51 protein-coding genes, 1 tRNA gene and 4 pseudogenes (2 of these 56 running past the window's edge) are annotated in these 56,268 nt (G+C 70.1%); 32 read left to right on the top strand and 24 right to left on the bottom strand.

The window, feature by feature from the left end:
- Positions 1-403: the start of a serine hydroxymethyltransferase gene (glyA, locus tag ACTWP9_RS25825; protein WP_443248661.1), read on the bottom strand. The gene continues 911 nt to the left of window position 1, outside the view; 403 of the gene's 1,314 nt are visible here — the first part of the coding sequence; the start codon lies at positions 401-403; the stop codon falls past the left edge of the window.
- Between the two features lie 94 nt (positions 404-497).
- Between glyA and ACTWP9_RS25820 the strand changes: the two genes are divergently transcribed.
- The 7 genes and pseudogenes from ACTWP9_RS25820 (at position 498) to ACTWP9_RS25790 (ending at position 5,833) form a co-directional block, all read left to right on the top strand.
- Positions 498-1,163: a GntR family transcriptional regulator gene (locus ACTWP9_RS25820; protein WP_443248660.1), complete on the top strand. Its 666-nt coding sequence runs from the start codon at positions 498-500 to the stop codon at positions 1,161-1,163.
- A gap of 64 nt (positions 1,164-1,227) precedes the next feature.
- The gene (locus ACTWP9_RS25815; RefSeq protein ID WP_443248659.1) at positions 1,228-1,599 is read left to right on the top strand and encodes a hypothetical protein; all 372 of its coding nucleotides are present in this window, start codon (positions 1,228-1,230) and stop codon (positions 1,597-1,599) included.
- Positions 1,600-1,833: 234 nt separating this feature from the next.
- Entirely contained in the window at positions 1,834-2,355 is a 522-nt protein-coding gene (locus tag ACTWP9_RS25810; RefSeq protein WP_443248658.1) for a DUF2231 domain-containing protein, read from the top strand.
- Between the two features lie 250 nt (positions 2,356-2,605).
- Positions 2,606-2,785: pseudogene (locus tag ACTWP9_RS25805) on the top strand (hypothetical protein); the annotation flags it as partial.
- Positions 2,786-3,043: 258 nt separating this feature from the next.
- Entirely contained in the window at positions 3,044-4,525 is a 1,482-nt protein-coding gene (locus ACTWP9_RS25800) for an NCS1 family nucleobase:cation symporter-1 (protein WP_443248657.1), read from the top strand.
- A 23-nt stretch (positions 4,526-4,548) separates the two neighbouring features.
- Positions 4,549-5,274 carry an aspartate/glutamate racemase family protein gene (locus ACTWP9_RS25795; protein WP_443248656.1) on the top strand — a complete coding sequence of 242 codons (726 nt, stop codon included), beginning with the start codon at positions 4,549-4,551 and terminating at the stop codon, positions 5,272-5,274.
- A gap of 64 nt (positions 5,275-5,338) precedes the next feature.
- The gene (locus ACTWP9_RS25790) at positions 5,339-5,833 is read left to right on the top strand and encodes a hypothetical protein (protein ID WP_443248655.1); all 495 of its coding nucleotides are present in this window, start codon (positions 5,339-5,341) and stop codon (positions 5,831-5,833) included.
- A 67-nt stretch (positions 5,834-5,900) separates the two neighbouring features.
- On the opposite strand, the pseudogene ACTWP9_RS25785 reads toward ACTWP9_RS25790, so the two are convergent.
- Positions 5,901-6,059, bottom strand: a pseudogene (locus tag ACTWP9_RS25785) (ATP-binding protein); the annotation flags it as partial.
- 297 nt (positions 6,060-6,356) lie between these two features.
- On the opposite strand from ACTWP9_RS25785, the gene ACTWP9_RS25780 reads away from it, so the two are divergent.
- Positions 6,357-7,385, top strand: coding sequence for a LacI family DNA-binding transcriptional regulator (locus ACTWP9_RS25780; RefSeq protein WP_443248654.1), 1,029 nt, complete (start codon positions 6,357-6,359; stop codon positions 7,383-7,385).
- Between the two features lie 236 nt (positions 7,386-7,621).
- Here ACTWP9_RS25780 and ACTWP9_RS25775 read toward each other — a convergent pair whose 3' ends face one another.
- The 6 genes from ACTWP9_RS25775 to ACTWP9_RS25750 all read right to left on the bottom strand — a co-directional run bounded on the left by ACTWP9_RS25775 (position 7,622) and on the right by ACTWP9_RS25750 (position 14,362).
- Positions 7,622-8,620, bottom strand: coding sequence for a sugar phosphate isomerase/epimerase family protein (locus tag ACTWP9_RS25775; protein ID WP_443248653.1), 999 nt, complete (start codon positions 8,618-8,620; stop codon positions 7,622-7,624).
- A 302-nt stretch (positions 8,621-8,922) separates the two neighbouring features.
- Positions 8,923-10,962, bottom strand: a complete 2,040-nt coding sequence (locus ACTWP9_RS25770) for a protein kinase domain-containing protein (protein WP_443248652.1) — start codon at positions 10,960-10,962, stop codon at positions 8,923-8,925.
- Between the two features lie 182 nt (positions 10,963-11,144).
- Positions 11,145-11,738: a hypothetical protein gene (locus ACTWP9_RS25765; RefSeq protein ID WP_443248651.1), complete on the bottom strand. Its 594-nt coding sequence runs from the start codon at positions 11,736-11,738 to the stop codon at positions 11,145-11,147.
- A gap of 522 nt (positions 11,739-12,260) precedes the next feature.
- Entirely contained in the window at positions 12,261-12,638 is a 378-nt protein-coding gene (locus ACTWP9_RS25760) for a protein kinase domain-containing protein (protein ID WP_443248650.1), read from the bottom strand.
- Positions 12,635-13,423 carry an FHA domain-containing protein gene (locus ACTWP9_RS25755; protein WP_443248649.1) on the bottom strand — a complete coding sequence of 263 codons (789 nt, stop codon included), beginning with the start codon at positions 13,421-13,423 and terminating at the stop codon, positions 12,635-12,637. The genes ACTWP9_RS25760 and ACTWP9_RS25755 overlap by 4 nt, the downstream gene beginning before the upstream one ends.
- Positions 13,424-13,639: 216 nt before the next feature.
- The gene (locus ACTWP9_RS25750) at positions 13,640-14,362 is read right to left on the bottom strand and encodes a hypothetical protein (RefSeq protein WP_443248648.1); all 723 of its coding nucleotides are present in this window, start codon (positions 14,360-14,362) and stop codon (positions 13,640-13,642) included.
- A gap of 314 nt (positions 14,363-14,676) precedes the next feature.
- Between ACTWP9_RS25750 and ACTWP9_RS25745 the strand changes: the two genes are divergently transcribed.
- Together ACTWP9_RS25745 and ACTWP9_RS25740 are read left to right on the top strand one after the other, a co-directional pair.
- The gene (locus tag ACTWP9_RS25745; RefSeq protein WP_443248647.1) at positions 14,677-15,549 is read left to right on the top strand and encodes a glycoside hydrolase family 16 protein; all 873 of its coding nucleotides are present in this window, start codon (positions 14,677-14,679) and stop codon (positions 15,547-15,549) included.
- 281 nt (positions 15,550-15,830) lie between these two features.
- A complete protein-coding gene (locus ACTWP9_RS25740; protein ID WP_443248646.1) occupies positions 15,831-16,229 on the top strand; it encodes a peptidase inhibitor family I36 protein in 399 nt (132 codons plus the stop codon).
- Between the two features lie 128 nt (positions 16,230-16,357).
- Here the strand turns inward: ACTWP9_RS25740 and ACTWP9_RS25735 are convergent, their stop codons facing one another.
- Positions 16,358-16,906 carry a hypothetical protein gene (locus tag ACTWP9_RS25735; protein ID WP_443248645.1) on the bottom strand — a complete coding sequence of 183 codons (549 nt, stop codon included), beginning with the start codon at positions 16,904-16,906 and terminating at the stop codon, positions 16,358-16,360.
- Positions 16,907-17,540: 634 nt separating this feature from the next.
- Between ACTWP9_RS25735 and ACTWP9_RS25730 the strand changes: the two genes are divergently transcribed.
- From ACTWP9_RS25730 to ACTWP9_RS25720, 3 genes are read left to right on the top strand one after another with little or no spacing between them, the layout of a single operon-like run.
- On the top strand, positions 17,541-17,999 hold the full coding sequence (locus ACTWP9_RS25730; protein ID WP_443248644.1) for a hypothetical protein: 459 nt from the start codon (positions 17,541-17,543) through the stop codon (positions 17,997-17,999).
- A gap of 42 nt (positions 18,000-18,041) precedes the next feature.
- On the top strand, positions 18,042-20,126 hold the full coding sequence (locus tag ACTWP9_RS25725) for a hypothetical protein (protein WP_443248643.1): 2,085 nt from the start codon (positions 18,042-18,044) through the stop codon (positions 20,124-20,126).
- A gap of 7 nt (positions 20,127-20,133) precedes the next feature.
- Positions 20,134-20,682, top strand: a complete 549-nt coding sequence (locus tag ACTWP9_RS25720; protein ID WP_443248642.1) for a hypothetical protein — start codon at positions 20,134-20,136, stop codon at positions 20,680-20,682.
- A 319-nt stretch (positions 20,683-21,001) separates the two neighbouring features.
- Here the strand turns inward: ACTWP9_RS25720 and ACTWP9_RS25715 are convergent, their stop codons facing one another.
- Positions 21,002-21,829, bottom strand: a complete 828-nt coding sequence (locus ACTWP9_RS25715; RefSeq protein ID WP_443248641.1) for a DUF4232 domain-containing protein — start codon at positions 21,827-21,829, stop codon at positions 21,002-21,004.
- Positions 21,830-21,955: 126 nt separating this feature from the next.
- Positions 21,956-22,672 carry a TetR/AcrR family transcriptional regulator gene (locus ACTWP9_RS25710; RefSeq protein ID WP_443248640.1) on the bottom strand — a complete coding sequence of 239 codons (717 nt, stop codon included), beginning with the start codon at positions 22,670-22,672 and terminating at the stop codon, positions 21,956-21,958.
- A gap of 286 nt (positions 22,673-22,958) precedes the next feature.
- On the opposite strand from ACTWP9_RS25710, the gene ACTWP9_RS25705 reads away from it, so the two are divergent.
- A complete protein-coding gene (locus tag ACTWP9_RS25705) occupies positions 22,959-24,437 on the top strand; it encodes an MFS transporter (protein WP_443248639.1) in 1,479 nt (492 codons plus the stop codon).
- Between the two features lie 400 nt (positions 24,438-24,837).
- Here the strand turns inward: ACTWP9_RS25705 and ACTWP9_RS25700 are convergent.
- Positions 24,838-25,014, bottom strand: a pseudogene (locus ACTWP9_RS25700) (NADPH-dependent FMN reductase); the annotation flags it as partial.
- A 228-nt stretch (positions 25,015-25,242) separates the two neighbouring features.
- Between ACTWP9_RS25700 and ACTWP9_RS25695 the strand changes: the two are divergent.
- Both ACTWP9_RS25695 and ACTWP9_RS25690 read left to right on the top strand, forming a co-directional pair.
- Positions 25,243-26,718, top strand: a complete 1,476-nt coding sequence (locus tag ACTWP9_RS25695) for a cytochrome P450 (RefSeq protein WP_443248714.1) — start codon at positions 25,243-25,245, stop codon at positions 26,716-26,718.
- Positions 26,715-27,824 carry a cytochrome P450 gene (locus ACTWP9_RS25690; RefSeq protein ID WP_443248638.1) on the top strand — a complete coding sequence of 370 codons (1,110 nt, stop codon included), beginning with the start codon at positions 26,715-26,717 and terminating at the stop codon, positions 27,822-27,824. The genes ACTWP9_RS25695 and ACTWP9_RS25690 overlap by 4 nt, the downstream gene beginning before the upstream one ends.
- Positions 27,825-27,857: 33 nt before the next feature.
- Here the strand turns inward: ACTWP9_RS25690 and ACTWP9_RS25685 are convergent, their stop codons facing one another.
- Positions 27,858-28,517, bottom strand: a complete 660-nt coding sequence (locus tag ACTWP9_RS25685; protein WP_443248637.1) for a class I SAM-dependent methyltransferase — start codon at positions 28,515-28,517, stop codon at positions 27,858-27,860.
- Between the two features lie 235 nt (positions 28,518-28,752).
- Here ACTWP9_RS25685 and ACTWP9_RS25680 point away from each other — a divergent pair, with 235 nt between their 5' ends.
- Both ACTWP9_RS25680 and ACTWP9_RS25675 read left to right on the top strand, forming a co-directional pair.
- Complete coding sequence (locus ACTWP9_RS25680; protein ID WP_443248636.1) at positions 28,753-29,232, top strand: hypothetical protein; 480 nt, start codon at positions 28,753-28,755, stop codon at positions 29,230-29,232.
- A gap of 133 nt (positions 29,233-29,365) precedes the next feature.
- Positions 29,366-29,427: transfer RNA gene (locus ACTWP9_RS25675), tRNA-Leu, on the top strand.
- Between the two features lie 170 nt (positions 29,428-29,597).
- Here ACTWP9_RS25675 and ACTWP9_RS25670 read toward each other — a convergent pair.
- Positions 29,598-30,164: a transglycosylase SLT domain-containing protein gene (locus ACTWP9_RS25670; RefSeq protein WP_443248635.1), complete on the bottom strand. Its 567-nt coding sequence runs from the start codon at positions 30,162-30,164 to the stop codon at positions 29,598-29,600.
- Positions 30,165-30,574: 410 nt separating this feature from the next.
- Between ACTWP9_RS25670 and ACTWP9_RS25665 the strand changes: the two genes are divergently transcribed.
- Positions 30,575-30,910, top strand: a complete 336-nt coding sequence (locus ACTWP9_RS25665) for an ArsR/SmtB family transcription factor (RefSeq protein ID WP_443248634.1) — start codon at positions 30,575-30,577, stop codon at positions 30,908-30,910.
- A gap of 2 nt (positions 30,911-30,912) precedes the next feature.
- Positions 30,913-31,647, top strand: a complete 735-nt coding sequence (locus ACTWP9_RS25660) for a cation transporter (RefSeq protein ID WP_443248633.1) — start codon at positions 30,913-30,915, stop codon at positions 31,645-31,647.
- A 77-nt stretch (positions 31,648-31,724) separates the two neighbouring features.
- On the opposite strand, the gene ACTWP9_RS25655 is transcribed toward ACTWP9_RS25660, so the two are convergent.
- Entirely contained in the window at positions 31,725-32,042 is a 318-nt protein-coding gene (locus ACTWP9_RS25655) for a VOC family protein (RefSeq protein WP_443248632.1), read from the bottom strand.
- A 285-nt stretch (positions 32,043-32,327) separates the two neighbouring features.
- Between ACTWP9_RS25655 and ACTWP9_RS25650 the strand changes: the two genes are divergently transcribed.
- Entirely contained in the window at positions 32,328-33,563 is a 1,236-nt protein-coding gene (locus ACTWP9_RS25650; protein ID WP_443248631.1) for an epoxide hydrolase family protein, read from the top strand.
- A 19-nt stretch (positions 33,564-33,582) separates the two neighbouring features.
- Here the strand turns inward: ACTWP9_RS25650 and ACTWP9_RS25645 are convergent, their stop codons facing one another.
- A complete protein-coding gene (locus tag ACTWP9_RS25645; protein ID WP_443248630.1) occupies positions 33,583-34,737 on the bottom strand; it encodes an MGDG synthase family glycosyltransferase in 1,155 nt (384 codons plus the stop codon).
- A gap of 514 nt (positions 34,738-35,251) precedes the next feature.
- Here ACTWP9_RS25645 and ACTWP9_RS25640 point away from each other — a divergent pair.
- Genes ACTWP9_RS25640 through ACTWP9_RS25630 form a run of 3 tightly spaced genes read left to right on the top strand, consistent with a single transcriptional unit; the run spans position 35,252 to position 37,733 of the window.
- The gene (locus ACTWP9_RS25640; RefSeq protein ID WP_443248713.1) at positions 35,252-36,076 is read left to right on the top strand and encodes an SDR family NAD(P)-dependent oxidoreductase; all 825 of its coding nucleotides are present in this window, start codon (positions 35,252-35,254) and stop codon (positions 36,074-36,076) included.
- Between the two features lie 8 nt (positions 36,077-36,084).
- Positions 36,085-36,963, top strand: coding sequence for a DMT family transporter (locus tag ACTWP9_RS25635; RefSeq protein WP_443248629.1), 879 nt, complete (start codon positions 36,085-36,087; stop codon positions 36,961-36,963).
- Positions 36,957-37,733: a polysaccharide deacetylase family protein gene (locus tag ACTWP9_RS25630; protein WP_443248712.1), complete on the top strand. Its 777-nt coding sequence runs from the start codon at positions 36,957-36,959 to the stop codon at positions 37,731-37,733. The genes ACTWP9_RS25635 and ACTWP9_RS25630 overlap by 7 nt, the downstream gene beginning before the upstream one ends.
- A 70-nt stretch (positions 37,734-37,803) precedes the next feature.
- Here the strand turns inward: ACTWP9_RS25630 and ACTWP9_RS25625 are convergent, their stop codons facing one another.
- Positions 37,804-38,754, bottom strand: coding sequence for a LysR family transcriptional regulator (locus tag ACTWP9_RS25625; RefSeq protein WP_443248628.1), 951 nt, complete (start codon positions 38,752-38,754; stop codon positions 37,804-37,806).
- 100 nt (positions 38,755-38,854) lie between these two features.
- Here ACTWP9_RS25625 and ACTWP9_RS25620 point away from each other — a divergent pair, with 100 nt between their 5' ends.
- Complete coding sequence (locus tag ACTWP9_RS25620) at positions 38,855-40,744, top strand: MOSC domain-containing protein (protein ID WP_443248627.1); 1,890 nt, start codon at positions 38,855-38,857, stop codon at positions 40,742-40,744.
- 93 nt (positions 40,745-40,837) lie between these two features.
- Here the strand turns inward: ACTWP9_RS25620 and ACTWP9_RS25615 are convergent, their stop codons facing one another.
- Positions 40,838-42,058: an erythromycin esterase family protein gene (locus ACTWP9_RS25615; RefSeq protein ID WP_443248626.1), complete on the bottom strand. Its 1,221-nt coding sequence runs from the start codon at positions 42,056-42,058 to the stop codon at positions 40,838-40,840.
- 58 nt (positions 42,059-42,116) lie between these two features.
- Between ACTWP9_RS25615 and ACTWP9_RS25610 the strand changes: the two genes are divergently transcribed.
- A complete protein-coding gene (locus ACTWP9_RS25610) occupies positions 42,117-42,884 on the top strand; it encodes a TioE family transcriptional regulator (RefSeq protein ID WP_443248625.1) in 768 nt (255 codons plus the stop codon).
- A gap of 91 nt (positions 42,885-42,975) precedes the next feature.
- Here ACTWP9_RS25610 and ACTWP9_RS25605 read toward each other — a convergent pair whose 3' ends face one another.
- The gene (locus tag ACTWP9_RS25605) at positions 42,976-44,454 is read right to left on the bottom strand and encodes an FGGY-family carbohydrate kinase (RefSeq protein ID WP_443248624.1); all 1,479 of its coding nucleotides are present in this window, start codon (positions 44,452-44,454) and stop codon (positions 42,976-42,978) included.
- A 249-nt stretch (positions 44,455-44,703) separates the two neighbouring features.
- Between ACTWP9_RS25605 and ACTWP9_RS25600 the strand changes: the two are divergent.
- The 4 genes and pseudogenes from ACTWP9_RS25600 to ACTWP9_RS25585 all read left to right on the top strand — a co-directional run.
- Positions 44,704-45,957: pseudogene (locus ACTWP9_RS25600) on the top strand (sugar ABC transporter ATP-binding protein); the annotation flags it as partial.
- Positions 45,958-46,318: 361 nt separating this feature from the next.
- Complete coding sequence (locus ACTWP9_RS25595; RefSeq protein WP_443248623.1) at positions 46,319-47,362, top strand: ABC transporter permease; 1,044 nt, start codon at positions 46,319-46,321, stop codon at positions 47,360-47,362.
- On the top strand, positions 47,359-48,324 hold the full coding sequence (locus ACTWP9_RS25590; protein ID WP_443248711.1) for an ABC transporter substrate-binding protein: 966 nt from the start codon (positions 47,359-47,361) through the stop codon (positions 48,322-48,324). The genes ACTWP9_RS25595 and ACTWP9_RS25590 overlap by 4 nt, the downstream gene beginning before the upstream one ends.
- A gap of 113 nt (positions 48,325-48,437) precedes the next feature.
- Complete coding sequence (locus ACTWP9_RS25585; protein ID WP_443248622.1) at positions 48,438-51,899, top strand: NACHT domain-containing protein; 3,462 nt, start codon at positions 48,438-48,440, stop codon at positions 51,897-51,899.
- 687 nt (positions 51,900-52,586) lie between these two features.
- Here the strand turns inward: ACTWP9_RS25585 and ACTWP9_RS25580 are convergent.
- Positions 52,587-53,303, bottom strand: coding sequence for a type 1 glutamine amidotransferase (locus ACTWP9_RS25580; protein WP_443248621.1), 717 nt, complete (start codon positions 53,301-53,303; stop codon positions 52,587-52,589).
- Between the two features lie 212 nt (positions 53,304-53,515).
- Here ACTWP9_RS25580 and ACTWP9_RS25575 point away from each other — a divergent pair, with 212 nt between their 5' ends.
- A complete protein-coding gene (locus ACTWP9_RS25575; RefSeq protein ID WP_443248620.1) occupies positions 53,516-53,731 on the top strand; it encodes a DUF4236 domain-containing protein in 216 nt (71 codons plus the stop codon).
- A 144-nt stretch (positions 53,732-53,875) separates the two neighbouring features.
- Here ACTWP9_RS25575 and ACTWP9_RS25570 read toward each other — a convergent pair whose 3' ends face one another.
- From ACTWP9_RS25570 to ACTWP9_RS25560, 3 genes are all read right to left on the bottom strand, one after another.
- The gene (locus tag ACTWP9_RS25570) at positions 53,876-54,283 is read right to left on the bottom strand and encodes a hypothetical protein (protein WP_443248619.1); all 408 of its coding nucleotides are present in this window, start codon (positions 54,281-54,283) and stop codon (positions 53,876-53,878) included.
- 61 nt (positions 54,284-54,344) lie between these two features.
- Positions 54,345-54,608, bottom strand: a complete 264-nt coding sequence (locus ACTWP9_RS25565) for a hypothetical protein (protein WP_443248618.1) — start codon at positions 54,606-54,608, stop codon at positions 54,345-54,347.
- A gap of 83 nt (positions 54,609-54,691) precedes the next feature.
- Positions 54,692-55,201, bottom strand: coding sequence for a MarR family winged helix-turn-helix transcriptional regulator (locus tag ACTWP9_RS25560; protein ID WP_443248617.1), 510 nt, complete (start codon positions 55,199-55,201; stop codon positions 54,692-54,694).
- Positions 55,202-55,390: 189 nt separating this feature from the next.
- Here ACTWP9_RS25560 and ACTWP9_RS25555 point away from each other — a divergent pair, with 189 nt between their 5' ends.
- The gene (locus tag ACTWP9_RS25555; protein WP_443248616.1) at positions 55,391-56,002 is read left to right on the top strand and encodes an NAD(P)H-dependent oxidoreductase; all 612 of its coding nucleotides are present in this window, start codon (positions 55,391-55,393) and stop codon (positions 56,000-56,002) included.
- 12 nt (positions 56,003-56,014) lie between these two features.
- Here the strand turns inward: ACTWP9_RS25555 and ACTWP9_RS25550 are convergent, their stop codons facing one another.
- On the bottom strand, positions 56,015-56,268 hold the final stretch of the coding sequence (locus ACTWP9_RS25550) for a hypothetical protein (protein WP_443248615.1). Its footprint extends 472 nt past the window's final position; 254 of the gene's 726 nt are visible here — the last part of the coding sequence; its start codon lies off the right edge, out of view; the stop codon is at positions 56,015-56,017.

Here is a 56,268-nt window from a genome sequence, read left to right as displayed (position 1 = left end):
CACCGTGCGCAAGGTCGAGGCCGAGGATCGTGTCGCCGGGCTTGAGCAGCGCGAACATCGCCGCGGCGTTGGCCTGGGCGCCGGAGTGCGGCTGCACGTTCGCTGCCTCGGCGCCGAACAGTTCCTTCACCCGGGCCATGGCCAACTGCTCGACGACGTCGACGTGTTCGCAGCCGCCGTAGTAGCGGCGGCCCGGGTAACCCTCGGCGTATTTGTTGGTCAGCACCGAGCCCTGGGCCTCCATGACGGCGGCCGGGGCGAAGTTCTCCGAGGCGATCATCTCGAGGGTCGACTGCTGACGGCGCAGCTCGGCGCCCACCGCGGTGGCGACATCCGGGTCGAGCTTGCTGAGCGGGAGGGAGAGGGAGGCGGTGACGGTGGTTGTCGAGGGGCTCGTTGCCATCTGTGCACCATCCTGAGAGCCAACTAAAGGACAACTGATATATCAGCCTGTGCGGTAAGGTATGGGAGCTCGCCGGACAGGTCAAGGGGGCTTCATGCAGGACGTGGCGACCGAGCTCGGCGGCGAGGAACTGTCCTTCGCCGAACGTGCCTATCGCGCCATCCGCGACCGGCTCGTCATGCTCGAGATCCGCCCGGGCGCACCGATCAACGAGGACCAGCTGGCCCAGTCCCTCGGTGTCGGACGGACGCCGGTGCGCGAGGCGCTCAAGCGGCTCCAGTACGAGCGCCTGATCACGACCTATCCCCGGCGCGGCACCTTCGCCACCGACGTCAACATCACCGACCTCGCCCATATCTCCGAGGTGCGTCAGGAGCTGGAGCCGCTGGCCGCAGGGCAGGCCGCGCGGCGCGCCACGGCCACGGACCGTACGACCCTGACGGCCCTACGGCAGCAGCTGGAGAGCGTGGATTCCCGTCGGCGCGAAGCCGCCGAGCTGATGCACCTGGACCTGCAGGTCCACCGCGCCATCTATGCCGCCACGCACAACCCGTATCTGGAGGACACCCTCGTCCGCCACGACAACCTGGCCACCCGCATCTGGTGCCTGTTCATCGACCAGCTGTCCGACGTGGCCGGTCACGTCGAAGAGCACGGCCCGTTGATCGAGGCGATCGTCGCCGGTGACGCCGACAAGGCGGCCCAGCTCGCCCGCGGTCACGTCGAGGGCTTCGAACGGGCCATTCGCGAGGCGATCTGAGACGCCGCCCGGGAGCGGCCGTCCACCAGGAGCCGGATGGTCGGTCTTCGGTAGGGTCGGACGCGTGGTGGAACCTGTGCTGCGAGCGAAGACCTGGAGCGGGGACACCTTCGAGAACCCCTCGGAGGATGACCTCTTCGACCTGCTCAGCGAAATGAACCTGAGGCACCGGTTCGTGATCGTGGAGCGCCTCGACAAGGAGCCTGCCGGCCAGCACTACATGCAGGTCTACCTCAACGACGACATGAGCTGCCAGGTCGAGTACCGCGAGGGCGGCCCGGACCAGCACTTCCAGGCTCTGGTGCCGGGCCCGTTCGAAATGTTCGGGCACGAGACCGTGGCCGTCGTGCTGCAGGACTGGGCCCGTGACCGGCCGGGATGGCGCGAGGCGCTGTGCTGGACTCCGTGGTCCCCGACGGCCGAGCCTCAACGATGAGGACCAACAGCCAGTCAAGCAGGCGCACGCGAGCGGCAACTACAACATCTGTAGCGCACAACTGTCGAACACTTGGATTCAGCTGGGAGTGAGCGGTGCACCTGGGCATCGTTGAACGCTCTGATCAGTGCTGCAACTGATCAGCCCCGTCCAGGTTGCGGAGCCCGGCTGCTGTGGGGACGCTGAGATGAGCTATCGACATGTCCGATCCGGGGGGCCTTCTTGGGAGGCTTCATGTACAGCAAGGCCACGGTCGCCGGTCACCCCGTTCATCCCATGCTGGTCGGCTTCCCGGTCGCCTGCTACACCGGAACCCTCGTGGGTTTTGCCGTGTATGCGGCCAGCGGGGACCAGTTCTGGCTCAATCTGGCGATCGCGTTGAACGTCGTGGGCGTCGGCAGCGCACTGCTCGCCGCGCTCCCCGGATTCGTCGACTGGGCCTTCGGAATTCCGCGCAGTTCGGCGGCCAAAACCGTCGGCTTGGCTCACGCCTCCCTCAATGTCATCGCTCTCGCGCTGTTCGCCATCAGCCTGGGGACCTACATCACTCACTGGAACGGCCCGGCCACCGGGGTCACTCTCGGTCTGGCCCTCACGTCGGCCGGTGTCGCCTGCACCCTCGCCGCTGGTTTCCTCGGCTGGATGCTGGTTCAGGATTATCACGTCGGCGTCCGTCTCACCCCTACGCAGGAACGCGACGAACTCGCGGTGCAGAACGTACATCAGCTCGGCGACGACCGGCGGCACGCGGCTTGACCCGCTGGGCGCCGGCAGGGCTTGTTGGCGAGCCTCTCTGAACACGTACAGGGAGGCGAGGGCTGCAGTCCCGGACCGGCCTGTGCCGCTGCCCACCCCGCAAGGAACCGTTTGACCGCCGCGCCACCGCCGACGCATCCTCCGGATGGCAGCGCGACGCGGCCCGTACGCGGGCGGAAGTCCTGGACGTCACGACGCAGGAGTTCGCTCGGCTCGGGTACACCGGCGGGCGCGTCGAGGTGATCACCGCTTCCGGGTTGCGAACCGGCACACTTTCGGCGCCCTCTTCGGCCGCGATCCGACCGCCGCCGACGGGCGGCAGCGCTACCGCACGATGCTCGGCGACGTGGTCCTCGCCTACCTGACCGGGGCCCGGCCCACGAACGCCAGGGCCTGTCCGGCGGATCAGAGCTCGGTCCGCCACCACTGATCCGCGCACTGAGGGCCCGGAAGCGTCGTCGCGCCGACGGCTGGACGTCCGGCCGCATGGCCGCATGGCCGCATGGCCGCCAGTATGAGGGGTTTCAGCCGGTCAGAGCTGGTTTGTCGGCTTGCCCAAATCTTTCCCATCCAGCTCTTGACGGTGTCGATTGGAGAAAACTACGTTCTGGCCAACGGAAATCCACTTCCATTTTATGGAAACCTCCAGAACGGTCCACGCCTCTCCCCCTCCCCCTCCGGAGCCGCTATGCCAGCCGTGGAAGAGCGGTCGTCCGTGGAAACCAGCAGCACCGCCAGCGCTGGTCTGTACACGTACGATCTCGCCCCGACGAAGAAGGAAGGGCGTCGCTGGGGCGCCTATAACGTCTTCACCCTGTGGGCCAACGACGTACACAGCCTCGGGAACTACGCGTTCGCCATCGGCCTCTTCGCGCTCGGGCTGAACGTGTGGGGCATCCTGGCGGCCTTCGCGCTCGCTTCCGTCCTGCTGTTCCTGCTCCTGACCCTCTCGGGGTTCATGGGGCACAAGACAGGCGTCCCCTTCCCGGTCATGAGCCGTATCGCGTTCGGCATCAAAGGGGCGAAAATACCGGCCGGCGTCCGAGGTGCCGTCGCCATCGCCTGGTTCGGCATCCAGACCTACCTCGCCTCTTCCGTCCTGAGCGCGCTCCTTGTGGCGATGTTCCCGGGGCTGAGGCGGATGGACGCGAACTCCCTGCTCGGCCAGTCGACGCTCGGCTGGCTCACCTTCCTGGTCCTATGGGCGCTGCAGATCGTCATCGTGAGCTACGGGATGCAGATGATCCGGCGGTACATGGCCTTCGCGGCGCCCACGACGCTGCTGACCATGTGTGCCCTGGCGGTCTGGATATTCCTCCGTGCCGACGGCTCGATCTCCCTGTCCGTCGACCAACCGCTGGCCGGCGGCGCGATGTGGCTGCAGATCCTGCAGGGCGCCGCGCTGTGGGTGGTGATCTACGGGACCTTCGTACTGAACTTCTGCGACTTCACCCGGTCCGCCAGAAGCCGCAGCTCCATCGTCCGGGGAAACGTGATCGGCATCCCGGTGAACATGCTCTTCTTCGCCGCCATCGTGGTGGTCCTCAGTGGGGCTCAGTTCAAGCTCGACGGGCACGTCATCACCAGCCCCACGGACATCGTCAGGACCATCCCGAACATGTTCCTGCTGGCGATGGCCTCGCTTGCCCTCATTGTCCTGACGGTGGCGGTGAATCTGCTGGCCAACTTCGTCGCGCCCATCTACGCGCTGGTCGACCTGTTCCCGCACCGGCTGAACTTCCGCCGGGCCGGCGTGGTGACCGGGATCCTCGGCTTGGTGATCACGCCCTGGAACCTCTACAACAGCCCGGTCGTGGTCAACTACTTCCTCGGCGGGCTCGGCGCCCTTCTGGGCCCGCTCTTCGGCGTGATCATGGCGGACTACTGGCTGCTGCGGAGGTCCCGGGTGAACGTGCCCGACCTCTACACCGCCGACACGCAGGGCGAATACCACTACCGCCGCGGCTACAACCCGCGGGCCGTCGCGGCCTTCGTGCCCAGCGCCGCAGTCGCGGTGGCGCTGGCCCTGGTGCCCTTCTTCCACTCCGTGGCCGGATTCTCCTGGTTCATCGGCGCCGCCCTCGCCGCCGCGCTGTATGCGGTCATCGCAGACCGCGCCGTACCGGTCCGGGACGTGGACGGCGAGGCCATCGCCGTTGCCGCCGAGTGAACCGGCCAGCAGAAGGCCGAACCATGCGCATCCTCGTCGTGAACGTCAACACCACGCAGTCCATCACCGACTCGATCGGTCAACAGGCCGTCGGCGCGGCGTCGCCCGGCACCGAGATCGTCCCGCTGACCCCCTCCTTCGGCGCGGAGTCCGTCGAGGGCAACTACGAGAGCTATCTCGCCGCCATAGCGGTGATGGAGACCGTCCGCGCCTACCCGGAGCCGTTCGAGGCGGTGATACAGGCCGGATACGGCGAACACGGCCGGGAAGGGCTGCAGGAACTGCTCGACGTTCCGGTCGTCGACATCACCGAAGCCGCGGCGAGCACCGCCCAGTTCCTCGGCCGCTCGTACTCCGTCGTCACCAGCCTCGACCGTACGGTCCCCCTGATCGAGGACCGCCTCCACACGGCCGGACTGAGCGCCCGGTGCGCCTCCGTACGCGCCAGCGGGCTGGCGGTGCTCGACCTGGAACAGGACGCGAAGGCCGCCGTGGAGGCCATCGCCGAGCAGGCCGCCCTCGCGGTGGAAGAGGACCGGGCGGAAGTGATCTGCCTTGGCTGCGGCGGGATGTCCGGCCTGACGGAACGCGTCGCCGAACGCACCGGGGTCCCCGTCGTCGACGGCGTGACCGCAGCCGTGAAGACCGCCGAAGCCCTCGTCGGTCTCGGGCTGTCCACGTCCAAGGTACGCACCTACGCCCGGCCGCGGCCCAAGAGGTTCCACAACTGGCCCCCAACGACCGGTTGACTCAGGCCCGTTGGAGAGGCCGAGCCAACCAGTACCGATGAAGATGCGAACGGAGGCCGAGGTCTTGACCTACCTTCACACCCGCGAAGCAGCCGAGGAATACCTGCGGGTCCGTGAGGACCTGTTCCTGGCCATGCGCACCGACCGCAACAACGGCATCGCGGCCGACGAGATCGCGTCGACCGCGGCCGGCACCTACAGCCGACCGATCATCATGGAGTACCTGTCCAGTATCGAGCTGCGGGACGAGGCCCGGGCCGCCCTCCGCGAGGAGGGGCTGGACCGCTGGGTGGGAGCGCGCTCCACCGGCGCCGGCCGCGGACCGCGTGCGGTCCTGCTGGCCCTCACATGCGAACCGGTGGAGCTGCAGGTCAGCGAACGGCACACGCTCCCGGAGCGCCTCGCCAGGGCTTTGGCGCGGGCGGGCATCGAGCCGTGCGTCACCGACCGGACCGCGCTCGCCGGCATGCTCTTCGACGGGGATGAAGTCCGTCTCCGCCGCGCGTCGTCCCAGACTTTGGTCTCCGGCGGCGGATGTGCGGCGACGCGGAATCGCTGAAGTGCTGCTGGTCCGCCGCGCAACCACCACTCCGGGGGCTGCTGGTCCGTATCGGACCACGGCGGGCTCAGTCCGGCGGCAATGCCTGTTCGGCCCAGATGGTTTTGCCGGTGCCGCTGGGACGGGCGCCCCACCGATCGGTGAGTTGGGCGGCCAGGAGGAGCCCGCGTCCGTGCTCCTCGTAGGTGCGGGCGCGGCGCATATGGGGAGAGGTGCTGCTCGCGTCGCACGCCGGGTGAGTACCGGATCGACGAACAGGGGCAGATACGGCGTCTGTTCGGGTTCGCGGTACCACATGGGGTTCACGGCCTCAAGCGGGCCGGATGTCGGTGGCGGGGGCGCGGCGGCATCGGCGCCGCGGCGACCAGGGATTCACCCCCATGGGCTACGCGGCCCGTACGGTGAGATCCGAACTTTGTCCTAGCTTTTTAAAGCGATTAAAACTCTGGTACTGTCGGCCTGGATTCACGGGCATGTCAGGGGTGTTGCCCAGAAGAATCCGAACGACCTCGAGGGAGGCCCAGTGGCCGAGGCAGGTTCCGGTTCCCAGCAGGGCGCGAGCCCGCGCCCCCGGCTGGAGGATGTCGCGGCGCGTGTCGGGCTGTCCACAGCCTCGGTCTCTCTGGTCCTGCGCGGCGTACCCGGCCCCAGCGAGCGCACCCGGCGGCGCGTACTGAAGGCGGCTGCCGACCTGGGCTACCAGGCGGACCGCACCGCCAGTCTGCTGGCCAGCAGACGCAGTCGGCTGCTCGGCGTCATGGTCGACATTCACAGCCCCTTCCAGGCGGAGTTGGTCGAGCACCTGCACACCGCGGCCGAGGCGGTCGGTTACGACCTGGTCCTCAGCACCCAGACGCGTACCCGCGACGAGCTCACCGCCGTCGAGACCCTCCTCGCCCACCGCAGCGAGGCACTGATCCTCCTCGGCCCGGCCGCCCCGGCCGACATACTCGCGACGCTGCACCGCAAGGCGCCCGTCATCGCCGTCGGGCGCCGTGTCCCCGGTGCCGATCTGGACGTCGTGCGTACCGCAGACGAGGACGGAGTCGGCCAGGTCATCGATCATCTGGTGGGCCTCGGGCACCGGTCGATCGTGTACGTCGACGGTGGCAAAGGCGTCATCGCCACCGACCGGCGCCGCGGCTACCGGACCGCCATGCGCCGTCACGGACTCCACGACCACATCGAGGTCCTGCGCGGTGACCACACCGAGGCGGCGGGCCAGCGGGCCGGTCGCCGCCTCCTCGCCGACAAAGACCTGCCCACCGCCGTCGTGGCGTTCAACGACCAGTGCGCCATCGGCGTCCTGGCCGAGCTCACCCGGGCCGGGGTCGCGGTCCCGGGCGAGGTGTCCGTCGCGGGGTACGACGACGACACGCTGTCCCGGCTGAGCTGCTTCGACCTGACCACCGTCAGCCAGACCGCCGAGGAGCAGGCCCAGCACGCGGTCACGGCCGCCGTCGAACGACTCGACCAGGGCCGGACGGAGGCCAAGGAAATCGTCCTCGCCCCCCGCCTCGTCGTGCGCGGCTCGACGGCAGCGCCGGCCTGACGGGCAACCGATCGAGATCCAGTCCCGGTTGAAGGCGCGCACCAGGTTCGGCGCGGCGTGACCGTCCTCGATGAAGTCGTCCGGATGCGGTTCGAGCACCAGCCTGATGCCCTCCCGCTCGAAGACGGGGATCAGCTCGTCCATCGAGCGCAGCAACTGGCTCTCGGCGAACTCGGCGCCCTCGGACGGCCCTTGAACTCGGAGGTCATCGTGTCGACGCCGCGTGAGGGGACGGGTCACAGACCGGCCGCGGCGCTGTGCAGGCTCTTGGCGGCCAGAGCCAGACCCTCCGTCTGGGAGTAGGCGGCGTCCTCGTGCTCGATGTTGACGGCCATGTCCGGGTCGACCTCGGCGAGGGCGCGCAGGAACTCGGTCCAGTAGGCGACGTCATGTCCGAGGCCGACGGCGACGAACTTCCAGGCCGGGTCCTGAGGCCAGGCGTTGCACCAGAACCCGTAGCCGGTGGGCACCTTGCCGGGCGCGTCGGCGGGCACGCGGCTGAACGACGTGTCCAGTACGCCGCGGATGTCGGCCCCGGCGCACAGCGTGACGTCCTTCGCGGCGGCGTGGAACACCAGCGGGCCCAGCCACTCGATGCAGGCGACAACGTCCATGCCCTGCCACATCAGGTGGGAGGGGTCCATCTCGGCGCCGATGTTGCTCGTACCGGCCTCGTCGACGAGCCGCTTGAGGGTGACCGGTGAGAACACCACATTGTGCGGGTGCATCTCGATGGCGACCCGGACGTCGTTCTCCCGGGCCAGCGCATCGATCTCCTTCCAGAACTCGACCGCCACACCCCACTGGTAGTCCAGGACGTCCATGTAGACGCCGTCCCACGGGTTCACGACCCACGAGGGGTACTTGGCGTCGGGATCGGAGCCGGGGGTGCCGGACATGGTCACCACGTGCTGGACGCCGAGCAGTCCCGCGAGCTCGATGGTGCGGCGCAGGTCGTCGGCGTGCTTCGGCCCGACACCCGGGAGCGGGTTGAGGGGGTTGCCGTTGCAGTTGAGACCGGTCAGTTCCATCCCGCGGTCAGCAAAGGTGGCCAGGTACTCCTCGCGTGCGGTCGCCGAGGACAGCAGCAGGTCGACAGGGCAGTGCGGGGCGGGTATGAAGCCACCGGTGTTGACCTCGACGGAGGTCAGGCCGTTGGCCTTGAGGATGTCGAGGGCCTCGGTGAGGGTGCGGTCGTGCAGGCAGGCAGTGTAGGCGCCGAGCTTGAGGGCCATGGCGTATCTCCTTGCGGGTGACGAGGATCAGACGGTCTGCGGGATCTCGACGGCGGCGCCACCGGCCCATGGTCGGCACTTCGGAACGACATCACGCTGGATTCCAATTTCCCTTCACACCGGAAGACCCCGGGGCCGAGTGCTCCCGCTTAAATCGCTTTAAGTCTTCGAGTCCTCGTACTATCAACAGCGTCAACGGCGTGTGTCAAGGGATGTTGCCGCACATCGACGGGAGAGCAGGTGGAAGAACTCGGTGCCGCTTCCGCCGTGGGCCGCGGCGCGATTCGTGGCCGAGTGACCGGTCAGGGGCAGTGGACGTAGGCCGTGACGGCTTTGTCGCTCTCCTCTTGGGAGAGGTTGGTCTGCGCCCAGCCGTCCACATGGCCCACCTTCTGGTGGGCGTCGTCGTACAGGGTGACGGGGTTCCCATGCGTCCGGACCGAGGAGACCATGTGCTGGAGCGAGGCGAGATCGATCGTTCCGCAGGAGCGGGCGTACCCCATCCAGCCTGATCCCTCCCAGCCCTCGAACAGACACATCCGTCCCTCTGGGCACCCTCCGTATCCGACATCGTGCCCGCCGGTGGCGAGCTGCTTCGCGTCGGGGCTGCGGCGTGCCGGGCCGGACCCGCCCTCTTTGTCGTCCGGCGCCTTCGGGGTCTTGCTTGACCGGGTGGACGACTCACTCGGCCGGGCGGGCTCGTCCCGGCCGCGGTCGTCTTCAGAGGCGCCCGGCTTCTTCGGGGTGGGGGTCGGGGTGCTGCTCCGCTTCGGCCCGCGGCTCTGTTCTCCGCCCGGGGAGGCGCTCGCGGTGGGGGCGGCTTCGGGCTGCTTGCCGTCATCGCCGAGCGGCAGGTCGGCGACCAGCCAGCCGGTCGCCGCAACGAGCACGACCATCGCGGCGGCCGAGCCGAGGATCACGGCCCGACGGCGACGGCGGGGCGCCGACGGTGCCGGGGGCTTCGGCGGAGCGTCTCCGGACGGGTTGACCGACCTTTCCGCCGGAGCGCCTGCCGAGTGTGCCGGGTCGCTGAGGGGCGTGGATGCCACCGCGCGGGCCCTCTCCGGGCCGGCGTCGCCGGAGGGAGGTCCGGCCGCACCGCCCGCTCCCTGGTCGGCAATTGGGGCGGGAGGCGCGTTGACCGGTGCGGCATTGGTCGCGTACTGGTCCCGGTCGGCGCCACGGGCACCGCTGTCGGTCGCACCGCTGCCGGTCACGCTCCTGCCGGTCACGCTGCTGCCGGTCACGCTGCTGCCGGTCACGCTGCTGCCGGTCACGCTGCTGCCGGTCCCGCTGCCCGGGTCGGTCGCGGGAGCGTCCGCGGTTTCGTACCCGACCGGGCCGGACCAGCTCACCGAAGGGGCCGCGGGGCGATCGCCGCCAGGACCGGATCCCGTACCCCCGAGCAGCAGACCTTCGCTCTGAGCGAGGGCCCGCAGGCGGTCGCGTACCCGACCGGCGTCGTGCGGGCGCTCGCCCGTCTCCTTGGCCAGCAGGCGCAGCACCAGGTCGTCCACCTCCGCCGGGATCTCCTGGCGACGGCTGCTCGGCGCCGGCGGTGCCAACTGGGTGTGCTGGTACATCAGATTGGCGTGGCTGACGCCGTCGAAGGGCGGTCGCCCCGTGCACAGTTCGGTCAGCAGGCAGCCGACCGCGTACAGGTCGCACCGCGGTTCGGGGGCGGCGCCGGAGAAGAGCTCCGGCGCCAGGTAGGCGAACGAGCCCATGATGAGGCCGGTGGGGGTCAGGCTGCTCGGCGAGGTCAGGTTCTTGGCGATGCCGAAGTCGACGACCTTGGCACGGCCGTCGGGTGCGATCAGGATGTTGGCCGGTTTGATGTCGCGGTGGACGATCGCGCGGCGGTGTGCGGCATCCAGGGCGTCGCACACCTGGGCCGCCCACGTGAGGGACTGCCGAAGCGGTGGGGTGCCGCGGCTCAGCAGGAGGTCGAGCGGATCGCCGTCGATCAGCTCCATCACCACGTAGATCTGCGCCGGTTGCGGCTGCTCGGCGTCTCCGGAGCCAGGGTCGGGGTCGAGGTCGGACCCAGGGTCGGGGCTGACGGTCCCGTAGTCGTGGACGGTGACAATGTGCGGATGGTTGAGACTGCCCGCGGTCAGCGCTTCGTGGAGAAAGTGTTCGGCGTCCTGCGCGGTGCCCGATGAGTTGGCGACCTTGAGTGCGACGGAACGCTGCATCCGGGTGTCGAAGGTCTCCCAGACGGTGCCGGATCCCCCCGTGCCCAGCCGCCGCACCAGTCGGTACCGACCGTCGAAGACCTCCTGTGGCTGCATACCGTCGCCCCCCTTGAGCACCAGTGAGTGCTCCTCGGACCTCACCATGTCGCTGCCCGCACCCTGCACTGCCCGTGATCGGGCGAGCACGCGGGCGACGGGCTGAGGCTAAGGGTAAGTCCCTTGGCAGGGCGGGCGGTTACGGCCTTCCGGCAGCCGCTCCGGGCCGGGGTGGAGGGCGTCCCCCGCCCCGCCGGGGCGGCTGCCGTGGCGCTGCGGACGCGGCTCCGTCAGGCGGGCGTGACGGTGATGGTGACCGTACGGTTTGCGGCATCGGTCCGGTGCGGGGCCGTTGACTGGTCGGCGCTGGCGACGGTGAAGGCAGTGAGCGGTCTGCCGCTGACGGCGCTTAGCTCGCGGGCGACGATCAGTGCGCGCCAGAGGGAGGTGACGGAACCGCCGTGGCTGGGGGCTCCCGGCACAGTGGCTGCGTGTCCATGGATGCTGACCCGCACATCACGGCCCGTCAATTCCTTGCCGAGCGCATTGATCCGGCTCGCGCCCAGCGGGGTCAGCGTGTCCGCGCGGGAGAACAGGCCCTTGTCGAACACCACTTCCACAGCTCCCTCGGCCATCCGGGCTCGTGCCCCGGGTGCTTTCAGCGCGTCGCGCAGAGCTTTGAGCCGTTCTGCGGCCTGGGCCCTGGCTGCTGCTCGTGCCTCGCGCGCGGATTTCTCCACGGCGACCCGACGCGCCCGCTGCTCGTCCAGCAGCTGTTGCAGTTTTGCCTGGTCCGCGGGCTGGGAGCTCGGCGGGGCTCCGGATGAGCCGAAGACGATGACCGGCAGCACGACAGCCGCCGCGACGGCTGCCGCCGCGCACACGGCGGTGGCCGCGCCGCGATGCCGGGACAGCAGGGCGGCCCCGCGGGAACGCTCGATCGCTCGATGCGGGCCAGTCCGGCTCGGGCAGCACTGCATCCGGGGTCCCGCCCCAGCAGCTCACGCCAGCGGGCCTTGGCCTCCCCCAGTTCCCCGCGCTGCGCATGGAGGCGAGCGCGCAGGTCGAGCACCTCCGAAGCCGGCGGCTCGGCGGAGTCGGCCAGCAGTGCGAGCGCGCCGTCGAGGTCACCACGGCGGGCCGCGGTGCGCGCAGCGGCGACGAGGAATACGTCCCTCAACCGGTCCCCGGGCTCCTGCGACCTGCCGACCTCCGGCCGTTCCCCGGGCTCCGCCGACCCGCCGGGCCTCGGCTGTTCACCGGACTCCTGCCATCCACCGACCTCCGGCCGTTCCCCGGACTCCTCCACCCCGCCGAGCCTCGGCCGTTCGCCCGGCCCGGCGGACGTATCCGGCCGGCGTGCTTGGTTCTGAGCACCAACCCCTCGGCGGCCTGCCGCAGCACCGTCACCACGTCGTCGATCGGCACCCGCCCGGCATGCGAGTCGACCAGCCGCTCCAGGCTGCCCCCGCCGCATACTCCATGGTGAGATAGCCGCGCACCCCCTCGGAGGTCTGCACGGTCCCGGCGTCGAAGACGCGGATGATGTTCGGGTGGCCCAGCGTCGAGAGGATGCGGGCCTCGTCGAGCATGTCGGAGGTCGCATCGAGGGAGGCGACGTGCTTGAAGAGTTTGAGCGCCTGCCAGCCGAGCACGCGGTGGCGGACGCGGTACACCTCGGCGTACGCCCCCTCCCCCAGCTTCCGCTCGACGACGAGGCCGCCGGCGGCCTGCTGCCCCCGTCGCAGCAGGCCGCCGCCCTCCCCCGCACCGGTCAGGCTCATGACCGCGCCTGGCCGGGTGGCTCCGCCACGGGCTCCGGGCACACGTACAGCCGGTAGCCGATGGTGGGAACCGTCTCAAGGATCTTCGGGTTCGGCGGGTCCGGCTCGATCCGCAGCCGCACCGCACGCACCACACCGGCGAGATCCGTCTTGTCGGCGTACTGCGCCCCGCCCTCCGGGGAGTCCCACAGGGCTGCGATGAGCTCCGCATGGTCGCAGGCGACCGCCTCGGACTGCCGGCCGTCGCTGCGGGAGACCATGTAGCGGAGCAACTGGTGCCCTTTGGGACGCAGACCTTCGATCAGGGTCTGCCTGTTCCCTTCGACGCGGTACGCCTGGCTGGCGACCCAGTCGTAGCGGATACCGGGGCGCGACGTGTCGTGCCAGACCGGCGCCGGCTGCGTCCCGTGCGAGTCGATGTACGTGAGCTTCCAGTACAGCCGCTCCCGGTCACCGGCCATGTCCCCGAGGATCAGCAAGGTGTCGCCGTGGCGCAGCAGTTCCCTTCCCCGCACCGGCGCCACCTGGGCGTCCGGCACATCGTGCTGCAGCAGCGTGCCGTTCCTGCCGTGGTCGGTGACCCACCACTGCCCCTGCTCGAAGTCGACAAGGCAGTGCAGCCTGCTGACCCACCCCTGCGGGTCCGGATCGAGGACGATGTCGGGCTCGTGGTTCGGCGCCTGGCGGCCCACGCTGTACTGCATGCCCTCAAGTACGTAGACCCGCGTCTGTCCCACGGGAGAGATCACTCGCAACTGCGCCGGTCGCACTCCGCTCCCCTCCATCTCCCCTCCTCCCCAACCTGGCTGCCCGTTGTCACCACACACTGACGGGTGGCGACGGGGCGGGGCCATGGAAGGCAGTTGGAATTCGGCTGACGCGAAGGAGTACGCCATACCAGGGGGTTTCGCAATCGGAACGGAGGTGGCGGTGCGGGGCCGGCTGACCGACTCACCGCCAGGGCGCGGCATACCGGCACGGTGCCGCCCGTCGCCGGTGACTCAGCCGGGCAGCTTGGCGAGTTGCGCGCGCATCACCTCAGGGGCAGGTGCCGTCTTGTCCGGCTCGACGAGGTTGGTGCCGAAGAAGACGGCGAGTGTGGTGCCGGAGCGGACAACGGTGAAGGTCAGGGGCATCGGCTCGCCGTCCAAGGTGCTTTTCATGGAGTAGGACACCCCCTCGTCGCCCTCCGTCGGGTCCGGGAGGGGGACGACGTCCCGGTAGCTGCCGACCTCGTCCCGGAATCCATCGGCGCACTTCTTCACGGCCGCTTCGACCTTCGCGACGATCCTCGTCGCATCCCCCGCATGGTGGCCCATCAGCCCGACGGATGTGGTCAGTCCGTCCTTCCGGCTGGTCGTGACAACCCCCCGGGATTTCGGCTCGGGGACCGAGGTGTGCGCGGCCATGTGTGCCAGCGGCGCACACGCTGCGGGTTCCGTACCGGGGCCCGTCAGCGCGAGCCGCGCCGCGGCCTCGTCCCCTGGCAAGGGTTCGACATCGACGCCCTCGACTTCGCCCTTGCGTAACAGCGCCTTCCTCAGCGCCGCCTTACCGAGCGGAGGTTGGGAGGGACGGGCAATCTCGGAGGCTCGTTTGCCTCCCGTCTTCTCGCGTACGCCTTCCCGCCGTGAGTCGTCGCCGGAAGAGCACCCCGCCGACAGCACAGCGGCGAAGGACAGTGCAGCCGCCGCGACGACGGCCTTACGCAGCTTGTGGGACACGGCGGTGATCCTTCCGGTCAGACGCCCGACCACTTCGGGCTCCTAGGTGACCGCTCTGCCGGTCCGGAGGTTGCCCTCGCTCCCCCAGCCCTCCGACGGCCAGCGGCCGGCGGAAGGCGGAAGGCGGCCGGCCGAAGGGGCACGCGGCCACGAGCAGGTCTGGACCAAAGTCTTGACGGTTCGATCGGGCACGCTTACAACAAGTCATCAAGAAGGCCCGGGCCTGCCGCACTCGCCGCGCGAATCTCCGTGGCCCGCCCTCCATTTGCCATGCGCAGGCCCTACGTCCATCCCCCACGAAAGGACGGGCTGACGTGAGACTCTCCTGGCGATATCGCACAGCTGTGTGCGGTGTTTCCCTGCTGTGCTGCGTCACCACCACGCTGCTGCCCGCCACAGCGTCGGCCGACGCCAAGGACACCGGGCACCGCCGCGGCGGCACCCAAGCGGTCGTCTTCTCCGACGACTTCGACGGCCCAGCAGGCTCTCCGGTCGACAGCGGCAAGTGGCAGACCGAGACCGGCGACAACGTCAACAACCATGAGCGGCAGTACTACACCCCGGGCACCGACAACGCCGCGCTCGACGGCAACGGCAACCTCGTCATCACTGCCCGCAAGGAGAACCCCGGCAACTACCAGTGCTGGTACGGCACATGCGAGTACACCTCGGCCCGGTTGAACACCGTCGGCAAGTTCACCCGGACCCACGGTCATGTCGAAGCGCGCATCAAGGTGCCGCGTGGCCAAGGCATGTGGCCGGCCTTCTGGATGCTCGGTGATGACATCGGGAGCGTCGGCTGGCCCGCCTGCGGCGAGATCGACGTGATGGAGAACGTCGGCTTCGAGCCGGGAACGGTGCACGGCACCCTGCACGGCCCCGGCTACTCCGGCTCTGGCGGTATCGGCGCCGGATACACCCTGCCCGACGGCGCGGCCTTCGCCGACGACTTCCACACCTTTGCCATCGACTGGTCCCCGGGCTCCGTCAGCTGGTCGGTGGACGGGAAGGTCTACCAGACGCGCACGCCTGCCGACGTCGGCGGCAACCCATGGGTGTTCGACAAGCCGTTCTTCCTGATCCTCAACCTCGCTGTGGGCGGCTACTGGCCCGGCGACCCGGACGGCTCCACGAACTTTCCGCAGCAAATGACCGTCGACTACGTGCGGGTCACCACCAACGACTGACCCGCACCGACCCCTCGGTGCCCTGCCCGCACCTCGGCCGGAGGTGCGGGCAGCCGCCGTCGCGGGAGGGCCAGGGCCACCGGCAAGGGTGAGCGCGGAACACATTCGGGCTGCGTGCGACTGCGGGATTGTTCGGGAGCCGGTGAATCCGCGGCGACCAACATTCATTGTGCAGCGTGCTGTTCCTCTCCATTCGAGGGAATTCACCGCAAGCAAGTTTCCGGGTTCGGTACCGGGCGCAGATCAGTAGCGTCGTTGATCGCGCCTCGAAGGAGGAACGTATGAAATACCGGATTCCGCTGCTGGCCGGCGCCGCGCTACTCGCGGGCGCAGCTTCGATCCCCGCTCAGGCAGTCGCGTCCGCTCCGCGCACTGTGACCGTGACCGATGGCCAGGGCAAGAAGGCTTGCTCGTGGGGGGTGGTTTGCCTGTACAAGAACCGCAACCTGAACAAGGGGGCCGACGCCGCAATGGTTCTGACGAATCACAACCTTCCCTGGCTGGGAAAATTCGGATTCAACGACAAGACGAGTTCCGTCTGTAACCACACCACTCGCTCGGTGCGTCTCTACGAACACGCCAACTACAAAGGCACGTCCGAAACCGTGAAGTCGGCCAGTTGCAAAAACGTGCGCGCGTCTTTCAATGACAAGGCATCGTCGGTCAAGTTCGCTTCCTGACCTGGAGCCCTGAAGTTCTGCCGGGTGACGTCGGACGCTGCGTTGAGCCGGTCGTGCAGGCCGTCGCAGCGCAGCGTCGGGCGCGCCTTGAGGTGCTGCCTGATGTGCCCGCCGGAATCGGGCGGCAACTACGCATAGCTGTCGTCGTGGCGGGCCCGGCGCCACTGTGACTCGAACTCTTCCCAGCTGATCTCCATGCTTGCCAGGTCGGGATCGAAGAGGTCGACGACCGGCGGGTTGAAGATCCAGTCGTCCGGACCGCTTCTGAGAGCGGTCCCGTCCTCGGCCAGCTCCACCTGCCGAAGCCTGCGGCCGTCGGAGCCCACCTCCATCAGGTAGACCGCCGGGTCGTCGTCCCCGTAGTCACCACGGCGCCGAAGGTGGACGATCTCCCTGCCCGCGAGCGCGCCGAAGCCGGGCCGGGTGCGCTGAGCATCGCGCTTGGCCCGCAGTTCGTCCAGGCCGGCGGGCATGACCGGTGCGTCGATGTCCACCTCGTCCAGATCCCAAGTGTCCGCCTTTGCGACCTGGTCCGGAGTATCGATCACCTCGACCTCCGCACACCTCTCCAAGATCTCGCGGCGCGACCGTGCCCGGATCCACCACCACAAGCCACCCATGCCGTAATCGTGGTGGACGAGGAAGCGCGAGGTCGGCGGCGTGTCGGAAGTGGTCACGTCGGCCGAGGGTAGCCGAGAGGGCTGGTGGCCGGGGGCGCAAGGGCCCGGACCGGCCGGAAGTCTGTCGTCGAGGAGACCGGAGCCGCTGAGTACGGGGACGGTTTACTCCGAGGGCCTTGGCGGCCTGGATGTCGAGGTGCCGGACCCGGGTGCGGATCGGATTGCCGGGCAGACCGCGGACGGCGGCGACGGCGAACGTCGACGGCGTGATGGCGTGCGTGGACGCGCAGAAGGCGGATCTCCAGCTTACCGGGACTCTTGCAAAAGGCCCCGGCGTTCACGCCGGGGATGAATGCGTCTCAAGGCTGTTCTGACGTGCACCTTGGAGCGGACGTTTTTGCTGCTCGATGTACTGGCGTCCTCACCTTCCTCGCCACCTGCACGGCCTGCGCCCGTATCCGGCATCTGCCGAACCTCGGCTGCCCGGGCAGGAGAGCCGCCACGGTGCTCACCACCTGGCGTGAGTGCCGGACGGTTCACAGACTCTCGCCCGGCGGCGGCCCCCTGACATGCAACCTGGTGGCAGAGTTGTTGCGTCCTACAGTTGGCGCACAGTAGTACTCGGGTAGAACAGTCGGAGCTTGAGCTACAAGGGTCTGTTGACAGACAAGTTCACAACGGGGAGGCGCGCATGTCGTTCGAGCAGGAATGGGCGACCCACAAGACAGCTGGGGCGGAGGCCGCACGGACTCAGCTGAACGGGGCGGAGCCCCCCGACAGCTCCGGAGGCTCGAATGTCGATCTCACGGTGGAGAGCGATGAGTTGGGGAAGATCGGCGACATGGCCTTCGAGCTGCACGGCCGGGTCCAGAACAAGGCGGACGACGCTCGCGTCGAGACGCACACCGCCGCGATCTACCTGCTCAACGAGGGTGGTCTCGGCGATCTGGCCAACGCCCTGCTGAAGGTGAACGACAACTGGAACACGCAGGTCAGCACCCTCAAGAGCGGCTTCGGTCTGATCTCCAACGGTCTGGACTACACGACCAAGTCCCACGAGAAGCACGAGCAGGACATCGTCCTCGCGATGAACGATGCCTCCAAGATCTCCGAGTACTTCCACAACGACTCCGACACGAAGCGCATCTGAGAGGCATCATCCGTGACCATCGAAATGGTGTCATATCGCGACTTGAGCGAGCTGAAGTTCGACAAGCTGGACACTGCCATCACCAAGTGGAAAGGCATCAAGGACGAGTTCGACAAGATTGCCTCCGGCAAGGGCGAGGGCGCCGATGTCGTGCGGATGGAGAAGCAGGCCACGAGCGCCCACTGGACGGGCGACGCCGCCAAAACCGGTAAGCCGTTCGTCGTCAAGGTGGCCCGCGAGTTCCACGACGCGGCGAACGAGGCCAAGAGCATCCACCAGGCGATCAAGCTTGCCCGCCAGCGGTTGCACAAGCACCAGTCGGACCTGCACAAGCTGGTTGAGGACCTTCGCGCCGACGGCCTGCTCATAGCGAGTGACGGCAAGATCACCGACTCCATGTGCTACGCCGACGAGGCGAAGCAGCAAGCGTCGGACAAGAAGGTCAAAACGGCCAAGGTGCAGATCGAGAAGATACTGAGAGCGGCGGCCGCTACCCAGCACGACCTCGCCGATGGACTGCGGCTGCTGGTGAAGGACGCGCACGACTTCTCCGGCGCCAACTGGGACAGCTACGACGACATCAAGAAGGTCGTCGGCGGGGCCGACGCCAAGAAGGCCGCCGACCTGATCAAGAAGCTGTCCAAGGAGGCAGCGGACGGTGACAGCGTCACCATGACCAACCTCGACGCGCTCAACGACCTGGCCGAACTCCAGCGGAACAATCCGGCGTTCGCGGAGGGGCTGGCGAAGAATCTCCCCGCGAAGGACACCCTGCTGTTCTGGCGGATGATGTCCGGCGACGGCCCCGAGGTCATCACCAGGTTCGAGTACGGCAAGCAGATGGTCCGGCTGCGGGACAACCTGAGCCTGACGCTGGCGACCGCAAGCCGGGGGAAGTCCCTGGAAATGATGAAGTGGAAGCAGGACCTCATCAACCAGGGCGGCATGCCGATCTTCTACCCGGACATGCACGCACGGCACGACCCGGTCGGCTTCCAGGTCATGAGCAGCCTCATGGGCAAGGGCAAGTTCGACAAGGACTTCCTGCACGACTACGAGGAGAAGCTCCGCGCGTTCGACAAGAAGCTCGGGGACGAGGGCAAGGCATGGTCCGGGTTCGGCTGGGACGGCACCGACCTCGACCCGTCCAGCCTGGGGCGCGGCTCCGACCCGATGACCGGATTCCTGCAGGCCGCGAGCCACAACCCGGAGTTCGCCACGGACCTGTTCAAGGACAAGGAAACGGCCGACTACTACCTCAACGACCGTTCCTACGAGCCTGAGGACCCCTACCTGGAGGACGGCAAGAACCGCGCCGCCGAGGCTCTCGGCGACGCCATCTACGCGGGCGGCAGCGGACTGAACCCCGACGACCCGAACGCCGAGTACGCCGAGCACACCGCGCCGCAAACCGAGGCGTTCCACAACATCTTCGACCGCCTGGCGGCGAAGAAGGACGACTTGATGCCCGAGCTGCGCGGGGACGTGGCACATCTCCTCGGCAACCACGGCACGGAAGTGCACGCCACGATGAGCGCACCCCTGGGCGAGGGCCCACTGAACGAGGCAAAACTGCTGGAGCTGAGCAAGCAGGTCTCCCACACCCCCGAGGGCTACGCAACCCTCAACGAGGCCATGAACCGGGCCGTCGTCAACGACATACTGACCGAGCAGAAGGACCCCTCGGACGCCATCACCCGCACCGGGCGGACCATGGGCTTCCTGGAGGAGGCCCGCCATCAGGCGATCGCCGACCAGACGGCGGACGAACAGAAGGAAGCCGGGTGGAAGAGCTTCGGGGCGTACGCTGGGGCAGCCACAGCGTTGAGGCTTATTCCCCCACTCGCCCCGGTCGCCGGGCATCTCGATCTCACCGCGTTCGCCTTGAGCAGGGCATACACCGAGGACGAGCAGGCCCGTATCGCCGCCGACGGGACAGTGATGAACATCGAGGCCAGCAAGGCGCGTAACAACCAGCTCACCGAGCTCGCGAAGCTGTGGCGCGAACAGCACGGCGACTGGGCCCAGGACCGCGAGGGCTACATCACGGACTACGGGGTCAAGGACCAGTTCGGCAGGGCGGCCGACCATGGCAAGGACGAGGCCGAGCGTATTGCGGGAAGGTAAGCGGCGAGTGCGCAGCCGGCGGGGGCCGGGAGCCGCAGCTCTCGCCCTCGCCCTCGCCCTGTCCGCTGCCGGCTGTTCCGAGGACGGACGCGAGTTCGCCGTTCCGAAGAAGGTCTGCGGAACCACCATCGAACAGAGCGCGCTCAGCCCCCTCCTGCCGCCGGACGGCAAGAAGCTCAAGGAGGACGACCGCACCCTGGTGACGTCCGACACCGGGTGCACCGTCGAGGTGGACGGCCGCGACGCGGTCACCTTCGGCCGGACCGGATTGAACGAGCGAGTGGATCCCGTCACGACGCTCAAGGAGGACCTGCTCAAGCACGTGACTCCGCTGCGCGGCCTTCCGGTGCCCGGCAGGGGCGCGTTCGCCGACCGTGGCGCGGTGGTCGCAGCAGAGTGCGGCACCAAGGGCGCAAAGTACCTCCTGCTGGAGTTCCGGTTCGGCGACCTGGACCACCAGTACCCCGAAGACGTCAAGGACCGCCGCAAGGCCATTCAGCGCTTCGTCAAGGACGTCACCCCGAACGCCGTGAAGGAGAAGCACTGCACCACTTAGCGACAGCGTGGGTGCCGTAGACGAGTCCCCCCCCCGCACCCCCCCGCACCGGCCGGCTCGGGTAGGGAGCCGGGCGGTGCGGGGGCACAGTTGCGGGTGGAGCGCGGCCGACCGGCGTGCGGGTCCCTCGCTCGGAGGTGAGGGGAGTCCCGGACGTCGGCACGGGGTTCGGCCGCGCTCCTTCCCTGACCCCTCCGCGCTACGCACACCCGGTGCGCACCCTCGCCAGGGCCGTTCCGAGGGGCACCGAGCGGTGCTGCGGAGGGGATGACGGGGCCGGCCGCCGGCCGGGAGAGCCCCGTCGGTCTGGAAAGGCGGGTCAGCTGCCGGTGCCTGCGGAGAGCGGGCCGATCTTCGGCACGGACGCCTTGCCGGTCGCGGAGACCGGACCGCCGGACCAGTCGACGCGGAGGGAGGCCCGCTGGTCGGGCGGGGTGATGAGCGCGGAGTCCGGGGTGACGGTCGGGACGTCGGTCATCTCGGGGTTGGTGTACGAGAGCGGCGCCCAGGCGCTCTTGCCGGGAGACAGCTCGACCGTCCGCGTCGTCGCGCCGCTGCCGTCGCGCTCCGGGTCGAGGGAGACCTGGTCGCCGTCGCTGTTCAGGAAGGCGAACCCGGGAAAACCGTGGACCGTGCAGGTGCTGCCGGACTTGTTGGTGAGAACGAGCGCGAAGTTCTCCTGGCCCGCGCCCGGGTGGTTGGGGCCGATCGCCCCCTTCAGGTCCTCCGCGGTGCAGACGGAGCCCGAGGTCCCGGAGCCGTAGTGCGCGCTGCCCTTGCCCGCGCTGCCGCTCTTCGAGGACGCGGACCCGGAGGTCTTCAGGCCACCGCCGGTGCTGCCGCCGCTCCCGCTGCCCCCGCCCGTGCCACCAATTTCCGTTCCGGCGCCGTCCGCCGTCTTGTGGGACGAGCCCGCTGCCTTGTGGGACGAGCCCGCAGGTGCGGCGTTCCGGCCGGTCTTGTCCGAGGCGTCGCTGCCCTTGCCCCCGCAGCCCGCCAGCAGGCCCCCCGCCGCCAGCGCTGCGGCGGCGGCCATGACGACCCGCGCAGGACGACCGGAACGGCTCCGCGACGGGGCCCGGCGAGCGCCCGTCCCTGCGGCCCCCTGAGCGCTCTCTCCGGTGGTCAGGTCCTCGTTACGTGTCATGGCTGCCGTTCAACTCCCTGCCTGGTGCAGTCCCCCGTCATCGGGCCGTACACAGGGTTCGATGGCGGGTCCGGCAGCAAAGTTCACGGGAATCGAAGATTTTTTGTCGAAGCGGCCCTTCATGGCTCAGCGTCGCGAGCCCGACTCGATTCCGTCGAGGAGGAATTCCAGACCGAGCCGGAAGTTGGCGTCCCAGTCGTCGTCGGCGATGTAGTTGTTCGCGGCGACGGTCGGGTACTGCTCGCGCCGGGTCTCCAGATACTCCTGCCCCATCCGGGTCTCCTCGGCGGAGAGTTGCAGACTGGACTGAGTGGCGGTGGCACCCAGCACATGGTTGTAGAGCGCCCATGTCGCCGCGTTGAGCCGCTTGCCGGACAGTCCGGCGCGCACCAGCGCGGTTTGGAGGAACTCCATCCATGCCAGGAAGTTGGGCCCCATGAGCGGCCGTTGACGTGCGGGGACGGTGGCCGCCCAGGGGTGCCGGAGCATCGCCTTGCGCCAGTCGTTGACGAGGGTTGCGATGTCGTCGCGCACGCTGTCGGTGTGCCGGTCCGGCACCTGCGTCTCCCCGAAGATGGCATCGACCGCGAGATCGACGACGTCGTCCTTGGTCGCCACGTGCCAGTACAGCGTCGTCGCACCCACCTGGAGCCGTTCGGCCAGCCGTCGCATCGTCAGCCGGTCCATGCCCTCGTCGTCCAGCAGCGCGACGGCGGCCTCGACGATGCGTGCCCGGGTCAGCGGGGGTTCGCCCTTGTTCTCCCGCGAGGCCCGCAGCCAGACGTTGCCGGCCCTCCCGCCGGACCGGCTCTTGGGGCGCTCTTTGTCTGCGATGACGTTCACCTCCGAAATCACGCGCCTCGGGCTCCGGCGCAGTAGGCCGCACCGAGTGTGCACTGGAGTCTCGCATGCCTGGACTCCCGGTCGGTGCCAGGTGGTTGCCGCCCTGGGGCCGGGTTGCGTTCCCACTTTTTGAAAAAATTTCCAACTCCCCCCGCTGACCAGCGAGTTCGACACTTCCCGGACCCCCCTTCGGGGCCGCCCGTGACGGCCTTCCGTCATGTCCCGCTGCGCTGAGCCGTAGTAGAGTCACCATCCACTAGACCAACGTTCGAGTGACCCGACCATAGTGCGAGTGACTGTGACAGACATAAAGCAAGAAGCCTCGGCTCCCCCCGCTCGGTCCGCGAAACGCTGGTGGACTCTCCCTGTGGTGAGCCTCGCTCAGCTGATGGTCGTGCTGGACGCGACCATCGTGAACATCGCCCTTCCGTCGGCCCAGCAGGACCTGGGAATGGCGGACGCCGACCGGCACTGGGTGATCACGGCGTACGCGCTGGCCTTCGGCGGTCTGCTGCTCGTGGGCGGCCGGGTCTGCGCTGCCCTGGGCCACCGCCGCTCCTTCGCCCTCAGCCTGGTCGGCTTCGCCGCGGCCTCCGCTCTGGGCGGCGCGGCGGACTCCGCGGGCATGCTGTTCGCCGCCCGCGCGGCACAGGGCGTCTGCGCCGCTCTCCTGGCGCCGGCCGCGCTGTCCCTGCTGATCCTGACCTTCACCGACGGGCGTGAGCGCGGGAAAGCCTTCGGCGTCTTCGCCGGGGTGGGCGCCGGCGGCGCGGCACTCGGCGTGGTGGCAGGTGGCCTGCTCACCGAGTACGCCGACTGGCGCTGGTGCCTCTACATCAACGTCCCCATGGCCGCGATCGCGCTGCTCGGCGTGCCTCTCGTCGAGCGGGACCGGCCCAGCGGGACGCTCCGTCATCTGGACGTCCCGGGAGTGCTGCTCAGCGTGGCCGGGCTCGTGTGCCTGGTCTACGGCTTCACCCAGGCCGAACCGCACGGCTGGGACGACGCGAAGGTCCTGGCGCTGCTGATCGGCGGGGTGCTGCTGCTGGGGCTGTTCGTCGTCGTCGAGGCCCGGACGGGACATCCACTGCTGCCGTTGCACATCCTGGCCCACCGCAAGCGGGGCACCGCGTTCGTCTCCGTCTGCGTGATGTTCGTCGCGATGTTCGGCTTCTACCTCTTCGTGAGCTACTACACCCAGACGATCCTGGGCTACTCGCCCGTCAAGGCGGGCATGACGCTCCTGGTGAACGCCGTCAGCACCACGGTCGGCGCGATGCTGATCGCCGGGAAACTGCACCGGCGCGTCGCCCAGAGCATCCTGATCGCGGGCAGCCTGCTGTCCTCCGCTCTCGGCATGCTGATCCTCACTCAGCTCGAAGTGGACAGCTCGAACGTCTTCGCGGCCTATCTGACCCCGTCCATGATCCTGACCGGCCTCGGGCTGGGCTGTCTGTTGGCGGCGGCCACCGACATGGCGACGGCGGAGCTCGGTCCTGCCGAGGCGGGTGTCGCCTCGGCCTCGTACAACACGGTGCAGCAAGTGGGCGCCGCGTTCGGCACCGCGTTGCTCAACTCGATCGCGACCAGCGTGACCGGGTCGTATCTCAAGGAGCACGGGAACGGCAGGGCAGCCGTCGACGCCGGCACCGTGCACGGCTACACGGTGGCGCTGTGGGTGGCCTTCGGCATCCTCCTCGCCGGAGCACTGGCCGTCGCCCTGTTCTCCCGACACGAGCGACACGCTGACCAGGTGCGTGTCTGAGACCCCGGCCATGAAGCGGAGCGACAGGGCCGGAACCGGGGGAGCGCGCCAAGTACCGGGCCGACGCGGCACGGAGGGTGTGTGACGTGGCTCTCATGGGCGACGGGTCGTGAACTCGCGCCCCATGAGCGGCATCGAACCGCTCGTAGCTCGCCCAGGGCTGCCGGCCGGTCGTCGACCGGCCGGCAGCGTCCGGCCATCAGATGGGGGCGCCTGACGATGCGCAATGTCCGCCCGTCTCGGCTCCGACGGCGGCGTGATCCAGGTCCAGAGCACCGCGGCCCACCCGGCGTCCTTCGGCAACCCCGTCGGGGCGAGCTGACCACGACGCACCGAGCCGTTCCGCCCCGGGCCCCTCCCTCAGACGGCGGTGGCCGCTCGGGACCGGAGTGGCGACCCGCAGCGCCGCCGGCACCGGCCGCAGGTGTTCCTCGGCGCGGACGCCGCCGTTCATGCCGTAGCTGACGAACCCGGCCGCCTTGTCGGACCGTTCGGCGCCGAGGAAGTCGATGGCGTTCTTCAGGGCCGCCGGTATCGAGTGGTTGTACTCGGGAGTGACGAAGACGAAGCTGTCGATCCCTTCCGTCGGGAGAACGAACGCCCTCTGCGACCCCGCGCCACCGGTCCCGCGGAAGCGCTCCGCGGCCCTGGCCTGCGCTTTTCCGACGGTGCACCAGCGGGGCGCCGGCAGTGCACCGGCGGGGACAAAGCGATGGCTCTCCCGGGTCGGGCTGACCGGCTCATGTTGCGGGGCTGTTGCGTTCCGCGCTAATAGCGTTCGAAGTACCGTTCACGGTTGCCCCAGGTGACCACCGCCGACAGGATGATCGCTGTGTCAACTAATGCCTCGACAACTCCCTTTGGTGAAGCCTGGCCGCACGCGCGTACGCCGTGGCCCCAACGCAGCGCTCCGCTCTACGGCCAGAACTTCGCCAGTGACCCGTTCTCCTATTACGAAAGTCTCCGCAAAACCTTCGGCGCCGTGGCCCCGGTGACGCTGGAGGAGACCGGAGCCTTCCGTGGATATCTGATCCTGGACCATGCCTACCAGCTGGAGATCCTCCAGAACCGCAGCCGTGTGTGGACGCGCGACTCCCGCTGGTACCGCGACTTCACACAGGGCGCCCTGCCGCCCCATCCGCTGGTCCCCCAGTTCGCCTACCGGCGCAGCCGCCTCAATGCCGAGGGCATGGAGCACGCACGTCTCTCCGGCCCCGGCAACAAGGCGCTGGCCGAGGTCGACCTGCTCCGGACCCGCGCCCTCATCGAAGACCTCGCCGAGCAGCTCATCACCTCGTTCTTCCCCGAGGGAGGTCCCGCGGAGTGGAACCAGGTCGACATCCTGGACCAGTACGCGCTGCAACTGCCGCTGCTGGTGATGATGCGGCTGATGGGCATGGACGAGGGCAGCGCGCTGGCCACCGGCAACGCCATCCACGAGATGCTCAGCGGCGGACCGGGTGCCCATCGTGCCGCCGCCGAACTCGACTCGCGGATGCGGGCCCTGGTCGAGGAGAAGCAGCGCGACCCGGGGCCCGACCTCGTCTCCTGGATGCACCACTACAACCGGGACATGCAGCCGGGGCTGGACACGCACGAGCTGAGCGAGGACGTGTGGCTCCAGATCGTCGCCGGGCGCGGCGCCAGCACGACCTGGATCTGCAACACCGTTCTGGAGCTGCTGACCAATCCGGATCTCAACTCCGACGTCATCGCCGGGCGCTGCCAGATGGAGGAGGCGATGAACCGCGTCATGTGGGTCAACGCTCCCATCCAGAACCTCATCGGGCGGTGGGCCACCCAGGACACCATGCTGGGCGGCTATCACGTCAACTGTGGTGACATGGCGATCATCTGTCTCGGTGCGACCGGTGCGGACCCGACGATGCTGTCGGCCAGCTTCGATGTCTCCCGTACCAACAGGTCGCATCTGGCCTGGGGCGCCGGCTCCCACGGATGTCCGGCGCCCGACCTCGGTACGCTCATCGTCCGGACCGGGCTGGAAGTCCTGTGGAACAGGCTGCCGGGCATGCGGATGGCCGTCCCCAAGGAGAGCCTCACCTGGGACCTGCCCTATGTCGCGCGGTCCCCCACCGCGCTTCCGGTGATATTCCCTCTCCCCCCGATGCCCGTGACGAATGGACAGCAGTGGACAGCACAGCACAGCTTTATCTCGAACCCGCCCCGGCCGATCTCTACGGAACAGAAGGAGCAGCCCTCCGAGCCGCAGGGCCGGTTGCCACTGTGGCGCTCCCTGGTGGCGTGGTGGCCAAAGCGGTGACAACGCGGGAGGCGGGCGCCCTGGTGCTGGGCGACCCCCGCTTCTCGAAGGACATCCGGCACTGGGGCGCACACGCGCGCGGGGAGATACCCGCGGACTGGCCGCTGCTGTTCATCGTGGAGGGCAAGGGTCTGCTCACCACCGACGGCGACACCCACCGGCGACTGCGGCTGCCCATCCAGCGCGCCATCTCGCCCCGCCGTGTGCAGGCGTTGCGTCCCCGGATCGAGGCCATCGCCGACCGGCTGCTGGCGGACCTCGCCGCCGTGCCCGCCGGGGAGGAGACGGACCTGCACCGGGGCTTCGCGCTGCCGCTGCCGCTGGACGTCATCTGCTCGCTGCTCGGCGTTCCCGAGGACGGCACGCTGCGCCAGGAGTTGCACGAGCTGTCGGCTGCGGCGATGAACTCCGAGGCCGGCGCCGAAGCGGTGCAGGAGACCGTCGGGCAGCGCTTCCCGGCGACGCTGATGTCCCTGATCGAGCAGAAGCGCGCCCGCGGCGACCAGGACGACCTCACGATGGATCTCGTTGCCGCCATGGACGAGGGGGAGCTGACCGAGGCCGAGGTCATCGGGAATCTTGTGATCACCGTCATCGGTGGGCACGAGACCACGGCCAACCTGATCTGCCACGCCGTCAGAGGGCTGCTGACGCACCCTGAGACGCTGCAGGCCGCCAGGGCCCGGCAGGACGCGGGCGAGAACCCGTGGCCCGACATCGTGGAAGAGGCACTGCGCTGGGAGTCCCCCAGCCGCAACGTCATGTTCCGGTACGCAACCGAGGACGTGGCCGTGGAGGGGGAGGTCATCCGGGAGGGAGAGGCGGTGCTGGTGCCGCTGCCGGCCATCCAGCGCTGCCCGCACGCCTTCCCCGACCCCGACCCCGAGGTCTTCGCCCCCGACCGGGCGAACGCCTCCCGGCACCTCGCCTTCGGCGTCGGCCCGCACCGCTGCCCCGGCGCTTCCCTCGCCAGGCTGGAGGCCGAGATCGCCCTGCCACGGCTGTTCGCGGCCTTCCCCGGGCTCGCGCTCACCTCCAGACCGGCACCCCGCGTACCGTCCCTGGGCATCAACGGCTACCAGGAACTGCCGGTCGTGCTGCGCTGACCGGCCCTGTCGTACCGACAGACCCTGCCGCGCTCAGGCGTCCGCACGCCACACGAGCGTGTACCGCCAGAACAGCCGTCGACGCAGCCGGGCACCCGGCAGGACGGAGCGGGCTTCCCGGACGATCTCCGGAAAACTCATCTCCGGCTGCCGGGTCACGGCCGTCATCGAGCGCGGGCGCGGCACCGTACGGCCCCTGCTCCGGTACCAGCCGACAGCGGCGTTCAGCGGAGCGGCGACGGCGGCCAAGAGGTGGTCGCCGACGGTCTGTTCACGTGCGCAGCCGACGACGATCAGCGTTCCCCCGGGAGCCAACTGCCGGCGCAGGTGCGTAACCGCCTCGGTGAACGGCAGGTGGTGCAGGACGGCGACGCAGGTGATCACGTCGTAGGGCCCGGCGGGGGTCCCGGCCGACGCGTCAGCGACGGTGAAGTTCACCGGTGCCGCCGCGGGCGTCGCCTCGCGCGCCCGCGCGACGATCGCCGGATCGGAGTCGATCGCCTCCACTTCGTCGGCACGCCTCGCCAGGAGCCTGGCGAGGTCGCCGCTGCCGCAGCCGACGTCCAGGGCACGGCCGAACCGCCGGGGAAGCTGCCGCAGGATCCACCGGTGATAGTGGGCGTTGTGGTCCCAGGGGTGAGCGGCGTTGAAGCGGTCCAGTGCGCGCAGGACGCGGTGCGGCAACGTCGTCATGAGAGCAGTCCATCATGCCGACGCTGCCGACCAACTCCCGGCCGCTGCTTGTGCGTACGGCGGCTGACTGGGCGTACGGCGGGTCGGTTCACTCCGGCCGGTAACTCCGGTCCACAATTCAACAGTTACACGGTTCAAGCCATCGCCACGCGCCCCGTGGAGTCGCATCCTTACCACAGGGGCAGGGCCGCGGTCTTCAGTAGCGGGTCCTGCACGTCGAGGAGGGAACACATCGATGGCCATACCTGTGTGCTCGCTGATTGTGAACGAACACCAGAGAATCGCCGGCGACGGTGCGTACCACGTGGTGCGCTTCCCGTTCGGCGGGGGCGAATCGTACGACGCCGAAGGTATGCACCAGGTGCAACAGCCGGACGGCTACGAGGTCACCGACTGGCGCACCGACGACCGGTCCGGCCTGATCTGGCCCTCCGTCGGCGGCTGGGGCGTCATCACGGCCATGATCCAGTGGGAGGCCGGAAACTACAGCGAACTACGCGACCAGCTCGTACGCGACCCGCTCGGTCTCACCGACAACCCGGTCGACACGACAGCGACCGATCACCGGCGCCCCTCCCCCGGCATGCAGGCGTTCACCAAACACCACGAGCTTTTCGTGCACCCGGACATGCCGCTGGCCATCCGCGTCTCCCACAACGACTCCCGCTCCCGGGATCTCGTGCACGCGCAGTTCAAGCTCGCCATCCACACCTGACGTCCCCTCCACCACCCCGCCTTGCGTACGCCGTACCCCGCACGAGCTCTGCTGCGCTTCCCTGGCGCGGGAAATTCGGCTGAACGCGCGGCGACTTGGGGCTACGGTGGGCGAAGCCATGCGGCCCAGGTGCGCAGGTAGGGGATACTTCCACTGTTAATGGGGCGGTTGCGGGTTCAAGTCCCGTCGGATGCCCAGGCGTCCGTAGCTCAATCGGTAGAGCACCACACGTCTCCCCCACCGACTTCGAACTCTGGGCCTCACATGCGCCCGGTCTCTGCAGAGACGAGGAGCGGGTGGGAGGTGTTCCTCCCACCCGCTCCTGTTCGCATGCGCGGGGTTGTGTGGTGTCGGTGTGGCCTGTCTTAGTAGGCGGAGTCGACGTTGTCCATGGAGCCGTAGCGGTCGGCTGCGTAGTTGCAGGCGGCGACGATGTTGGCTACGGGGTCGGTGAGTTTGTCGGGGGTGCCTTCGACGTGGAAGCGGTCGAAGGTGGGCTGGATCACCTGGAGCAGGCCCTTGGAGGGGGTGCCCTTCTTGGCGTTGATGTCCCAGTCGTTGACCGCGTTGGGGTCACCGGCCGATTCGCGGATGATGTTGCGCTTGATGCCCTCGTAGGAGCCGGGGATGTCGTGCTTGGCCATGATGGCGCGGGCCTCACGGATCCAGCCGTCGAGGTTGTCCGCGTACTTGCCGCCGGCCTGCTGGTCGTCCGCCTTCTGCGCCTTCTTGGCGTGTGCGGCCTGCATGCTGACGTGCTGCGCGGTCGAGGCGGCGCTCTCGATGGCGGCGGGCTTGGCTGCGGGCTTGGCGGGGGCCTCGGCGTGGGCGGTGCCGGCCAGTGCGGTGGCGGCGATACCGGCCGCGCCCAGGGCGGTCAGGCCGGTGGTGGCGAGGCCGGCGGGCTTGAGGGTACGCAGGGTGTTACGCATGCGAGCAGAGGAGCCTTTCGTGGGGGGACGTTCCGGCCGCGCGCCCCGGGGAGCGGTGCGTTGTCCCGGTCTCGTCGCGGCCTGGCACCCACCCTGGGAACCGGCTCCCCCACCCGGCAAATATGTGACGTACGATCCAGAATCGTGACAAACCGGACAGGGGGTCGACCATCCCCGTCCCGCCCCAGGTCAGAGCAGCGCAGACATACGAAGCCGCTTCGTAAGTGATCTGGGTCCTATGGGCGCCCTCACAATCCACCCCGCCCGAGCCCTCACCCCGGACACGCATCGACCAGCAATTGCGTGCGCAGCGCTACGGCCCAGCCCCGGGTCCGGCGGCCCGCTCCGCGACCCTGAGTCAACAATTGATCAGGATTCCCTGAATTCAGGGTCCCTTGTATCGTCAGGGCATGCTGACTATTGCCACCGACATCGAGGTGCTGGCCCGGTTCGGGCGTGCGCTCGCCGATCCGATCCGGTGCCGACTTCTGCTCGCCCTGCGCGACGCCCCGGCCTACCCGTCCGACCTCGCCGACACGCTGGGCATCTCCCGTACCCGGCTGTCGAACCACCTGGCGTGCCTGCGCGACTGCGGGCTGGTCGTCACGACGCCCGACGGGCGCCGTACCCGTTACGAGCTGGCCGACGAACGGCTCGGTCACGCGCTGGACGACCTGCGTAACGCCGTGGTGGCGGTGGAGAGCGACCGCGCGTGCGAGGACGCCGACGAGAAGGGATGCTGCTGACCATGACGGCGGAGATATCCCTCGCCCTCGGCCCTGGACCGGAGCGGCGCGACGCGTTGACCCGCCGAATACGGCTGCTGGTCGCCGCGACACTGGTCTACAACGCCATCGAGGCGGTCGTCGCCCTCACAGCCGGTGCCCTCGCCTCCTCCGCCGCGTTGGTCGGCTTCGGTCTGGACTCCGTGATCGAGGTCTCCTCCGCCGCGGCCGTCGCCTGGCAGTTCTCCGCCCGTGAGCACGCCGTGCGGGAGGCGCGGGAGAAGACCACACTGCGGATCATCGCGGTGTCGTTCTTCGCGCTCGCCGGCTACGTGGCCGTGGACGCGGTCCGCACCCTCATAGGTGGTGGTGGCGAAGCGGAGCGTTCGGTCCCCGGCATCGTGCTCGCGGCGCTGTCCCTGGCCGTGATGCCGTTCCTGTCCGCCGCCCAGCGCAGGGCCGGGCGGGAGCTCGGCTCCGCCTCCGCCGTCGCGGACTCCAAGCAGACACTGCTGTGCACCTACCTGTCCGCCGTACTGCTGGTCGGACTCGTCCTCAACGCCACGCTGGGCTGGTCCTGGGCGGACCCGATCGCGGCCCTGGCCATCGCCGCCGTCGCACTCAAGGAGGGCCGGGACGCCTGGCAGGGCAAGGGGTGCTGCGCGACTCCCACCACCACGGCGGCCCAGCGGCCCCTCGGGACCGAGGACGCCGCCGACGCCTGCGGCTGCCGCCCCGGCTGCGGCTGCTGCGCCTGATCGCATACGGCAACGGCTTTGCGGGGCGGCGTCGGCCTGACGTCGCGGGAACGATGCCGTACTGCGCGCTTCCGTCATCACCGCACGTACAGCTCGACGGCTCGCCCGTCCGGGTCGTCGACCACATGCCGCCCCGGGGTCAACGGCGGGCTCATCCGCCGACCGACGACGTCGAAGCCCAGTCGCAGGCTGGAGACAGGGCGCCGTTCGGTCGCCGGGTACAGCTCGAACACGGTGCCGTCGGGCAGCGTGGTGGCGTAGTGAAGAGGGCCCTGTCCATGGCGCTCTTCCACGAAGGAGAGACCCAGGTCGCTGTAGAAGCGGCGGGACTCCTGCAAGTGCTCGGTATAGAGAACCACCAGTGCAATACGCGCACCCGCCGTGCTGCTCGTCATACGCACCGACTGTGCCAGTCCCTTCGGACCACGACGAAGAGCGGGTGGGAGGTGTCCTCCCACCCGCTCCTGTTCGCATGCGGCGGGACAGCGGGCCGACCCGGCCGCCGGAAGGGGATACGTGCCGGTGTCAGCCGCTGATCTGTCCGCGTCCCCGTCGCCGAGCAGGCCAAGCCCCGCAAGATCCAGATCACCGGCGGCGGCGAGTCCAAGACATTGCAGGACCGCCGCTGTCCCCGCAATTCAGGACCGAAACTGTCCTGACGGGGACCTACTGTCGCCGCCATGAGCACCGAACAGGAGATCGTCTCCTTCCGTATCGACATCCCGCAGGCCGACCTCGACGACCTTGCCGACCGGCTCGCCCGCACCCGCTGGCCCGACGCGCTGCCCGGCGTGGGCTGGAGCCGTGGCGTACCGCCGGAGTATCTGCGGGAGCTGGCCGACTACTGGGCAACGAAGTACGACTGGCGGGAACAGGAAGCCAGGATGAACGCCCTCCCGCAGTTCACCACGGTGGTCGAGGGGCAGCGGCTGCACTTCCTGCACGTACGGTCCCCGCACCCGGAGGCCACCCCGCTGCTTCTGCTGCACGGCTGGCCCGGCACGTTCGCCGACTTCCTCGACGTCATCGGCCCGCTCACCGATCCGGTGGCGCACGACGGCGTGCCGGCCGACGCCTTCCACCTGGTGATCCCCTCGCTGCCGGGCTTCGGCTTCTCCACTCCGCTGGCCGGTCCCGGCATGGGACCTGCCCGGATGGCCGGGCTGCTGGTCCGGCTGATGGAACGGCTCGGCTACGAGCACTACGGCGTGCAGGGCTACGACACCGGAGCCTGGGTGGCGCCCGAGGTCGGCAAGCAGGCACCGGAGCGGGTGACCGGTATCCATCTGAACGCCGTGATCGCCTTTCCGGTGGGGGCGGAGGGCGAGATGGACGGGCTCTCCGAAGCGGACGAGCAGCGCCGGCAGCGGATGCAGAACTTCAACGACGGCTATTTGCAGTGCAACTCCAAGCGTCCGCAGACCGTCGCCTACGCCCTCACCGACTCCCCCGCCGGTCAGCTCGCCTGGATCGTGGAGAAGTTCAAGGAGCTCACCGACCCGGCGGACGGTCTGCCCGAGGACAGCATCGACCGGGACCGCTTCCTGACCGCTGTCTCGCTGTACTGGCTGACGGCCACGGCGGGACCGGCGGCACAGGTCTACTACGAGGCGATCTCGGCCCAGGACTGGGGCGCAACGGCGGAGGACTGGTCCGAGGCCGTCGGCGACCAGGACGGAGCCGGCGACGGCGCCGATCCGGGTGAGGGCGGCCAGGACTGGGCGGCGGCAGCGCGTGGCACCGTACCCACCGGCGTGCTGCTCTCCGCACACGATGTGACGGTCCGCCCATGGGCGGAGCGGGACCACAACATCGTGCACTGGAGAGAGCTCGGCGCAGGCGGCCACTTCCTGGCCATGGAGGCCCCGGGCCCGCTCGTCGAGGACGTACGCGCGTTCTTCCGCGAGCTGCGCTGACGCACCGGGCCGCGCCGGCTCACCGGCCCCGCGTGTTCGCCGCGCCCGCCCGGTCGGCGAGTTCCAGCAGTTCCTCGGCGGCGTCGGTACGGAAAGCGGCGTGGGCGGCGGCTGTCTGGCGGGCGCGGGCCGGGCCGGGGAACGCCAGTTCGTGGACCGTGCGGGCCGGTTCGCCCTTGCCGACCGCGTGCCGGGAGAGCCCGGCCTGCGCCATGGCCCGTACGCCGGCCGCGGCGTGCCCCGGCAGTGGACGGTGGCCGACGACCGGCAGGCCAGCCGCGAGGGCCTGGGCCGCGGTCTGGCCCGCCGCGTTGTCGAGCAGTACGTGGGCTTCCGCCATCAGCCCCGGCAGATCGGTCACCCAGCCGAGGGGCAGCAGCCTGGGATAGCGGGCCGCGCGGTGCCGCAGCCGGTCGTCGTTCCCGCACAGCAGGACCGGCACACAGCCGTGCGCCGCCAGCTGCCGCGCCGTCTCCAGCAGTCGGGTGCCGACACCCCAGGCGCCGGTGGACATCAGTACGGCGGGCCGCTCGGGCGACACCGGTGTGGTGTGCTGCGCCGCGGCAGCCACGTGCCGGTCCAGCAGAGCCCGCCAGTGGCCGTCCACGTCGCGGGGCCGGAAGAACCGCGCGGGCACCACAGGTCCCGTGGTGCGGGCGGGACCCCCGGTGGTGGCCCGTACCTCCTCGGCTGCGGTCTCGGTGACGCACAGATGGAGGTCGTTTCCGGGGTGCAGCCAGCCGCGGTGCACGGCGAAGTCGACCACCACGACCGCCGTGGGTACCTCCAGCGCGCCCCGCGCCCGCAGCCGCCCGGTCACCTGCGCGCTCAGATGGAAAGTGGGGACGACGACATCGGGACGCCACTCGGCGACGGCCCGCAGCAGCGGCCGCTCGGCAAGGGCTGCCAGGGGTGCGCTGCTGGGGCGCGGGCCCGGTCCGCGGGTCGTCGCCAGGAACCCCGCGTACACGGCACCGTACAGCCGGGGCACATGCCGCACGGCGGCGCGATAACCGGCGCGCAGCCCCTGGCCGATGTCGGCCGGCAGGAGGGTGAGGACATCGCGCACGGTCGCCTCGTGACCGCGGGCCCGCAGCCGGTGCGCCAACTCGTGCGCGACCGCGTCGTGCCCCGCGCCCATGCTGGCACTCAGCAGCAGGAAGCGGTGCGGCATGGGGCTCCAGGGGTCGTCGGTGGGCGGACCGGCGCAGCGCCCGTCGCCGGTGGGGGCCGTGCCGGGGCGGTCCCGGGACGGCTCGGCCCCAGGACGACGCCTTCGGGCTCTGCGGGCGGCTCGGCACGTCCGTGGACCCTCGGCACATCCGTAGACCAGTGTGCTCCGAACGGCCGTCAGGCGCCGCGCAGCGACACTCAGTCGGCGCCGACGCGCCGCGCCGCACCCGTGCCCCGCCGGGTTCCGGGCGCGGCCCCGTTCCGCGGGAGGGGAGCCGAACAGGTGGTTCGGCTGGCCCGGGCAACGGCTCCGGGCGGGTGTGCCGCGCGGTTGCCAGCATGCTGGAGCCGGGGCCTGTTCCCCGGTACCCACACCCCGGCCCCGTCGCGGCCCGTACTGCTCACCGGAGGCGTCTGTGTTCGACAGGCTCGGCAGATCCGACCGCCGTCCGACGCGCCCTCTGCTCCGAGCCCCTTCCGCGCGGCGCTCGCATCGAAGGTATCCGGCCGGCGGGCTGCCGGTGCCCGCGCGGGCCCGGCCGCCCGAGCGCGCCCGGACCGAACCGCGGCAGGCGGGTGCCGGGCGGGACGGGCACCGCCCGGTGGCGCTGGTCACCGGCGCGTCGTCGGGTATCGGCACGGCCGTCGCCGAACGGCTGGCCGCGGAGGGCGACTGGCGGCTGCTGCTCAACGGCCGGGACGAGAGGCGGCTGGAGCAGGTCGCGACCCGTACCGGCGGGGTGCCGCTCCCGGCGGATCTGGCCGATCCGCGGGCACGTGCCCGACTGGCCGAGGAGGCGCTGCTGCACAGCGGGAGGGTGGACGCGCTGGTGGCGGGCGCCGGCATCGGCTGGGCCGGATCGTTCGCCGCAATGCCCCCCGAGGACATCGACGACGTGCTCGCCGTGAACCTGAACGCGACACTGCACTTGGTGCGGCTGCTGGTGCCGGGCATGGTGGACCAGCGCTGCGGGCGGGTGGTGCTGATCGGTTCCATGGCGGGCAGCGTGGGCGTACGGGGCGAGGCGGTGTACGCGGCGACGAAGGCCGGGCTCACGGCGTTCGCCGACAGTCTGCGCTACGAGCTGGCCCCGAGCGGTGTGCGGGTCTCGATGGTGCTGCCCGGGGTGGTCGACACCCCGTTCTTCCAGCGGCGCGGTGCCCCTTACCGCCGCGAGCGGCCCCGGCCCGTCCCCGCGGTGCAGGTGGCCGAGGCGGTGTGCCGGGCACTGCGGACAGGCCGCCCCAACGCGTACGTACCGTCCTGGATGGCCATGCCGGCGTGGCTGCACGGGACGGCCCCGGGGGTGTTCCGCAGCCTGGCCCAGCGCTTCGGATAGGCGTACACGTGCTGTGGACGGCGGTCTCGGTCCTGCTGGCGGTGCTCGCGGCGTTGGGGAACGCCGCCGCCTCGGTGCTCCAGCGGCGGGCTGCAGCGGTGCAGCGGCCCGGCCCTTCCGGGCGGCGGCTGTCGTGGCTGCCGGGGCTGCTGCGCCGTCCGGTGTGGCTGTGGGGGGCGGCGATGCTGGTGGTGTCCGCGGTGTGCCAGGCGGGAGCTCTGGCGACGGGGCCGCTGGCCGTGGTGCAGCCGGTGATGACGACGGAGCTGTTGTTCACCCTGATGCTGGGCAGCTTGGTGTTCCGGCAGCGCCCCGGGCGGCGGGCATGGGTGGCGTTTGTGGCGATGGTGGTGGGGCTGGCAGCTCTGTTGTGGCTGGTGTGGCCGTCGGGCGGGTCCGCCTCCGTACCGTCGGACCGCTGGGTGGTGGCGGCCCCGCTGATGGCGGCACTGGTGGTGGCGCTGACCGTGGTGGCGTTCCGGCTGCCGTCGGCGCCGCGGGCGACCGTGCTGGGTTCGGCGACAGCCGTGCTGTTCGGGGTGACGGCGGCGCTGATGAAGGATGCGATCTCGCGGCTGGCGGACGACGGGCCGGTGGCGCTGCTGACGGCGTGGCAGACCTACGGGGTGGCCGTGGCCGGGGTCTCCGGGTTTCTGCTGCTCCAACTGACGCTGCACGCGGGCACGCTGGTGGCGTCGCAGCCCGCACTCACGCTGGGTGACGCGTTCTTGAGCGTGGTGCTGGGTGCCGCGCTGTTCGACGAGCAGCTGTCGCTGGGCTGGCGGGTGGCACCCGAGGTGGTCGCCTTGGTCTTGATCAGCGTGGGAAGCGTGCAACTGGCCAGGTCACCGGCGGTGGTGGGCACCTCCGAGAAGGAGATCTGGTGAACCGGCCACGTGCCCTGGCCGCCTTGGCGGCCGCAGCGCCGGCAGCCGTCGCCGCCGTGCACATCGTCCCCGCCGCGACCTGGCTGCCTGCCGTACGCGCTGTGCTCCGCCCGTCGCTGGACGGGCGGGGCAGCGCCGACCATATCGCCCTGACCTTCGACGACGGGCCGGACGTACGGTCCACCCCGCACTTTCTGCGGGAGCTGAACCGGTTGGGCGTGCGGGCCACCTTCTTCCTCCAGGGCGCGGCCGTGCAGCGGCACCCGGCTCTTGTGCGGCGGATGGCCGCCGAGGGCCATGAGCTGGCGGTGCACTGCTGGGAGCACCAGCCCGCGTGGCTGCCCCGCCCGGTGGCCGACCGCGCGGACCTGGAGCGCGCCGCGGCTGCCGTACGCGAGACCGCGGGCACAGCACCCCGCTGGTACCGGCCGCCGTACGGGGTGCTCACCGCCACCCGCTGGTGGGCCGCGCGGCGGGCGGGGCTGCGTCCGGTGCTGTGGACCGCCTGGGGCCGCGACTGGCGGGCCGATGCCGACCCGGACAGCGTGCTTACGGAGTTGGGCGAGCGGCTGACGGGCGGGGCGACCGTCCTGCTGCACGACAGCGACCGCAACAGCGCCCCCTGTTCCTGGCGGGCGACGCTGGCAGCCCTCCCCCGCCTGGTCGCCCGCTGCCGCGCTGCGGGCTGGACGGTGGGACCGCTGGCGGAACACGGGATGCCGGCCGGGGGCGACGGCGGGGCACCGGCCCACCCGGCGGTCACAGGCTGACGTCACGGCAGCGGTCAGGGAGCTGGACAGGCACGCCGAACCGAGCGCCGGTCCGGGCCGGCCCGGGCCGCTACGGGGCCGGTTCCGCGCCCGGGGCCAGCCCCGGGATTGAGGCCGGGACATCGACCGCGCGGAGCGCGGCGAGGGCCGCAGCGATGCCGGGGCGGTCCGTACTGCCGCGCCGTATGGCGCCCAGCAGTGTCCGTGCGGGGGCGGGTCGGCCGCGCAGCTCGACCCGGGTGACGGCGAGCGGCGGAAGCTGGGCGAGCCGGGGTACGAGCGCGATGCCGAGGCCCTCCGCCACGAGTGCGGCCACAACGCTCCAGTGGCGCGCCTCGTGCGCCAGGTACGGGCTGAAGCCGGCGCTGGTGCAGGCCGCGAGCGTGTAGTAGCGGGAGGAGCTGTGCTCCATCTCCACGATCCACGGCTCGTGGGCGGCGTCCCCGAGGGTGGTCCCCGGCACGGCCTGCGTACGTCCGGCGAGGGGGTGACCGTTGGGGACGAGCAGGTCGAAGGGGTCGGTCAGCAGCGCCTCCTGCGCGAACCGCGGGTCATCGAGCCGCGGTGTGTCCGGGGTCGGTTCGATGAGCGCGAGATCGGTCGCTCCGGACAGCAGCAGATCGAAGCCCTCAGCGGGTTCGGCCTCCCGTACGTGCACGTCCAGCGCCGGACAGCGGTCGCGCAGAGCGCGGGCCGCCGGGGCGATGAGCGCGGCCACCGCCGTGGAGATCCCGCACAGCCGGAGAGCCCCGCTGGGCTCCGCACCGCTGTGCAGCGCCGCGTACGCCCGCTCCCAGCGCTCTTCCATCTCCTCCGCGTGCAGCAGCAGCTCGCGTGCCGCCGCGGTGAGCCGCACGCCGCGGCCCTGGGGTTCGAGCAGGGTGACGTCGAGGTCGCGGCCGAGCTGGCGGATCTGGTGGGAGGCGGCCGAGGCCGTGACGTGCATCGCCCGTGCCGCCGCCGTGACGGTTCCGTGGTGGGCCACGGCACGCAGGACATGCAGTCGCCGCAGATCAATCATTGAGGCTCACTTTCACATTGATTTCCAAACATCAAACCTGGTCCTCACCAGTTGGTTGAGGGAGGGTGGCTGAGAAGGATCGGCCGAGGAGGACGGAACAGTGACGACCAGCGCGACCGGCGCCCGGGTGGAACGGCTTGTGCGGTATCCGGTGAAGGGGTTCGCCGGCCAGCGCCTGGCGAGCGCGTGGATACGGCCCGGCAGCGGCATCCCGTACGACCGCGTGCTGGCTCTCGCCGACGGCCTGCACGGCATCCCGGAGGGTGGGCAGTGGGCGCCGACCGAGACTTTCGCGAGGCTCACCACCCACACCGGGCTGCTCGGCGTCGGCGTCCGGCTGGACCCCCAGGCGCGGACGGTGACCCTGACGCGGCCCCCGGCTGCGGACCCGGACGACGGTACCGACGCCGGTGCCGGGCCCGGCGCGGGCCCGGACGGTGTCAGCGCCGGGCTCGACGACCCCGGCTCGCTGGAGCGGGCCACGGCGGCGCTGCGGGAGTGGTTTCCGGGCGAGATCGACGCGTCCGCGGCGCTGGTGCACGCTGACAACGCCTACTGGGACGAGCAGGACGGCACCGTCTCGGTCATCAACCTCGACAGTGTGGACGCCCTCTCGGCCGCGGCCGGGGAGACCATCGACCCCTTGCGCTTCCGGGGCAACCTGTATCTGTCGGGGCTCGGCGCGTGGGCCGAGTTCGGACTGGTCGGGCAGCGCATATCGGTGGGCGGCGCCGAACTGGAGGTGCTGCGCCCCATGAGCCGCTGCCGAGCCACCTGCGTCGATCCGGCCACCTCTCGGGTGGACACAAACGTACCGGCTGAACTCACCACCCGCTTCGGCCACATCTACTGCGGCCTGCGTGCCCACGTGATCGCCCCAGGGACCGTACGTACGGGGGACACGGTGGCCCACCGGGGCGCGGGCAGCGGCCCCGTGCGCGGCGCCTCCCGCCCGGACCCCGCACAGTGGCCGCGCCCCGCGCGGATCGTCGGCAGACAGGAGGAGAGCAGCACGGTGACCAGCCTGTGGCTGCGCGATCCGCAGCACGGCACGGGCGCCGCTCCCCTCCCCGGCCAGCATCTGCGGATCCACGCGGCGGACAGCGCGGGCCCGGTGTGGCGCTGCTACACGCTCTCCGGGGTCAAGGGCGGCGACCTGCGGATCAGCGTGCAGCACGCGCCGGACGGGCGGATGTCCGGGCTGCTGCGCTGGCAGGCGCTCCTGGACGAGGAACTGCTGATCTCCGGTCCGCACGGGCACGTCACCCTGGACACCACCGCCACCCGCCCGCTGGTGCTGGCAAGTGCGGGCATCGGCATCACCCAGACCCTGGCGATGCTGCGTGCCTGCGTGGCCGAACAGCCGTCGCGCGAGGTGCTGCTGTGCCACACCGCGCGGGATACGCAGTCGCTCGCTCTCTGGCGCGAGGCGCGGGATCTCATCGACACGCTGCCGTACGGCCGGGCCGAACTGTTCCTCACCCAGGCGTCTCCGGGCGAGCGCGAGCGCTGGGGCGCGCGGTCCGGGCGCCCGGACTTCGGAACGCTGGACGCGCTCGGTGGGCCCGGGGTGCTCACCGGAGCGGAGGCGTATCTGTGCGGGCCGGTGGAGTTCATGCGGGACGCGAGGGCGGGGCTGACCGGGCGCGGGATGCCGGAGTCCGCCGTGCGCCAGGAGGTCTTCGTCTCGCCGCGCGCCGAAGCCGCGCGGCCGTCGCCGCCGCCCGAGCCCGGCCCGTTCCGCGTATCGTTCGCCGGGAGCGGGGTTACCGCCGTGTGGGAGCCGGACAGCGGAACCTTGCTCGACCTGGCCGAAAGCGCCGGGGTCCCGGCCAGATCCGCGTGCCGCAGCGGCGCGTGCCTCCAGTGCGAGCAGCCGCTGAGCGCGGGGAAGGCCGCCTACACCACCGCGCCGACGCTGCCGCCGCCCGACGACTCGGTACTGCTGTGCTGCGCCGTGCCGGTCAGCGACGTCACGCTGCCGCTGTGACGGGCGGGACTCCATGAGCGCGCGGTAGCCGCTGGGGTGCGCGTGTGCCGCTGGTCGATACCGCGCCGCAGCAGGCCACTGCGGAAGGTGGCGCTAGCTCTGCGGGACGTCCTTGACGAACACGATCCCGTCGTATTGGGCCAGGTGAGCCGGGTCAAGTGGGGCGTAGCCGTAGTAGGGAGACACGCGGGGGGCGGGCCGCGTGTCGCCGAGGGCGGTGGCCAGCCGGGCGGCGTCGACGACGTAGCGATCCTCCGGGAGCATGTAAAGGAGTCCTTCGACAGTGTCCGGCGGCGGGGTGTCAACTCCCTGGTGCCGCATCGTGCCCAGGGCCGTGGCCAGGAAGGCGTACTGCTCGTCCAGGTGGGCGCTCACCAGCGCGCCGGCGCTCCACCACTCCAGCCGCGGATGGCCCCACATGCTCATCGTGCTCTTGTCCCTTTGGAAATGGCTGTTCTGGGCGAAGGCCAGCACCGGGCCCCGCTCGGCGAGGGCGAGGAGGTTGTCGGCCATCATCGAGTCCCGCACGCCCAGCAGCCGCGTCATGCGGGTCGGCGAGGTGTCGGCCATCCAGAAGTGGTAGCGCAGCAGGGCGATGGCGGTGCGTCCGTACAGGCGCGCCCGGTCCCACTCCGCCCGCGAGGTCGCCGCGATCAGGTGCGGTGTCTGCTCCTCCAGCAGCGCCGTCAGATCGTCCGCGTGCAGCCGCAGTTCCCGGGCCTCGGCCGACCGCCCGGTGGACTTGGCCGGGTCCATCATCGCGTCCGGCTCGGTCCACGCATCGTCCGCGCCCAGCAGGCGGTCGAGCGTTTCCGCGGTGCAGGGGAGCATGTCCGCGTCCACCCGGGCCGCGAGGTAGCCGTGGAGTGCGGTGAGGGCCTGCCGGGGGCTCGCGGCATGGGTGATCTCCAGCGGGCCGTCGAAACCGGCGAAGTGCAGTCGCTCGAACGCGGGCCGGCCGTCGTTGTCGGCGCGGAAGTTGTAGTCGCGCATCCAGCGCACGAGTTCGCGGTTGGCCGCCGATGCGCCGAACCCGTGGCTGAATCCGTGCTCCATGACCTCGTCGAGGGTGCCCGTGCCCGAGGTGACGTAGTCGTCCACGACCAGGCCCCTCACGCAGTCGCTCTCGATCGCGATCGTCCGATAGCCCTCCTGCTCGACGAGCTGCCGGAAGAGCTCGTTGCGCACCTCGACCAGAGTGTCCTCACCGTGGGTGGGCTCGCCCAGTGCGAGCAGTTGCGGCCGGGCCGGGAGCAGACTCATGACGGCGGCAGCCCCGACGGCATGGGCGGTGTCCTTGATGTCAGTTGCCATGCCTTCAACGGTATCGTTGAACTCTTTGTGTAAACTTTCCCCCGATATCATCAGCTTCATGGGGCGAAACCTTCAAAACGGTGAGCGGCTCCGGCCGATCGACCTGGCACGCGCGAACGGCCTGTCCACCCAGGCCGTCAGGAACTACGAGGAGGCCGGCATCCTTCCAGCCGCCGGTCGCACACCCCACGGCTACCGCAGCTACGCCCCGCTGCACGCGCAGGCCCTGCGCGCGTTCCTCGCCCTGGTGCCCGGCCACGGCCACCGGACAGCGGCGTCGATCATGCGGGCCGTCAACGAGGGCGCGACCGACGGGGCGTTCCGCCTCATCGACGAGAGCCACGCCCAGCTCCTCCACGACCGCGGGACCCTCCAGGCCGTGGAGAGCGCCCTGGGCGACCTGGACCCAACCGCGGCGCCCGAGCCGACAACGGTGTCCGAGCCGGCCGCAGCGTCCGAGCCGGCCGCGGTGTCCGGGTCCGGAGCCACGTTCATCGGGCCGCTGGCAGGGAAGCTCGGAATCCGGCCCGCGACGCTGCGCAAATGGGAGCGCGCCGGGCTGGTGCACCCGCACCGCGACCCGCTGACCGGCTACCGGGTCTATGACGAGGGCGATGTACGGGACGCCCGGCTGGCCCACCAGCTCAGGCGGGGCGGCTACCTGCTGGAGCAGATCGCCCTGCTGATCGCCCAAGTGCGGGCGGCCGGCGGGCCGGAGCCGCTGGAGGCCGCACTGTGCGACTGGCGGGACCGGCTGTCAGCGCGCGGGCGGGCCATGCTGACCGGGGCCGCCGAGCTGGAGGCGTACCTCCGCAAGCGCGGATGACACGTCGGCAGCCGGCCGAAGAGAAGAGTCGGCGACCTGTCTCGGCACGTCCGTCGGGCCGCCCGGGAACCGACCGGGTCCGCGCGGCCGGTCAGCGGTCCTGGCGGGTCGCGAGGGCGTGGACCACGTCGGCCGAGGCCGGGTAGAGGGCGCGGTAGAGGCCGTACAACTCCTCGTAGCGGGCGGTGTTTTCGGGATCCGGGCCAACGGTTTCCCGGACGGGGTTCCAGGCGTCGATCGAGGCGTCGGTCACCGACTGCGCGGCCAGCAGCGCGCCGCCGTAGCAGGCGCCGATGGTGGTGGTACGCAACTCCTGGGGTCTGCCGGTGACATCGGAGACGATCCGCGTCCACAGCCCGCCCTGGGTGCCGCCGCCGACGGCGACGACGCGGCGGATGTCGCCGCCCGCCTTCTCCAGCGCCTCGATGTTGTGCCGTACGGCATACGCGGTGGCCTCCAGCGCGGCGCGGTAGAGGTCGCCGCGGGTGTGGGAGAGGGTCAGGCCCGCGATGACGCCGCGGGCCTGCGGGTCCATGACCGGGGTGCGCTCCCCCGCGAAGTACGGGAGCATCAGCAGGCCGTTGGCGCCGGGCCCGGCGGCTTCGGCGAGCTGGAGGAGCTCGGTGTACTCAGGGTTGCCGAACAGTTCGCGCAGCCAGCCGGTGACGGCGCCGGAGGTGGCCATGCCCCCGGCGAGGTTGCGGGTGCCGGGGAGGGCACCGACGGTGCTCCACAGTGCCGGGTCGGTGAGCAGCCCGGGCACGGTGTGGATCAGAAACATCGTCGTGCCGTACATCAGCATCAGGTCGCCGGGCCGGTGTGCGCCCACGCTCAGCGCCTCGGCCCAGGCGTCGATGGTGCCGGTGATGACGGGGATGCCCTGGGGCAGTCCCGTGCGGCGGGCGGCCTCGGCCGTGACGGTGCCGGCGACCTCGCCGGACCAGCGCAGCGGCGGGAGTTCGATGCCGGGGGCGATCCGGTCGGCCCAGGGGGCGTACCACTGGCGGGCGACGGTGTCGTAGAGCGGGGTGGTCTGGCTCGCCGAGTGGTGGTCCAGGACGTAGGCGCCGGTCAGCTTGCGGACGAGCCAGGAGCCGGGCATGTAGAGCCGACGGGCGCGCGCGTACAGCTCCGGTTCCTCGTCCGCGATCCAGGCGATCTTCGCTCCGGCGGCCTGGCTGGACAGGTCGGAGCCGCAGCGGCGGCGGATCTCCTCGATACCCAATTCCTCGTTGAGCCTGGCGATCTGGGCGGTCGAGCGGGTGTCGACGCCGTAGAGCACGGCGGGGCGCAGCGGTGTGTCGTCGGCGTCGGTGAGCAGGACACAGGGGCCCATACCGCTGACTCCGGCGGCGACGACCTCGGCGTCGACGCCGTCGGTCAGTTCGCGCGAGAGGGAGACGAATTCGTCCCACCAGACTGCGGCGTCCATCTCCACATGTCCGGGCGCAGGCCGGTCGACGGTGTGCTCGCGTACGGCCGAGCGCAGCACGGTGCCGTCCAGTCCGACCAGGACGCCTTTGCTGCTGGAGGTGCCGATATCCACGCCTAGGACTGCGTTGAGGGGCATGGTCGCAGGCTTGCAGAAATCGATTTCAGCGTCAACGGTCCTCTTGCCGACGGCGCCGTCGACGAGGTCGGACGAGGTCGGACGAGGTCGGGCAGCATGCGGCCAGCCCTGACGCGGCACGTGCGACAGCCGTCAAGAATGGCCTCTGTCGCACCTGTTGACGGCCTGAGCCTGCATTTCTACGCTACCTGAAATCGATTTCTGGAGGAGTCGCCGTGCGCAGCCTCGACCCGATGAAACAGCCCTGAGATGGCCGGCGAGAACGCGGAACCGGCAGCCGCCCACGCCGACCCGGCGCTGCTGCGTGTGGAGGGCGTCAGCAAGAGCTTCCCCGGCGTCAAGGCCCTGGACCGGATGCGGCTCGACCTGCGGCACGGCGAAGTGCTCGCACTGGTCGGGGAGAACGGCGCGGGCAAGTCGACGCTGATGAAACTGCTCTCCGGTATCCACGCCCCCGACGAAGGCCGGTTCTTCCTCGACGGTGAACCGCTGCGCCTCACCGGACCGCGGGACGCGCAGCGACGCGGCATCAGCATCATCCACCAGGAGTTCAACCTGATGCCGGACCTGACGGTCGCTCAGAACATCTTCATCGGCAGGGAACCCCGCAAAGCCGCCGTCCTGCTCGACCACCGGGCGCTCGAGACCCGCACCCGGCAGCTGCTCGACCGCCTCGAACTCCCGCTGGATCCCCGCCGTACCGTCGGCACCCTCACCGTCGCCCAGCAGCAGATGGTGGAAATCGCCAAGGCCCTCTCCCACGACCCGCGCGTCCTCATCATGGACGAGCCGACCGCCGCACTGAACGACACCGAGGTACGGGTACTGCACCAGCTCATCCGGCGTTTCGTACGGCCACGGACGGGCGTCATCTACATCTCGCACCGGATGGAGGAGCTCACGTCGCTCTGCGACCGGATCACCGTCATCCGCGACGGCCGGTACGTCGAGACCCTGCGGACCGCGGACACCAGCATGCCCGAGGTCATCGCCCGCATGGTGGGCCGCGCGCTGGAGGAGGGCGCCGGCCCCAGGAGCGTACGGCAGCACCGCGAAACGGTGCTCTCGGTCTCCGGACTGAGCACCAAGGCCCTGCTCCGGGATGTCGGCTTCGAGCTCAGGAAGGGTGAGATCCTGGGCTTCGCCGGACTGATGGGCGCTGGCCGCACCGAGCTGGCCCGGGCGCTGGTCGGCGCCGATCCGGTCACCTCCGGCACGGTGACGCTGCACGGCAGCCCCGTACGGATCAACAACCCGGCCGACGCGGCACGGCACCGCATCGGCTATCTGTCCGAGGACCGCAAGCGGCTGGGCCTGCTGGTGGAGGACAGCGTCAGTACGAACATCGCGCTCAGCTCCCTCCAGGAACGCTTCCAGTCGTTCGGCTTCGTCCGTGACGCCGCGGTCCGGGAGCACGCGGCGGAGGCCGTCGCCACGCTGCGGATCCGGACGCCGTCGATCGGCCGTCCGGTCAAGAACCTTTCCGGGGGCAACCAGCAGAAGGTCGTCATCGCCAAGTGGCTGGTCAAGGAGTGCGATGTGCTGATCTTCGACGAGCCGACGCGCGGCATCGACGTGGGCGCCAAGGAGGAGATCTACCGCCTCCTCGACGAACTGGCCGGGCAGGGCAAGGCAATCATCATGATCTCCTCGGACCTGCCCGAGGTACTGCGGATGTCGCACCGTGTCCTGGTGATGGCGGAAGGCCGGATCACCGGCGAACTCACCGCCGCAGAAGCCACCCAGGACAGGTCATGCACTACGCGACGCTGCGTCCCGGGACGCAGCGCCAGGGACCCTCCGCACCCGACGACCTCGCTTCCCGTACCGGCAGCAGCCCCGGCACCCCCAAGGCAGGCCAGTGATGACAGCTTCGACGGCCTCAGCGCCCCAGCAGGAACAGCACTCCGCCGCTCCGGCACCCGTGGCGGGCGGCACGCTCAAGGGCCGCCTCCAGCAACTCCTGGCGTTCGGCAGCCTGGTCGTGATCTGTGTGGTCTTCGCGATCGCCGACCCGATCTTCCTGAGTTACGGCAACATCACCTCGATCCTCTTCGCAACGGTGGTGATCGGCACACTGGCGCTCGGCGCAACGTTCGTGATCATCACCGGCGGCATCGACCTGTCGGTCGGCACCGGTATGGCGCTGTGTGCCGTCATCTCCGGTGTCCTGATCACCAACCTGGGGCTGCCGATCACCGTGGGCGTCCTCGGCACGCTGCTGTTCGGGGCGCTCATCGGCTTCGTCAACGGGCTGAACGTCACCGTGCTGGGACTGCCCCCGTTCATCGCCACGCTCGCGATGATGCTGGTGGCGGGCGGGCTGGCGCTGGTCATCTCGGGCAGTGCGCCGATCTACTTCGACTCGACCGCGTACACGGACATCTCCACCGGCAGCATCATCCCGGGCACCGACTTCCCCAACGCTGTGCTCATCATGGCCGCCGTCGCGGTGCTCGCCGGAGTGGCGCTCAGCCGGACCGTACTCGGCCGCTACACGTACGCCATCGGCAGCAACGAGGAGGCCACCGCGCTCTCCGGTGTCGACGTACGCAAGTGGAAGATCGTCATCTATACGCTGGCGGGCCTGTTCATCGGCCTGGCCGGCGTGCTCATCTCCGCGCGGCTGGGCTCGGCCCAGCCCGCCACCGGTATGGGATACGAGCTCCAGGCCATCGCCGCAGTCGTCATCGGCGGCACCTCGCTGAGCGGCGGCAAGGGGTCTGTCGTCGGTACGGTCATCGGCGCGCTGATCATCTCGGTGCTCAACAACGGCCTTCAGGTGCTGGCCGTTCCGCAGGAATGGCAGAACGTCATCCTCGGCAGCGTGATCGTCGTCGCCGTCTACGCGGACATGGCGCGCAAACGTGCCGCCGCCGTCTCCGGTGTCACCGAGGGAGTCCGATGACCATGCGTAGCCGGCGCATCGCCGCGCTCCTGGTGGCGGCTCTGATGTCGACGCTCAGCGGCTGCGCGGCCTCGGACAAGCCAGGCGACGGCGAGAAACCGTACGTGGCGATCGTCTCCAAGGGCTTCCAGCAGCAGTTCTGGCAGTCGGTCAAGAAGGGCGCCCAGCAGGAGGCCAGGGAGCGCGGCGCCGAGATCAGCTTCCAGGGCCCGGCGACGGAGAGCGATGTCGAGACCCAGGTGACACAGGTGACCAACGCCGTGGGCAAGCGGCCCGACGCACTGGGGCTGGCGGCGCTCGACTCGCGGGCCACCGAACCCATGCTGCGGAAGGCGAAGCGGGACAACGTGCCCGTCATCGCCTTCGACTCCGGGGTGGACAGCGCAATTCCCCGTACCACCGTCGCGACGGACAACCGGGCGGCAGCCGCCGAGGCCGCCCGGCATCTGGCCAAGGCGCTCGGCGGCAAGGGAAAGGTCGCCGTCGTGGCGCACAGCCAGACCAGCGGCTCGGGCATCGACCGCCGGGACGGCTTCGTGGGCTGGATGTCGAAGCACGCGCCGGGCATCAAGCTGCTGCCCGTGCAGTACGGCGGCGGCGACCAGACCAAATCGGCCGACATCACCAAGGCCGTCATCACCGCCAACCCCGACCTCAAGGGCATCTACGGCACCAACGAGGGCTCCGCCATGGGCGTCATCCAGGGCGTCAGGGAGAGCGGCCGCCAGCACATCAAGTCGGTCGGCTTCGACTCCGGCAAAGGCCAGATCGACGCCATCCGGAAGGGCGAGATGCTCGGCGCCATCACTCAGGACCCGCTCGCCATCGGCCGGAAGGTGGTGGACGCGGCACTCAAGGCCAAGCGGGGCGAGAAACTGCCGAAGACCATCAACACCGGCTACTACTGGTACGACCGGCACAACGTGGACGACCCGAAGATCCAGTCGGTGCTGTACCGCTAGTCCGTATCCAGGTACGCAGGGCCGGTCCGGGTTTTCCACAGGCCCATACGGCGGGCTCGGGTGGAACCTAGAATTCTTGCAAGCGAGTTCAGTGGTTTCCCGGGGGTAGGGCGGTGCGCGTGGAGCCAGGGGTCAGCGAAGGCGATCTGCCGGAGAGCATCGCCCGTCGCGTCGAGAGGCTGTGCGCCATCGGCCAGCCCACCTCTTCGGGGGCCGAGGGCGACCGGTCGACGCCGGTGTCCGCCGTGCTTGACCTCGAAGACGGTCAGGAACTCCGGCTTCTGGCCAATGAGTTGGTCCGCTATGTCTCGCTCGGTGCAGGTGTGAGGGAGGGCGGTGAGGTGATTGCTCTTGCGTCGGACCGGTCGGCCGAGCACGGTGGAGAGCCCTCGGAGCGTGCTCGCCGCTGCGAGGTGAGAGTGACCCTTCTCGACGGCGCCGTCGAGGCTGGGGCACCTGCGACGATCCGGTTCGAGCTCGATGCGCCGCCGACCCACCCTCTGCGCGCGGAGCCGGCCGACGAAGCGGCCTTACTCGTCGTCGCTACCCCCACGGAGCGCGACACCGTCACCCCGGCCTCGCGGCTGTACACCGTGGGCAGGGAAGGGACCAGGGCCGTCGATTTCACCTTCACCCCAGCCGAGCACGGCGACCGGACGCTGCGTCTGACGGTCTACGACCGGGAGTTCGGTATTCCGCTCCAGGAGGTCACCGCGGCAATCCCGGTCGCCATGGAGCAGCGCGACATCACCAAAGCTGTGGCAGATGCGCTACGTAGGCTCCGCGACCTCCAGCTCAGCGTCGGGGACATGCGGGAACGCCCGGCGGTCGAGGTCGCCGAGAGCTTGACACGCTTGGCCCCGCCATCGGAGTTCGGCCTGTCCGCCGACGAAGCCGAGACGTACCGCCGTGCCCTGAGGGCCGCGTGCCGCCAGATCGCACTGCACCTCGTCAAGATCGAGGGGCCAGCGCCCAGGGCCTCGCGCATCGACGCGGCGGGCGTCGTCAGGCGCCTCGCCCAGCCCTCCGTCGCCGCACAGATCGACCTGCTGTTCGTCCCCCACGAGGCCGACGAGCGCAAACAGCCACTCCGGCGTCTTGTCGACTTCCACGGGGAGCGAAACGCCCTCAACGCGCGCGACCTGCGTTCACTGGCCGGGGACCTGGTGCGGCGAGCCGTGAGCGATCCCGGGCAACGGCCCGTCGACCGTGATGAAGACGCCGCCTTGACCGACGCCCTCGCCCGCACCCTGGCGGTCCTGGGAGAACTGGAGATGAGCGCTGCGGAGGCCCTCCAGTCGCGGCCGGAGCACCTCGCGCATCTGTTGAAGTCCGCTGTGCCCGACGCTGACCGGGCGCTGACCGAGCACGGAGCGCTCCTGTACGGCCTGCTCGTGGACAGCATCGCGCAGCACGTTCTGGAATCCCTCGCGCGGCGCGTCTCATTCGCAGCAGGGAATCTCGCCGAACAAGGCCAACGCTTCGCCGACCTCCGGAACCGGCTCGACGAACTCCAGAACAGGCCCCAACGCCCCGCCCACCGTGGCGAGACCAGCAGCGCGGACGCCGAGTTCGAGGAGCACTACGCGCGGGACATCGCCGGATCCCACGGCCATCTCACCCTCCACGGCATCGACCTCCACCACACCCCGGGCTCCTGGCCGCTGGACGCCGTCTACCTCAGCCTGCGGTGCGAACACCCTGACAGCGAAGGCTCTGGCTCTGCGCCGGTCCCGGTGGAGCAGGCTCTGGCGGGGCTGACCCGGATCTTCGTCTGTGGCGAGGCGGGCTCTGGCAAGACCACGCTCATCCAGCGGCTTGCCGTGTCCACGGTCCAGCGCGAACTACCGCCTCAGCTTTCCCATTTGCACGGGCGCATTCCCTTTGTGGTGCCGGTACGGCGCCTTCCGCCCGAAGGGTTCCCGCCGCCCTCGGACCTCTCGGCCGCCATCGGATACGCGAGCGTCGGCGCGCCGCCCGCCGCCTGGGTGGAGCGGGTGCTCGAGGAGGGCCGCGCGCTGCTGCTCATCGACGGCGTCGACGAAGTACCGGCGAGTGAGCGGCAGTGGCTACGGCAACGGCTGCGCGTATGGATCGGCATGTACCCAGGCAACGTATGGCTGGTCTCCGCCCGGCCGTCCGCCGTGCATGACGGCTGGCTGTCACCACTGGGCTTCAGTGAGCTGCTGCTGGTGCCCATGAGTCACGACGAGGTGTCGGACTTCGTCCGGCGCTGGCATCACGAGGCCGGACAGGAGCCGTCCGCCGACTCGAACCGGCTCGACGCATACGCGGAAGACCTTCTCCGCGCGCTCCACACCTCCCGCCATCTTGGCCGGCTCGCCACCAATCCGCTGATGTGCGGGCTGCTCTGCGCTCTGTACCGGGACCGCGGTGGCAGCCTTCCGACCAGCCGCAAGGAGTTGTACGACGCCGTCCTGGCCATGCTCCTCGAACGCCGGGATTCCGAGCGGAACATCACCCGCGCCGACCCCGTTCAGCTGCCGTTGGAGCCGAAGCTCCTGCTGCTCCAGTCGCTGGCACACCGGATGCTGGTCGAGGACCTGTCGGAGATGGACAGGCACACGGCCGTTGACATCCTCGATCGGTGTCTCCCGGCCCTGCCGGACGTCCCTGACGAGGTCAGGGCGGAGCATGTGTACCGCCATCTGCTCGACCGGACCGGCGTACTGCGCGAACCCTTTCCCGGCACCGTCGAGTTCGTCCACGACACGTTTCGGGACCACCTGGCGGCGCAGGAGATCGTGCGGCGGTACGACTTCGATCTGCTGCTCGGCAACGCGCATCGCGCCGAGTGGGAGGACGTCGTACTCATGGCGGTGGCGCATGCCCGCCCCGACGAGTGCGCGCATCTGCTGAACGGGCTACTCGCCCCGCACTCAGGTCAGCGCGGTGCACAACGCCTCCGCCGCAGACTCCTGGCCCTCGCCTGCCTGGAGCACGTCCGGGAGCTCGACCCCGAAATCCGCGCCCGGGTGCGGCGCTACGGCAGTGCCCTGGTTCCGCCGACCAGCACGGCGTCCGCTCGCGCCCTGGGATGGACCGGTCCTCTCGTCCTCGAACTGCTCCCGGATCCCTCGACTGTGTCCGACGCGCAGGCGTACCTCCTCGCCGTCACCGCCACCTCCATCGGCGACGACATGGCCATCGACTATCTGGCCCTCCTGCGCGACCGCCGAAGCCACGCCATCCGCAGCCAACTGGCACAAGGCTGGCGCCGCTACGACACGGATCGCTACGCCCGGGAGATCATCGCCCACCTGGACGATACCGACCTGTACTTCCCCGTCTCCGACCTCGCGGAGCTGCGTGCGCTGGCCGCGCTCGGCGGCCGCGCACAAGTACAGGTCGTGGGTCCGCTCACGCCCACTGAGCTGACCGCCCATCTCCCCGCCGAGCACCTGACTCACCTCTGGCTGTCCCAGAGTGTCGGAGTATCAATGGAATGGCTGCGAGCCTTTCCCCGTCTCCGTGAGTTGCGCGTGGGTGACCGTCTGCCCGGGGTGACCGGTGTCCCGGCAGGCGTCCACATCGTGCAGGAGCAACATGGCTGACGTGCGGGGGAAGCGGAAGGAAGAGGTGAGCCGTCCGACGCGTTTGGCCGTCACCACAGTTCATGACCCGAGCGACGGCTTCACCGCGCTCCCGAAGGAGCCCGGTCACCGCCCTCGGCACCTCACCGTCCGCTTCGACAAGTGCGGTTCGGGCTTTCGGGTTCTCCTCTTCGGCAGCGCTGTGGAGGTCATTCCGGAGGGCCCGCACGAGGCCGTCCTGGAGAAGAGCCCTGGGGAGGTCGATCAACTGGCCGACCGGCTCCGGCTCGCGTGGTACGACCACTTCATCTGCTACGAGCCGGCGCCGGGCCGACCGCCCCGTACCGAATGCCCGGGTCGCAGAACACCTCGCGCACACCCTCCGGGTGCCCTCACCGACCGGCTACCAGCGCATCCGCGGCGCGCGCATGCCGTGAGCGCACAGGGACGGGACACGCCCCGCATGCGCTGGCCCACCTGCTCGGCCATCTCGACCGCGAGCGAACACGGCCGGGCCCCGATGTGCTCAGAACCGCGGCGGGCAGTACCTCCATCTCGTCGGGCACTCATTCGGCGGGGCGCTTCCTGTGCAAGGCGGTTGGCACAGCTGCGGCCCCCATACGGACGCCGAGTTCGCCGCCACGTTCGCGGCCTTGCCCCTGCGGGCCCGTGCGGACCGGCAGCACCGCGGCAATCGGGCTTGCCGCCCTACGCCGACTGCTGCGCCAACTGCGCCAACGCCGCGAAGCGGTGAGCCAGTTGCCGCCAGACCGGGGTTGCGGTGACGGCGTCCTTCATGGCCCGGCTGAGAAGCTCCGCCCGGTCCAGGCCGTGGGCGGCCAGGCGTCCGGCGTCCCAGGCGCGGATCCGCTCCGGGGCGGTCTCGGGATGGAACTGCACACCCCACGCCCGCTCCCCGACGCGGAACGCCTGGTACGGGCAGCGCTCGCTCTCGGCGAGCCAGACGGCGCCGGCCGGCAGAGCGGTGACAGCGTCCACATGCCGCTCGATCGCGGTCACCCGCCGGGGCAGACCGTGGAAGAGCGGGTCGCTCTGTGCCTCGGCCCTCAGGGTGAGCGGGGTACTGCCGATCTCGGGCTCGCCGTGCTCGGCCGCCACCGCTCCCCCGGCGACGTGCGCCAGCAGTTGTCCGCCGAGGCAGATCCCGAAGACCGGCGTACCGGCGTCGAGCGCCTCCGCCACCAGGGCGCGCGTGGGCGCCAGCCAGGGAGCGCGCGCATCGTCGTCGGGCATGAAGCCGCCGCCCAGCACCACCAGCGCGTCCTGCGTCAGCCGCGGCGGCAGCGGTGTGCCCTCGTACGCCCGGACGATCTGCATGGCGACCCCGGCCTCCGCCAGCCAGTCGCCGAACCGGCCCGGTCCTCCCAGGGCCGTGTTCTGCACCACCAGGGCTTTTGCCGCCACGCCGCACCCGCCTTCCCGTCCGCCGCCATGTGCCCGCCGTCGCTCATGGTGGCACGGTGCGTAGCGCCACCGGCCGTGACTCCTCGTAATCGACCGCCTCCGCGGTCCGAGCGCCCCTGTCTTCAAGGGCCGCAAGGCCCGTGACTGGGCGGCTCCCCGGCGGGTACTCGGGGACCTCAGCAGTACGACAGGAAGTGCGAGAGGGAGGAATCATGGGGCTCGCTTACCGGAAGAGCTTCCGGATTCTGCCGGGAGTACGGATGAACATCCACCGCCGTTCGGTGACCATCACCACGGGCGGCAGGCACAGCCCGCGCCGGATGCGCAGGTCGGCGGGGCGCCGTACGACATCGCTGCATCTGCCCGGCCCCTTCGGTCACCGGCGCAGCACCCGCCGCCTCGACCGGCTCCGCACGATCCGCCACTGAGGCTGAGGCCGCGGGCCGTAGACCGCGGGCCGGGCAGGCACGCGCTGCGGGCCCCGCACAGCGAAGGCCGGAGCCTCGCACAGCGAAGGCCGGACGGACCGTTTCAGCCCGTCCGGCCTTCGTCGGCCTTGACGCATCGACCGGTCAGATACGGCCGTTGGTCAGTCGCGTCACAGGCCCCGCGCTTCTACGGGCGGTCCTCCGCCCGAGCGCGAAGGCTCCTGCCAGGAGGGCGAGCAGTCCGCCGGCCGCGCCCGCGGTGATCTTCTTGCGCTCCTTGACGGCGGCCACCCCGACCGTGGCGGCCGTGCCCGCCTTGGATCCCACGGACACCAGCGTGTCCTTGGCGGCCTCTCCCTTCTTCTTCGCGGCTTCTCCTGCGGAGTTCGCGGCCTCGCCCGCCTTGGCGGCGGTCCTGGAGGCCGCGGCCGTGGTGGGGGACGTGGACTTGGCGGCACGCCGAGTGCCGCCGTCCTTGGCCCCGTTCGCCGTCGCGGTCTTGGCCGCGCTCTCCGCACTGTTTCCCTTCGCGTTCTTCACCGGGTCAGCCATGCGGCTGCGGGTAACCGCGCAGCGTGCCGTCAAACCGCGCCCCGCGACGGGGCACCGACGGTCAGCCGCCGTACATCCCGCGGAAGACCAGCACGCCGAGCACCATGCCGAGGACGAGCCCGGCTATGGACACCCCGATCGCGATCGGCGCGAGCCGCTCCCGTTTGGAGTTGGCGACGACGCCGCAGATGATGCCCGCGATTCCGAAGCCGGGCGGGCAGAAGATGAAGGCGATGGCTCCGAGCACGATGCCGACGATGCTCAGTGTGTTGGAGTCGTTTCCGGGTGGCGGGCCTGGCTGATACGGCGGTCCTGAGTAAGACACTGCTCCCCCTCCACAGTCGATGACGCCACAGTAGGCAGTGGGCGCACCGCTGGGTAGGCCGAGGACCGGTCGACCTGCGCCGGTCAGGCAGGTCTCATCGTCCGCTCGGTGGGGACCGCCGACGAAGGGTAGGAGGAGGCACCTTCCGCAGCGGAGACGAAGCCCTTCAGCCCCTTGAGCAGCGCTTCCCGTTCGCGGGACGGCATGGCGGCCAGGATTTCGAAGAGGGCCTCCTCCCGCTGCTGCCGCAGGTTCCGCAGATACGCCCTGCCCCGGCGGGTCAGCCGCAGTTCCAGCTCCCGCCTGCTGGTCGGGCTCGGCGAGCGCTCCACGAATCCGATCGCCTCCAGCCGGTCGCAGAGCCTGCTGACCGACGACGGCGCGGAGCCCAGCGCCTCCCCCAGCGTGCGCAGATTCATGCCCTCGTCGCGGTCGACGCAGTACATGACGCGCAGTTGCGAGGGCGAGACCGGGGCGGTGGGGACGGCGTTCCTGCCCCGCTCCCACAGCACTTCGAGCAGTTCGATGACCTCACCTGCCCGTTGTGTGGCATCACGGGCGTTTCGACCGGGAGGTGAGGGATTCACGCCCATATCAGTACCACTCCATATCGGCGGCACGGGCCGACCGGGCCCGGCGCCTCCTGCGCGCCCATCATCGACAAGCCTATCCCTGATCACCCCGTATGCCCGGTCGGATGCATGTCATGCCCGCTACGAAAGGCGTTCACGCAGTGTCATGAGGGCGCCTCCACCACCGTGCGGATGCTCCACAATGACCCCATGCGTATAGCGGCGTATCTCGCACACCCCAGTCCCGGCAGCTTCAACCACGCCCTGTTCGACGCCGTCGTCGACGAGCTGCGGCAGCGCGACTGCGAGGTGCTGGCACACGACCTGTACGCCGAGGCGTTCGACCCGCTGCTGACGGCGCAGGAGACGGACACCGTGAGCGAGGCGGCCGTCGACGGGGACGCCGAAGACGCGAAGGACGCCGCGGCGGCCCGGCACCGGGCGGAGGTGGCAGGGGCCGATGCCCTCGTGTTCGTCCACCCCAACTGGTGGGGGATGCCGCCCGCCGTCCTCGCCGGCTGGGTGCAGCGGGTTCTGGCTCCCGGCGTCGCCTACAAGCTGGGCGCCGCGGACGGCGAGCCCGTGGGACTGCTGTCCGCGGACCGCGCCCTGGTCCTCAACACCTCGGACACCCCGGCCCAGCGGGAGGAGCAGGAGTTCAACGACCCGCTGGACAACATCTGGCGCGCCTGCATCCTGCCGTACACAGGGGTGACGGACGTACGGCGCGCCGTTTTCCGCACGGTGACCGATTCCACCGACACACAGCGCGCCGAGTGGCTGCGGCAGGCCCGCGCCATGGCTTCGGCGCTGGTGGACTGACGCCGCGGCGCGTCAGTGTGCGCGCGGCGCCGTGCCGCCGGGCAGGCCCAGGCGGGGGCGGGCGGCACGGACGGTGCGCTCCTGCTGATGGCCGCCGCCGTTGCAGGCGCGGGCGTTGAGGAGCGAGTCGAAGAGGGCGCGCGCTTCGAGGAGCGCGGCACGCATGTCCTCCGTGCCCGCACCGTTCCGGGAGGGCTCGACCGCATCCCGAGGGCCCAGGGCATTTCGGGAGTCCGGGGCATTCCGGGCATTCGCGGTCTTCGCCG

It is taken from the genome of Streptomyces sp. 3N207, assembly GCF_052246355.1.
Classification (GTDB): domain Bacteria; phylum Actinomycetota; class Actinomycetes; order Streptomycetales; family Streptomycetaceae; genus Streptomyces.
The sequence above is the reverse complement of the archived record's forward strand: the minus strand, read 5'-3'. Positions and strand labels throughout refer to the sequence as shown.

Coding starts and splice junctions, on each gene's coding strand:
- ACTWP9_RS25555 (WP_443248616.1), top strand. CDS start 55,391: ATGCGTATAGCGGCGTATCTCGCACACCCCAGTCCCGGCAGCTTCAAC.
- ACTWP9_RS25590 (WP_443248711.1), top strand. CDS start 47,359: ATGACCATGCGTAGCCGGCGCATCGCCGCGCTCCTGGTGGCGGCTCTG.
- ACTWP9_RS25665 (WP_443248634.1), top strand. CDS start 30,575: ATGCTGACTATTGCCACCGACATCGAGGTGCTGGCCCGGTTCGGGCGT.
- ACTWP9_RS25595 (WP_443248623.1), top strand. CDS start 46,319: ATGACAGCTTCGACGGCCTCAGCGCCCCAGCAGGAACAGCACTCCGCC.
- ACTWP9_RS25670 (WP_443248635.1), bottom strand. CDS start 30,164: ATGCGTAACACCCTGCGTACCCTCAAGCCCGCCGGCCTCGCCACCACC.
- ACTWP9_RS25575 (WP_443248620.1), top strand. CDS start 53,516: ATGGGGCTCGCTTACCGGAAGAGCTTCCGGATTCTGCCGGGAGTACGG.
- ACTWP9_RS25680 (WP_443248636.1), top strand. CDS start 28,753: ATGGCCATACCTGTGTGCTCGCTGATTGTGAACGAACACCAGAGAATC.
- ACTWP9_RS25625 (WP_443248628.1), bottom strand. CDS start 38,754: ATGATTGATCTGCGGCGACTGCATGTCCTGCGTGCCGTGGCCCACCAC.
- ACTWP9_RS25730 (WP_443248644.1), top strand. CDS start 17,541: ATGTCGTTCGAGCAGGAATGGGCGACCCACAAGACAGCTGGGGCGGAG.
- ACTWP9_RS25570 (WP_443248619.1), bottom strand. CDS start 54,283: ATGGCTGACCCGGTGAAGAACGCGAAGGGAAACAGTGCGGAGAGCGCG.
- ACTWP9_RS25560 (WP_443248617.1), bottom strand. CDS start 55,201: ATGGGCGTGAATCCCTCACCTCCCGGTCGAAACGCCCGTGATGCCACA.
- ACTWP9_RS25645 (WP_443248630.1), bottom strand. CDS start 34,737: ATGCCGCACCGCTTCCTGCTGCTGAGTGCCAGCATGGGCGCGGGGCAC.
- ACTWP9_RS25810 (WP_443248658.1), top strand. CDS start 1,834: ATGTACAGCAAGGCCACGGTCGCCGGTCACCCCGTTCATCCCATGCTG.
- ACTWP9_RS25795 (WP_443248656.1), top strand. CDS start 4,549: ATGCGCATCCTCGTCGTGAACGTCAACACCACGCAGTCCATCACCGAC.
- ACTWP9_RS25610 (WP_443248625.1), top strand. CDS start 42,117: ATGGGGCGAAACCTTCAAAACGGTGAGCGGCTCCGGCCGATCGACCTG.
- ACTWP9_RS25800 (WP_443248657.1), top strand. CDS start 3,044: ATGCCAGCCGTGGAAGAGCGGTCGTCCGTGGAAACCAGCAGCACCGCC.
- ACTWP9_RS25650 (WP_443248631.1), top strand. CDS start 32,328: ATGAGCACCGAACAGGAGATCGTCTCCTTCCGTATCGACATCCCGCAG.
- ACTWP9_RS25605 (WP_443248624.1), bottom strand. CDS start 44,454: ATGCCCCTCAACGCAGTCCTAGGCGTGGATATCGGCACCTCCAGCAGC.
- ACTWP9_RS25660 (WP_443248633.1), top strand. CDS start 30,913: ATGACGGCGGAGATATCCCTCGCCCTCGGCCCTGGACCGGAGCGGCGC.
- ACTWP9_RS25770 (WP_443248652.1), bottom strand. CDS start 10,962: ATGGTGAGGTCCGAGGAGCACTCACTGGTGCTCAAGGGGGGCGACGGT.
- ACTWP9_RS25685 (WP_443248637.1), bottom strand. CDS start 28,517: ATGACGACGTTGCCGCACCGCGTCCTGCGCGCACTGGACCGCTTCAAC.
- ACTWP9_RS25715 (WP_443248641.1), bottom strand. CDS start 21,829: ATGACACGTAACGAGGACCTGACCACCGGAGAGAGCGCTCAGGGGGCC.
- ACTWP9_RS25740 (WP_443248646.1), top strand. CDS start 15,831: ATGAAATACCGGATTCCGCTGCTGGCCGGCGCCGCGCTACTCGCGGGC.
- ACTWP9_RS25755 (WP_443248649.1), bottom strand. CDS start 13,423: ATGGAGGGGAGCGGAGTGCGACCGGCGCAGTTGCGAGTGATCTCTCCC.
- ACTWP9_RS25655 (WP_443248632.1), bottom strand. CDS start 32,042: ATGACGAGCAGCACGGCGGGTGCGCGTATTGCACTGGTGGTTCTCTAT.
- ACTWP9_RS25820 (WP_443248660.1), top strand. CDS start 498: ATGCAGGACGTGGCGACCGAGCTCGGCGGCGAGGAACTGTCCTTCGCC.
- ACTWP9_RS25615 (WP_443248626.1), bottom strand. CDS start 42,058: ATGGCAACTGACATCAAGGACACCGCCCATGCCGTCGGGGCTGCCGCC.
- ACTWP9_RS25760 (WP_443248650.1), bottom strand. CDS start 12,638: ATGAGCCTGACCGGTGCGGGGGAGGGCGGCGGCCTGCTGCGACGGGGG.
- ACTWP9_RS25775 (WP_443248653.1), bottom strand. CDS start 8,620: ATGGCCCTCAAGCTCGGCGCCTACACTGCCTGCCTGCACGACCGCACC.